This window comes from Vibrio sp. 10N.261.55.C5, from assembly GCF_041470505.1.
In the GTDB taxonomy this organism is placed as follows: Bacteria; Pseudomonadota; Gammaproteobacteria; order Enterobacterales; family Vibrionaceae; genus Vibrio; species Vibrio crassostreae_C.
Map to the genome: position 1 here is coordinate 36,673 of NZ_JBFRMS010000033.1, position 52,761 is coordinate 89,433.

Annotated in this window: 50 protein-coding genes and 1 pseudogene; 3 read left to right on the forward strand and 48 right to left on the reverse strand. The window is 45.7% G+C overall.

Translation table 11 applies throughout. The features are described from left to right. The 48 genes and pseudogenes from AB4263_RS13300 to AB4263_RS13535 all read right to left on the reverse strand — a co-directional run. Window positions 1–169, reverse strand: a pseudogene (locus AB4263_RS13300) (chemotaxis protein CheW); the annotation flags it as partial. After that, window positions 156–938 (reverse strand): ParA family protein, encoded by a 783-nt coding sequence (locus AB4263_RS13305; protein ID WP_017071206.1) that lies wholly within the window; start codon window positions 936–938, stop codon window positions 156–158. The pseudogene AB4263_RS13300 and the gene AB4263_RS13305, both read right to left, overlap by 14 nt. A gap of 10 nt (window positions 939–948) precedes the next feature. After that, window positions 949–2,073, reverse strand: coding sequence for a chemotaxis response regulator protein-glutamate methylesterase (locus AB4263_RS13310; RefSeq protein WP_017060664.1), 1,125 nt, complete (start codon window positions 2,071–2,073; stop codon window positions 949–951). A 13-nt stretch (window positions 2,074–2,086) separates the two neighbouring features. Next, window positions 2,087–4,279 (reverse strand): chemotaxis protein CheA, encoded by a 2,193-nt coding sequence (locus AB4263_RS13315; protein WP_372098352.1) that lies wholly within the window; start codon window positions 4,277–4,279, stop codon window positions 2,087–2,089. 9 nt (window positions 4,280–4,288) lie between these two features. Continuing rightward, window positions 4,289–5,020, reverse strand: coding sequence for a protein phosphatase CheZ (locus AB4263_RS13320; protein ID WP_017064113.1), 732 nt, complete (start codon window positions 5,018–5,020; stop codon window positions 4,289–4,291). A gap of 105 nt (window positions 5,021–5,125) precedes the next feature. Further along, window positions 5,126–5,494 carry a chemotaxis response regulator CheY gene (gene cheY, locus AB4263_RS13325; protein ID WP_016767062.1) on the reverse strand — a complete coding sequence of 123 codons (369 nt, stop codon included), beginning with the start codon at window positions 5,492–5,494 and terminating at the stop codon, window positions 5,126–5,128. A gap of 42 nt (window positions 5,495–5,536) precedes the next feature. Beyond that, entirely contained in the window at window positions 5,537–6,271 is a 735-nt protein-coding gene (locus AB4263_RS13330) for an RNA polymerase sigma factor FliA (RefSeq protein ID WP_017060667.1), read from the reverse strand. Further along, window positions 6,264–7,151 carry a MinD/ParA family protein gene (locus tag AB4263_RS13335; protein ID WP_017060668.1) on the reverse strand — a complete coding sequence of 296 codons (888 nt, stop codon included), beginning with the start codon at window positions 7,149–7,151 and terminating at the stop codon, window positions 6,264–6,266. Before AB4263_RS13335 ends, AB4263_RS13330 begins: the two co-directional genes overlap by 8 nt. Window positions 7,152–7,164: 13 nt before the next feature. Next, a complete protein-coding gene (gene flhF, locus AB4263_RS13340; RefSeq protein ID WP_372098353.1) occupies window positions 7,165–8,682 on the reverse strand; it encodes a flagellar biosynthesis protein FlhF in 1,518 nt (505 codons plus the stop codon). A gap of 27 nt (window positions 8,683–8,709) precedes the next feature. Next, window positions 8,710–10,809, reverse strand: a complete 2,100-nt coding sequence (gene flhA, locus AB4263_RS13345; protein WP_017064115.1) for a flagellar biosynthesis protein FlhA — start codon at window positions 10,807–10,809, stop codon at window positions 8,710–8,712. Between the two features lie 211 nt (window positions 10,810–11,020). After that, entirely contained in the window at window positions 11,021–12,151 is a 1,131-nt protein-coding gene (gene flhB / locus AB4263_RS13350) for a flagellar biosynthesis protein FlhB (protein WP_017060671.1), read from the reverse strand. Between the two features lie 9 nt (window positions 12,152–12,160). Continuing rightward, window positions 12,161–12,943 carry a flagellar biosynthetic protein FliR gene (gene fliR / locus AB4263_RS13355; RefSeq protein ID WP_017060672.1) on the reverse strand — a complete coding sequence of 261 codons (783 nt, stop codon included), beginning with the start codon at window positions 12,941–12,943 and terminating at the stop codon, window positions 12,161–12,163. Between the two features lie 6 nt (window positions 12,944–12,949). Beyond that, the gene (gene fliQ / locus AB4263_RS13360; protein WP_029235191.1) at window positions 12,950–13,219 is read right to left on the reverse strand and encodes a flagellar biosynthesis protein FliQ; all 270 of its coding nucleotides are present in this window, start codon (window positions 13,217–13,219) and stop codon (window positions 12,950–12,952) included. Between the two features lie 11 nt (window positions 13,220–13,230). Continuing rightward, window positions 13,231–14,160: a flagellar type III secretion system pore protein FliP gene (gene fliP / locus AB4263_RS13365; RefSeq protein ID WP_372098354.1), complete on the reverse strand. Its 930-nt coding sequence runs from the start codon at window positions 14,158–14,160 to the stop codon at window positions 13,231–13,233. Continuing rightward, a complete protein-coding gene (gene fliO / locus AB4263_RS13370) occupies window positions 14,147–14,587 on the reverse strand; it encodes a flagellar biosynthetic protein FliO (protein WP_017060675.1) in 441 nt (146 codons plus the stop codon). The genes fliP and fliO overlap by 14 nt, the downstream gene beginning before the upstream one ends. Further along, window positions 14,587–14,997 (reverse strand): flagellar motor switch protein FliN, encoded by a 411-nt coding sequence (gene fliN, locus AB4263_RS13375; protein ID WP_004739851.1) that lies wholly within the window; start codon window positions 14,995–14,997, stop codon window positions 14,587–14,589. Before fliN ends, fliO begins: the two co-directional genes overlap by 1 nt. Before the next feature lie 29 nt (window positions 14,998–15,026). After that, window positions 15,027–16,073, reverse strand: coding sequence for a flagellar motor switch protein FliM (gene fliM / locus AB4263_RS13380; protein WP_017060676.1), 1,047 nt, complete (start codon window positions 16,071–16,073; stop codon window positions 15,027–15,029). Between the two features lie 7 nt (window positions 16,074–16,080). Beyond that, window positions 16,081–16,569, reverse strand: a complete 489-nt coding sequence (gene fliL / locus AB4263_RS13385; protein WP_017060677.1) for a flagellar basal body-associated protein FliL — start codon at window positions 16,567–16,569, stop codon at window positions 16,081–16,083. 90 nt (window positions 16,570–16,659) lie between these two features. After that, on the reverse strand, window positions 16,660–18,783 hold the full coding sequence (locus AB4263_RS13390) for a flagellar hook-length control protein FliK (protein ID WP_372098355.1): 2,124 nt from the start codon (window positions 18,781–18,783) through the stop codon (window positions 16,660–16,662). Window positions 18,784–18,965: 182 nt separating this feature from the next. After that, window positions 18,966–19,403, reverse strand: coding sequence for a flagellar export protein FliJ (fliJ, locus tag AB4263_RS13395; RefSeq protein WP_017060679.1), 438 nt, complete (start codon window positions 19,401–19,403; stop codon window positions 18,966–18,968). A gap of 19 nt (window positions 19,404–19,422) precedes the next feature. Then, the gene (gene fliI, locus AB4263_RS13400; protein ID WP_372098356.1) at window positions 19,423–20,742 is read right to left on the reverse strand and encodes a flagellar protein export ATPase FliI; all 1,320 of its coding nucleotides are present in this window, start codon (window positions 20,740–20,742) and stop codon (window positions 19,423–19,425) included. Continuing rightward, window positions 20,742–21,542, reverse strand: coding sequence for a flagellar assembly protein FliH (fliH, locus tag AB4263_RS13405; protein WP_017060681.1), 801 nt, complete (start codon window positions 21,540–21,542; stop codon window positions 20,742–20,744). The genes fliI and fliH overlap by 1 nt, the downstream gene beginning before the upstream one ends. A gap of 124 nt (window positions 21,543–21,666) precedes the next feature. Then, window positions 21,667–22,728, reverse strand: a complete 1,062-nt coding sequence (gene fliG, locus AB4263_RS13410) for a flagellar motor switch protein FliG (RefSeq protein WP_017060682.1) — start codon at window positions 22,726–22,728, stop codon at window positions 21,667–21,669. Continuing rightward, window positions 22,721–24,463 (reverse strand): flagellar basal-body MS-ring/collar protein FliF, encoded by a 1,743-nt coding sequence (fliF, locus tag AB4263_RS13415; RefSeq protein ID WP_372098357.1) that lies wholly within the window; start codon window positions 24,461–24,463, stop codon window positions 22,721–22,723. Before fliF ends, fliG begins: the two co-directional genes overlap by 8 nt. Window positions 24,464–24,479: 16 nt before the next feature. Then, the gene (fliE, locus tag AB4263_RS13420) at window positions 24,480–24,791 is read right to left on the reverse strand and encodes a flagellar hook-basal body complex protein FliE (protein ID WP_017060684.1); all 312 of its coding nucleotides are present in this window, start codon (window positions 24,789–24,791) and stop codon (window positions 24,480–24,482) included. 132 nt (window positions 24,792–24,923) lie between these two features. After that, a complete protein-coding gene (locus AB4263_RS13425; protein ID WP_017064121.1) occupies window positions 24,924–26,333 on the reverse strand; it encodes a sigma-54 dependent transcriptional regulator in 1,410 nt (469 codons plus the stop codon). A gap of 33 nt (window positions 26,334–26,366) precedes the next feature. Next, the gene (locus tag AB4263_RS13430; RefSeq protein WP_017060686.1) at window positions 26,367–27,407 is read right to left on the reverse strand and encodes a PAS domain-containing sensor histidine kinase; all 1,041 of its coding nucleotides are present in this window, start codon (window positions 27,405–27,407) and stop codon (window positions 26,367–26,369) included. A gap of 184 nt (window positions 27,408–27,591) precedes the next feature. After that, the gene (locus AB4263_RS13435) at window positions 27,592–29,058 is read right to left on the reverse strand and encodes a sigma-54 dependent transcriptional regulator (RefSeq protein ID WP_372098358.1); all 1,467 of its coding nucleotides are present in this window, start codon (window positions 29,056–29,058) and stop codon (window positions 27,592–27,594) included. Window positions 29,059–29,286: 228 nt separating this feature from the next. Continuing rightward, complete coding sequence (fliS, locus tag AB4263_RS13440; RefSeq protein WP_004736194.1) at window positions 29,287–29,697, reverse strand: flagellar export chaperone FliS; 411 nt, start codon at window positions 29,695–29,697, stop codon at window positions 29,287–29,289. A gap of 12 nt (window positions 29,698–29,709) precedes the next feature. Then, on the reverse strand, window positions 29,710–30,015 hold the full coding sequence (locus AB4263_RS13445) for a flagellar protein FliT (protein ID WP_017060688.1): 306 nt from the start codon (window positions 30,013–30,015) through the stop codon (window positions 29,710–29,712). Window positions 30,016–30,018: 3 nt separating this feature from the next. Further along, window positions 30,019–32,046: a flagellar filament capping protein FliD gene (fliD, locus tag AB4263_RS13450; RefSeq protein WP_372098359.1), complete on the reverse strand. Its 2,028-nt coding sequence runs from the start codon at window positions 32,044–32,046 to the stop codon at window positions 30,019–30,021. 22 nt (window positions 32,047–32,068) lie between these two features. Beyond that, window positions 32,069–32,494: a flagellar protein FlaG gene (gene flaG / locus AB4263_RS13455; RefSeq protein WP_017066380.1), complete on the reverse strand. Its 426-nt coding sequence runs from the start codon at window positions 32,492–32,494 to the stop codon at window positions 32,069–32,071. 81 nt (window positions 32,495–32,575) lie between these two features. Beyond that, entirely contained in the window at window positions 32,576–33,706 is a 1,131-nt protein-coding gene (locus tag AB4263_RS13460; protein ID WP_102321179.1) for a flagellin, read from the reverse strand. A gap of 757 nt (window positions 33,707–34,463) precedes the next feature. Beyond that, window positions 34,464–35,597, reverse strand: a complete 1,134-nt coding sequence (locus AB4263_RS13465; protein WP_372098360.1) for a flagellin — start codon at window positions 35,595–35,597, stop codon at window positions 34,464–34,466. A gap of 648 nt (window positions 35,598–36,245) precedes the next feature. After that, window positions 36,246–37,382 (reverse strand): flagellin, encoded by a 1,137-nt coding sequence (locus tag AB4263_RS13470; RefSeq protein ID WP_017069005.1) that lies wholly within the window; start codon window positions 37,380–37,382, stop codon window positions 36,246–36,248. Between the two features lie 418 nt (window positions 37,383–37,800). Continuing rightward, a complete protein-coding gene (gene flgL, locus AB4263_RS13475; protein WP_017064129.1) occupies window positions 37,801–38,991 on the reverse strand; it encodes a flagellar hook-associated protein FlgL in 1,191 nt (396 codons plus the stop codon). Window positions 38,992–39,001: 10 nt separating this feature from the next. Then, complete coding sequence (gene flgK, locus AB4263_RS13480) at window positions 39,002–40,882, reverse strand: flagellar hook-associated protein FlgK (protein ID WP_372098361.1); 1,881 nt, start codon at window positions 40,880–40,882, stop codon at window positions 39,002–39,004. A gap of 220 nt (window positions 40,883–41,102) precedes the next feature. Further along, the gene (gene flgJ, locus AB4263_RS13485; RefSeq protein WP_017064131.1) at window positions 41,103–42,020 is read right to left on the reverse strand and encodes a flagellar assembly peptidoglycan hydrolase FlgJ; all 918 of its coding nucleotides are present in this window, start codon (window positions 42,018–42,020) and stop codon (window positions 41,103–41,105) included. 13 nt (window positions 42,021–42,033) lie between these two features. Then, window positions 42,034–43,125: a flagellar basal body P-ring protein FlgI gene (locus AB4263_RS13490; RefSeq protein ID WP_017062257.1), complete on the reverse strand. Its 1,092-nt coding sequence runs from the start codon at window positions 43,123–43,125 to the stop codon at window positions 42,034–42,036. A gap of 94 nt (window positions 43,126–43,219) precedes the next feature. Next, window positions 43,220–43,996 carry a flagellar basal body L-ring protein FlgH gene (gene flgH, locus AB4263_RS13495; RefSeq protein WP_017069006.1) on the reverse strand — a complete coding sequence of 259 codons (777 nt, stop codon included), beginning with the start codon at window positions 43,994–43,996 and terminating at the stop codon, window positions 43,220–43,222. An 88-nt stretch (window positions 43,997–44,084) separates the two neighbouring features. After that, on the reverse strand, window positions 44,085–44,873 hold the full coding sequence (gene flgG / locus AB4263_RS13500) for a flagellar basal-body rod protein FlgG (RefSeq protein ID WP_017062259.1): 789 nt from the start codon (window positions 44,871–44,873) through the stop codon (window positions 44,085–44,087). A gap of 21 nt (window positions 44,874–44,894) precedes the next feature. Continuing rightward, complete coding sequence (gene flgF, locus AB4263_RS13505) at window positions 44,895–45,644, reverse strand: flagellar basal-body rod protein FlgF (protein ID WP_017056855.1); 750 nt, start codon at window positions 45,642–45,644, stop codon at window positions 44,895–44,897. A gap of 251 nt (window positions 45,645–45,895) precedes the next feature. Next, entirely contained in the window at window positions 45,896–47,200 is a 1,305-nt protein-coding gene (flgE, locus tag AB4263_RS13510; protein WP_017062260.1) for a flagellar hook protein FlgE, read from the reverse strand. A gap of 49 nt (window positions 47,201–47,249) precedes the next feature. After that, window positions 47,250–47,963 (reverse strand): flagellar hook assembly protein FlgD, encoded by a 714-nt coding sequence (gene flgD / locus AB4263_RS13515; protein WP_010439286.1) that lies wholly within the window; start codon window positions 47,961–47,963, stop codon window positions 47,250–47,252. Between the two features lie 17 nt (window positions 47,964–47,980). Then, entirely contained in the window at window positions 47,981–48,394 is a 414-nt protein-coding gene (gene flgC, locus AB4263_RS13520) for a flagellar basal body rod protein FlgC (protein ID WP_004736176.1), read from the reverse strand. Between the two features lie 4 nt (window positions 48,395–48,398). Then, the gene (flgB, locus tag AB4263_RS13525) at window positions 48,399–48,794 is read right to left on the reverse strand and encodes a flagellar basal body rod protein FlgB (RefSeq protein ID WP_004736175.1); all 396 of its coding nucleotides are present in this window, start codon (window positions 48,792–48,794) and stop codon (window positions 48,399–48,401) included. Between the two features lie 255 nt (window positions 48,795–49,049). Further along, the gene (locus AB4263_RS13530; RefSeq protein WP_004736174.1) at window positions 49,050–49,877 is read right to left on the reverse strand and encodes a protein-glutamate O-methyltransferase; all 828 of its coding nucleotides are present in this window, start codon (window positions 49,875–49,877) and stop codon (window positions 49,050–49,052) included. A gap of 11 nt (window positions 49,878–49,888) precedes the next feature. Then, the gene (locus AB4263_RS13535) at window positions 49,889–50,815 is read right to left on the reverse strand and encodes a chemotaxis protein CheV (RefSeq protein WP_017066180.1); all 927 of its coding nucleotides are present in this window, start codon (window positions 50,813–50,815) and stop codon (window positions 49,889–49,891) included. A gap of 77 nt (window positions 50,816–50,892) precedes the next feature. Here AB4263_RS13535 and flgA point away from each other — a divergent pair, with 77 nt between their 5' ends. The 3 genes from flgA (at window position 50,893) to AB4263_RS13550 (ending at window position 52,627) form a co-directional block, all read left to right on the forward strand. Then, window positions 50,893–51,639, forward strand: a complete 747-nt coding sequence (gene flgA, locus AB4263_RS13540; RefSeq protein ID WP_372098362.1) for a flagellar basal body P-ring formation chaperone FlgA — start codon at window positions 50,893–50,895, stop codon at window positions 51,637–51,639. A 178-nt stretch (window positions 51,640–51,817) separates the two neighbouring features. After that, a complete protein-coding gene (flgM, locus tag AB4263_RS13545) occupies window positions 51,818–52,135 on the forward strand; it encodes a flagellar biosynthesis anti-sigma factor FlgM (protein WP_017071819.1) in 318 nt (105 codons plus the stop codon). Between the two features lie 66 nt (window positions 52,136–52,201). Beyond that, entirely contained in the window at window positions 52,202–52,627 is a 426-nt protein-coding gene (locus tag AB4263_RS13550) for a flagella synthesis protein FlgN (protein ID WP_017062264.1), read from the forward strand. Window positions 52,628–52,761 lie beyond the last annotated feature (134 nt).

The following is a 52,761-nucleotide window of genomic DNA, read 5'->3' on the forward strand; positions in this document are numbered from 1 at the left end:
CTGGCTCTGGCTCTGGCTCTTCAGATTGTGATTCGTCGCTCGACTCGTCAACAAAAAAATCGTCAGATTCAAAGCTTTCATCACCTAACAGCGCAGTAAAATAATCATCCAGTGCTTGTTCACTGGAGAGACTTGGCTGCGCCAATGTTGATTCTTTATTCGCGCTCATTTATCGCCAACCTTTCGAGATAAATAAGCAACTGTTTATAAGCAAATACACCACGGCTACCCGATGCAAAATGAGAGGCTGGCAAGCGCTTTAGGCTCGCATCTCGAAACTTGGTATCAATCGGCACAGCAGACGTCCAAACTTGGTTTGGGTAATCATCTTTGAGCTGCGTTAATGTTTGCAGTGAGGCTTTGGTTCGCTTGTCGTACATCGTCGGGACAATCGTCACCTTAAACGGTGTTTTGCGCGACTTCTGCATAATGGTCAAAGTGCGAATCATGCGCTCTAAGCCCTTCATCGCCAAAAATTCCGTCTGTACCGGAATCAATATACGATCGCTTGCAGCCAATGCATTGACCATCATCACACCAAGAATTGGCGGGCAATCGATCAACACATAGTCGTAGTCATCTTTTAAAGCGGCCAAAGCACGCTTCAAGATCAACCCCATGCCGCTTCGATTTCCCATTACACGGTCTAATGTCGCCAAAGACATGTGCGCAGGGATAATATCGATACCTTCGACTTCTGTTTGTAAAAGCAAAGGTCTTACCGTCTGCACGTTAAACTCACGCAACTGGAACAGATCAAACAGGCTCGATTCCACCGTATCTGAATCGTAACCCAGATAGGTGGTCAGTGATGCATGTGGGTCAGTATCAACCAACAGAACACGGTGCCCCTTCAACGCAAGTAAACCTGCTAGAGTCACGGTCGTGGTCGTTTTACCAACACCACCTTTTTGGTTTGCAACACTCCAAACAATCATTTCGATTTACCTAAGCTAACCCAACTTCAACCAAGATCCTTTCCGCGATGCGGTCTAGAGGGAGGTCTTCAGTAGAAATGCCAGCTTTTGCTACAGCTTGAGGCATACCATATACAACACAACTATCTTCGTCTTGTGCCCAAATCGTCGAGCCCGCAGTTTTCAACATACGCGAACCTTCTCGACCATCTGCGCCCATACCGGTCAGTATCATAGACAAAACTTTGTCGCCGTAGATCTTCGCTGCAGAGCCAAATGTGACATCCACACAAGGCTTGTAGTTCATGCGGTCGCCGCCATCGATAATTCGTAGACGTGCAGACCCTGCGCGGCCATCCACCATCATCTGTTTACCACCCGGAGCAAGATACGCCACGCCAGGCTTTAGCACATCACCGTCTTGCGCTTCGCGAACTTCAATCTTACACAAGGTGTTCAATCGGCTCGCAAAAGCAGCAGTGAATGTTGCTGGCATATGCTGAACTAACACAATTGGGTGTGGATAGTTAGCAGGGATGCGAGTCAAAATCTTCTGTAGAGCAACAGGGCCGCCAGTCGACGTACCAATTGCTGTTAATTGATACTTCTTACCTGACGCTCTGAATTTCGCCGTTGATGCAACCGCAGGCTTCGCTGTCGAAGTCGAAGCTGCTGTTGAAATCGGTTGGCGCAATGGCGTAGATGTTGCAGTCGTCGCAGTCGCTCTCGGCGCAATAGGAGCACGGCGCATAAACGCACGCTTCGCTGCAATCTGAATCACACGCTGTTGAAGCAATGCAACTGCATCGTCGCGGTTACGTGCAATGTCTTCAAACTTCTTAGGAAGGAAGTCGAGAGCACCTGCATCTAACGCATCTAACGTTGCTCTCGCTCCATCATGCGTTAACGATGAAAACATCAAAATAGGCGTTGGAGACGCGGCCATGATTTCACGAACGGCAGTGATACCGTCCATGACAGGCATTTCAATATCCATCGTGATTACGTCAGGTCTTAGCTGTTTCGCTTTTTCAACGGCTTCTTTACCGTTTACTGCTACATCAATGACTTCTAGGCGAGCCTCTGAGTTGATGATCTCGCTAACGCGACGACGAAAGAAACTCGAATCATCAACGACTAATACTTTAATCGCCATATTTATCCTTAAATTAAATTCTTGACGCAGCTGCGTACTGCTTCAACAAGTCCGGCACATCTAGAATCAATGCAATGTGTCCGTCACTTGTAATTGTCGCACCTGCCATTCCTGGCGTGCCTTGCAGAAGCTTATCAAGCGGCTTGATCACGACTTCTTCTTGACCGATCAGCGTATCGACAACAAAACCAACACGTTGGCTACCAAGTTGTACGATAACAACATGGCCGTGCCCTTTACGCAGCTCAACAATACCCGCTTTAGGAGCAAGCCAGTTTTGCAAGTAGAACAACGGAATAGACTTATCGCGAACGATAATCGTCAGCTGGCCATCAACCACGTTTGTGCGGCTTAAATCTAGGTGGAAGATCTCGTTTACAGAAGCCAATGGCAATGCAAATGGATGACCGGCAACACCGACCATCAAGGTTGGTAGAATCGCTAGGGTTAGTGGAACCTTGATGGTGATCTTGGTGCCCTGTCCCATTTCTGAATCAATATCAATAGAGCCGTTCAGTGTGTTGATCGCTGTTTTCACAACGTCCATGCCCACACCACGACCAGAGATATCCGAGATCTGCTCTTTGCTTGAGAAGCCAGGAGCAAAAATCAGGTTGAAACACTCTTTATTTGATAAGCGAGACGCTGCATCTTCATCCATCAGGCCACGTTTAACCGCGATAGCACGAAGCTTATCAGGGTCCATACCGCCACCGTCATCAACGATAGCCAGTTCAATGTGGTCACCTTCTTGAGAGGCAGACAGAATCACTTTACCCGTTTGTGATTTACCCGCAGCAACACGGTCGTTTGGCATTTCAATACCATGATCGACAGAGTTTCTCACCAAGTGAATCAGGGGATCAGCAAGTGCTTCTACTAAGTTTTTATCAAGGTCCGTTTCTTCGCCACGCATTTCAAGAACGATGTCTTTCTTCAAGCTACGAGCAAGGTCACGGACAACTCGTGGGAAGCGACCAAATACTTTCTTGATCGGCTGCATACGAGTCTTCATTACCGCACCTTGAAGGTCTGCAGTAACAACATCTAAGTTAGAGACAGCTTTCGACATTTCTTCGTCGTTGCTGTTGAGGCCTAGGCTGACTAGTCGGTTACGCACCAATACCAGTTCACCCACCATGTTCATGATGGTGTCCAGTGTTGATGTATCAACACGAACTGTCGCTTCAGCTTGTTGCTTCTTAGCCGGCACTTTAACTTCAGCTTTTGCTGGAGCGCTCGGTTTTGGCTCAGCTTTAACGACAACTGGCGCAGCAGGTTTAGGCGCAGCTTGAGGTGCTACTGCCTTAACTTCTGCTGGCTTAGTCGCGGCATCCAATTCTTCAATCGAAGGTCCATTACCTGAGCCATGTAGTTGGTCAAGTAACTTCTCGAACTCTTCGTCAGTCATCAGATCATCGCCTTCAGACATCGCCGAAACAGGTGCTGCTGGCGGCGTTGGCGGTGGAGGAGGCGTTGAACTTGCCGCTGTCGGGCTCTTACCCGCACCGTGCAATTCATCTAATAACTTTTCAAATTCGTCATCAGTAATATCACCACTGTCAGCAACAGACTGAGGTGCAGCGGGTGCTGGCGGCGGTGTTGGTGCATAAGGCGCTGTTGGTGAACCACCTTTACCGTGAAGCTCATCAAGCAAGCGTTCAAACTCATCTTCAGAGATATCATCGACTGAAGATGCATTGATGTTTGAGCTTTCAGCAGTAGGTTCCGGAGCAATAACAGGCTCAGGCGCTGCAACAACAGGTTCAGGGATAATAGGTGCAGGCGCTTCTACTGGTGCCACTTCATCCGCAGACTCTGGTTTACAGAGACGGTGAAGTTCATCCAATAAAGATTGGTCGGCTGGCACTAAAGGTTCCTGATCTTGCACGGCGCGAAACTGTACATTGACTGTATCTAGCGCCTGCAGCATGGTATCCATCAAACCTGATGTTACGCTGCGTTGGCCGTTTCGCAGAATGTCGAACACATTCTCAGCACCATGACAAGTATCCACCAGCTCAGTTAATGCTAGGAAACCAGCACCACCTTTTACTGTATGGAAACCACGGAAAATAGCATTTAATAGGTCTTTGTCGTCAGGGTTATTCTCAAGCTCTACCAGTTGTTCTGATAGGAGTTCAAGGATCTCTCCTGCTTCGACTAAAAAGTCCTGAAGAATATCTTCGTCTAAATCGTAGCTCATACGTTACCTTTAAAATCCAAGACTGGATAACAAATCGTCGACTTCATCTTGAGATGCGACAGCGTCTTCGCGCTCTTCTGGGTTCATAATTGGACCTTCAGGCGCAATCGATGCTTTCTTCTCTGACTCTGGAGTTGGCTCTTTTTGATTCGCACCGAATACCGTGAGAATCTCGACCAAACGTCCTTCCACCTCATTCACCAAGGTAATAACTTTGCTGATTATCTGCCCAGTTAAATCTTGGAAATCCTGAGCCATCAAGATTTCAGTCAATTGTCCGCGTAGTTCAGTACTGTCGCCTTCTACTTGGACAAGCAATCCATCAATGCGGTGACATAAAGCTTTAAATTGTGCCAGCTCAATGCGGCCATGCATCAGTTCATTCCATTGAGGCCTTACTTGAAGTAAACACTCGTGTAGGTTGTCTGCGATTGGCATACAGCGATCGACAGCGTCCATCGTCTTATTTGCCGCAACTTCCGTTTTATCAATGACATACTGAAGGCGATCCCTTGCATCAGGGATTTCGTCATTTGCGATAACGCTGATGCGTTCATCGAAATTGAATTGAGTCAAAGAGTCGTGGAGGTCGCGTGTCAGACTTCCTATTTCTTGAAGCATTGGATTGTCTTGAAGACTAAAGTTATCTTCATAAATGCTTCTCACAAGAGAATCAGCATTTTGCTGCTCATCGTTCTCAAGCAGCTCTACTAATTTTTTTGCTTGTTCTAATGAAATCATCCTGAATTCGGCCTTACTCCGCATACTTTGTGCGCTTAGGCTATCGAGATAAACAGATAACTTATCAGTCAGTGTTTACCTAGAAGTGCCTAAATTTATTGATGCTTATAAGCGATCAAAAATCTTATCAAGTTTCTCTTTCAGCGTTGCAGCAGTGAAAGGCTTCACAATGTAACCATTAACACCCGCTTGCGCAGCTTCGATGATCTGCTCACGCTTCGCTTCAGCTGTGATCATAAGCACTGGAAGGTGCTTAAGTTCTGCGTCTGCGCGAATGTGTTTAAGCAGGTCAATCCCTTGCATGCCTGGCATGTTCCAGTCAGTTACCACGAAATCAAATTCGCCTTTTTTCAGCATAGGTAACGCGGTCAAGCCATCATCTGCTTCTTGAGTGTTGTTGAAACCTAAATCGCGAAGTAGGTTTTTAACAATTCGGCGCATCGTTGAAAAATCATCAACAATGAGAATTTTCATGTTTTTGTTCAAATTAGCCTCCACTGAATAGGATCAGTGTTGTTAGTCGTTCTGTGTCCAAGCACTTAACTTAGTGCGTAAACGCTGCATAGATTGGCTCAGTATTTGGCTGACACGAGATTCGCTGACACCTAACACTTCCCCAATCTCTTTTAAATTGAGTTCTTCGTCGTAATAAAGCGAAAGCACAAGGCCTTCCCTTTCCGGAAGTTGTTTAATCGAATCGATCAAAGCTTGGCGGAATGACTCATCAGCAACCCCTTGAAAAGGCGTATTATCTTGAGAGTCTTCATTCGGAGATATTACATCATCTGAGACGCCTAAATCTTCAATTCCAACCAGTCTTGAGCAATTAATGTCAGTTAAAGCACTGTGATACTGCTCTAAACTGAGCCCCATATGTTTTGCCACTTCGGCATCACTCGGGTCGCGGTTGAGGATACCCTCTAATTCCGCAATTGCACTGCTGATTTCTCGATTGTTTTTATGAACCGATCTCGGTACCCAATCCCCACGGCGAATGTCATCCAACATTGCCCCGCGAATTCGAATACCAGCATACGTCTCAAAGCTTGCGCCTTTGGTACCATCATAGTTTTGTTGCGCTTCAATCAAGCCGATCATGCCTGCTTGAATTAAATCATCAACCAATACATTAGGCGGTAATCGCCCCAACAAGTGATGAGCGATACGTTTAACCAACACAGAGTACTTCTCAAAAAAAGCCTGTTGGCTATTGTGATTAGCGTGTTGGTCGTAAGTAAGCGCTTTATTCACCAAATGGTTCCTCTATAAATTCAGTACGATTCAGCAGCCTTTCAACAAAGAACTCCAAGTGTCCGCTCGGTGTTTTTGGTATTGGCCAGGTCAAGGCTTTGTTAGCCAAAGAGCTGATTGCCAATGCAGCTGGAGAGCGAGGAAACGCATCGACTACGATTTTCTGTCTCTTGACTGATTGACGTACTTTATCATCTAAAGGAATACATGCTACGAGTTCGAGGCTCACATTCAAGAAGCGCTCTGTGACCAAAGTCAACTTTGCAAATAATTCTCGGCCTTCGCGGTAGCTTCTGACCATATTTGCAACAACTTTGAATCGCTGAACTTGGTGTTCTCTGCTTAAAAGCTTAATCAAAGCATATGCATCCGTGATCGAGGTAGGTTCATCACATACCACGACAACCACGTCTTGCGCCGCTCTTGAGAAGCTGATCACCATGTCCGAAATACCGGCTGCGGTATCAACCAACAAGATATCCATCTCGTCTTCAAGCGAACCGAATGCGCGAATCAAACCAGCATGCTGTGCGTGTGAAAGTTCAGTCATGCTTTGAGTGCCCGATGTCGCTGGAATAATTTTAATTCCGTGCGGCCCTTCGACAATCGCATCCTTAAGTTCACATTCGCCAGCCAACACATGCCCAAGGTTTCGTTTAGAACGAATACCTAGCATGATATCGACGTTCGCTAGTCCTAAATCGGCATCTAGCACCATGACTTTTTTGCCTTGGCGCGCCATGCAAATAGCCATACCTAACGTCACATTAGATTTACCAACGCCTCCCTTACCACCGGTTACAGCGATAACTTTTGTGAGTGAAGGCTTGGTTAAGCGACGGAGGCCGCTAGCTTGATCATGTATCATATTTTCATTCATATTTATCCGCCGCCTAGAGCCCTTCAGAATCGCTATTCCAGTAATGAGGTTCATTCTCTGTAGATTTTTCTAATAGCTCATTAGCCTTAGCAATCATGTACTTTGGCTGAGCTATAACGATATCTTCAGGAACTCGTTGACCATTTGCTATGTAAGCAACTGGTAATGCATTTTGTATTACGACACTGATGAATTCACCTAGACTTAAGGATTCATCCAGCTTAGTCATGATGCATCCCGACAACGGGATTCTTCTAAAGTGTTCAATTGTTTCTTGCAGCACTTTGCGTTGCGCGGTTGCAGGCAACACAAGGTAGCTATTGATAACGGAACCACTCTCTTGCATCAATGTGTCTAACTGCTCAGATAGGCGAACATCTCGTTGTCCCATGCCTGCAGTATCGACCAGAATCAGGCGACGATTACGTAACTGATATATTACATCGGCCAGTTCGCTAGAATCTTTAGCAACTCTTACAGGACAACCCATAATTCGGCCGTAGATCGATAACTGCTCATGTGCACCTATACGATATGTGTCAGTTGTCACTAGTGCGACGTTATCAGCGCCATATTCCATGGCAGCACGTGCAGCTAGCTTTGCAACAGTCGTTGTTTTACCCACGCCGGTTGGGCCAAGTAGAGCCACAATACCGCCGCGTTTTAAAATATCTTTTTGTGTAACGGAGATTTGGTCAGCAACCAGAGCTAACAGAGCCTTCCATGCACGTGCAGGTTTAGTATCTTCAGGAATGTAGCAAGCCATTTGATCGGCAAGCTCTGCAGATACACCCATACGTTCAAGGCGCTTAATAAGCATGGCTCTCAGTGGTTCACGGCGCTCAACTTCTTGCCACATCAACCCAGAAACTTGATGCTCTAACAGACGACGAATTGAGGTCATCTCTTCGCGCATCGTTTCCATTTCAGTATCAGAACCTTTGGACTGAGTGTTCTCTCGACCACGATCATAACGGGTAGGATCCAAGCGAGGTGCCGGGCGCTCTACTCTGCGGTCTTCAGCAATCAACTTAGACAACCCCGTTTCACGAGCAAATGCTGAATCAAGATTGCCGTGAGACTGCAAATTGCTTTGACTATGAGGCTTATGGCCCGTGCTTGATTGGCGATTGAGCAATGCAGACAATGAATCTTCATTTTCAGCACGATGTTGTGGCTCATCATCGGCGCCATGACTGTATTGCTTAAGCATATTCGCAAAGCGCTTAGTCATTGAGCGTCCACCTTCAACATTCGACTGTAGGCTAACCTTGTCATCGTCTAGTTGACGTCGCCCAGCAGGAGCTGCGGGCGCGGCCATTTGCGTATATTGGCTTTGTGCAGGCTGCTGAGGTTTATTTAATCTCTGGCTCGCTGTCGACGGGCTGGATTCGCCATCAATAGCGGCAACAATTTCCACGCCACCTGCGACCTTTTTGTTAGACATGATCACCGCTTCTGAACCAAGTTCTTCTTTAACTTGGAGCAGAGCCGTTCGCATATCTTTTGCAAAAAATCGTTTAATTTTCAATTCGATTGTCCATTCTAATTAGGCGGCTTAATTACCAACAGCTTGTACTATACGTATCTGCTTTTCGTCCGGTATTTCTTGGTAAGACAAGACTCGCAAGCTTGGAATCGTGTTCTTCACGAACTTAGCCAGAGTCGAACGCAACACGCCAGAGGTCAATAGTACCGCGGGCTCACCTTTCAGCTCTTGCTCTTGTGTAGCGTGGCTGAGAGAGGTCTGTAAACGTTCGGCTAAACCAGGTTCAATACCAGCAGATTCTCCGCCGGATGCCTGCATGGTTTGATGCAAGATTTGTTCCAGCTCAGGAATCAAGGTTATCACTGGTAACTCGGGCTCTATACCATTGATTTCCTGAACAATTAATCGTTTCAATGAGATGCGAACCGCCGCAGTAAGTATGTCAGGTTCTTGACTCTTACCTGAATACTCCGACAAAGTTTGGACTATGGTTCGAATGTCACGAATTGGAATCGCTTCATTCAGCAGGTTCTGTAGCACTTTCACAACCACACCCAACTGCAATTGATCCGGTACAAAACCTTCCACCAGCTTAGGTGTTGAACGGCTGAGCATCTCAAGTAAGTTCTGAACTTCTTCGTGGCCAATGAGCTGCGATGCGTTGTTGGTTAGCAGCTGGCTAAGGTGTGTCGCCAGTACTGTAGAAGAATCTACAACGGTATAACCTAGAGCTTGTGCGTGTTCACGCTGCTCTTCACGAATCCAAACCGCTTCAAGGCCAAAGGCAGGGTCAATCGTCGGCTCGCCATCGATCATGCCATAGACTTGGCCCGGGTTAATCGCGAGTTCCATGTCTGGCTTAATCTCAGCTTCACCCACAGCAACACCCATCAAGGTAATGCGGTAGCTGTTTGGTGTCAGTTCTAGGTTATCGCGAATGTGTACTGCTGGGATCAAGAAACCAAAGTCTTGAGACAGCTTTTTACGCACACCTTTAACGCGTTCAAGCAATTCACCACCTTGGTCTCTATCAACCAAAGGAATTAAACGGTAACCCACTTCTAAACCAATAATATCGACAGGTTGAACATCATCCCAAGAGAGCTCCTTCTGAGAGCCTACTTCTCCATTGGCTTCAACCGTGGCCGGAAGGTTAGGTTCTTCCGCCTTCTTCTTGTTCTTTTTATCGATGTAGTACGCCCCCGCGCCTGCAACGATGGCAAGGCTCAAGAACGAGAAATGTGGCATGCCAGGAACAATACCCATAATGCCAAGGATGGCGGCAGTGATCATAAGGGCTTTAGGGTTGTCGAACATTTGGAAGACAAGTTGCTCGCCCATATCTTCATCGGTGTTTTGACGCGTTACCATCATTGCAGCTGCGATCGACAATAATAGAGACGGAATTTGTGCTACCAGACCATCACCGATAGTCAGTAGTGTATAGATTTCGATTGCTTCGCCAAAACCAAGGTCAAACTGAGCCATACCAATGCTCAAGCCACCAATGATGTTGATGAATAAGATTAAGATACCAGCGATCGCATCGCCTTTAACAAACTTAGAAGCACCGTCCATCGAACCGTAGAAGTCAGCTTCTTTGGTTACTTCAAAACGTCTCAGACGCGCCTGGTCTTGGTCGATCAAACCTGCGTTCAAGTCGGCATCGATTGCCATCTGTTTACCCGGTAAGGCGTCTAACGTGAAACGCGCGCTTACTTCCGAGATACGACCCGCACCTTTGGTTACAACCATGAAGTTGATGATCATAAGAATCAAGAACACCACTAGACCTACCGCATAGTTACCACCGATAACCACGTTACCGAAGGCTTCAATCACATTACCGGCCGCGTCGCCACCTTCATGACCATGAAGCAATACCACACGTGTCGAAGCAACGTTCAAGGCCAATCGAAGTAGAGTCGCAATCAGCAGGACGGTCGGGAATGCAGCGAAGTCTAAAGGCCTGCGGGTATATACCGAGACCAGTAGCACAACCATAGACAGTGCAATGTTGAAGGTGAAGAACATATCCAACAAGAAAGCTGGAATGGGCAACACCACCATAGCAAGCGTTGCAAGTACCATAACAGGTGCACCAATCGCAGGCATGGCACGGTTAGGGATTTTAGGTAGCTTGTCCACAAAAGGCAGGGAGAATTTCATAAATCTAGACAGTTTCGCTATGTTGTAGCTCTCTGAACAAGTGGATTAAATCTTAGTCAGGGCTGTTTTGCTATGGGCTTATAATGTTCAGGCTACTACAGCAAACACTGTACCAACATCTCACGTCAAATTATCGCCATCACCTCTATAAAAGGAAGATTAGCTAGCTCACTATTATCAGGGTTCATCACGCAGAGCTCAAGCAATTGATCTAATGACGTAAATCAGGTGGGATCGGCATATTAGAATCTTGCAGTTTTGGTCGCTCACCACCTCGTTTTCGGTACTGTTTAAGCTGGAAAACATATGCAAGCACTTGTGCAACTGCCGTAAACAGACCGTCAGGAATTTGTTGTTCTAGCTCAGTGGTATGATAAAGCGCCCTCGCCAATGGCGGCGCTGGAACTATATAGATGTCGTTTGCACGCGCAATCTCTCGGATCTTCATCGCCATGTGGTCGACACCTTTAGCAACCACAATTGGTGCTTTGTCTTGATTCTGCTTATAGCGCAGCGCCACTGAAAAGTGTTCCGGGTTGGTGACTATCACGTCCGCTTGCGGCACATCGGCCATCATACGACGCTGAGCCGCCTCCCTTTGCAACATGCGAATTCGACCTTTCACCTCAGGCTTACCCTCGGTGTCTTTGAATTCGTCTTTCACCTCTTGCTTAGTCATCTTCAGCTGATCAGCGTGTTGCCAAATCTGGAATGGGATATCAATCGCCACAACAATCAACAAAGAACAACTGATCAACAGAATAAAGTTGAGCAAGATATCCAAGGCATGGAAGATGTTTTGTGGATAGACGTCCATGCTCAGCTGCATTAAATCATGCTGAGAGGCTTGAATCAGATAAATCGCCATCCCCGATACGAGCGCTACTTTAAGAATAGACTTGAGCAGTTCAACCCAACTTTGCAGGCCAAACATACGCTTGATACCACTGAGTGGGTTGAGCTTAGACGCCTTTGGCATCGCCGCTTGCATTGAGAAGTTAATCCCACCGACACCCGCAGCGCCGATGACGGCAGCAACAAACAAAGTTATCAGTATCAAAAACAGCGGGAACAGCAGGTTCACCAGTGCACCACCAGCGATTTCTAGGAGTTTGTTAGTGTCAAAGATCTCGTCGCGACTCAAAGAGAACAGGCGTTGCATCGCCTCGAACAAAGCCTTCGCCATCGATTCGCCAAACCACATTAAAGCAATCGCACCGACAATTAATACCGATGCTGACGCTAGCTCTTTTGACCTTGCAACCTGCCCTTTCTCTTTGGCCTGTTGCAAGCGTTTGGGCGTGGCGTCTTCTGTGCGTTCTTGACCGTCTGACTCTGCCATTTCAGTCTCCTAGCAATCTAACCGGATTAGACGACATATCTGTTGTTCGCCCTGCATCCAGAATAGCTCATAGTGACTATACAAGCCGCCAAGGATGTACCAACAAAGTAACAGACCCACGAGTAGCGCAAATGCAAAACCCAAAGAAAAGATGTTTAATTGAGGTGCCGCACGCGTCATTACACCAAAAGAAAGGTTAATCGTTAGCAGCGCAATAATCCCCGACAATGACATCGCTAATGCCGTTTTGAACATGATGCCGAGCCACAACGCGAGCTCTCGAAAATCCACAGAGGTTAGAGAGCCACTGCCAATCGGCAAGGTCTTAAAACTAAACACCACCAGCTGCAGCATTTTCAAGTGACCATCGGTCGCCAAAAAAAACATGGTCGCTAGCAGCATGAACAGCTGACCAAGTACCGGCGTGTTTTGCCCGTTAGCCGGGTCGACCATTGATGCAAAACCCAAGCTCGATTGCATACCGAGGATCTGACCCAGCATAACAAAGGTTTGAATCATGAACTGGGTAACAAAACCCATGGCCACGCCAATCACAATTTGCTCGAAGACAGTCAGGAAGCCTTGAAAGGACAGAAGTTCAATCTCTTTGGGAACGGCCGGAATCGCAGGCATCACCGCAAAAGTGATCGCCAAGCCTAAATACAGACGAATACGCGGCGACACGAAGCGTGCCCCTGTTACCGTCATCACCATCAGCATCGCTGAGATGCGAGTGTATGGCCAAAAATAATTGGCTAACCACTCTAGTACAAGGCTCGTTGGGTATTCCATATCGGTTTAATACAGAACTTGCGGCAAGCGTTCGATGAGCTCAAAAAAGAACTCCATCATCATCTGGGTCATCCAGTGTGCGAATAGCATCAACGCCAACAAAGTTACGATCAAACGCGGCAGGAAACTCAGGGTTTGTTCGTTGATTGAGGTCGCAGCTTGGAAAACAGCCACAACCAAACCGATCAGCAGGCTAGGAATAATGATGGCGCAAACCATGATTAATACCATCCAAAGGGCATCTCGGAACAACTCTACGAATATTTCAGGATTCATTATTCCCCCAGCTACAAGGCAAAACTGCCGGCGAGTGTGGAGAGTATCAAGTTCCAGCCATCAACCAGAACAAACAGCATCAACTTAAACGGCAGCGATACAATCATCGGTGACAACATCATCATACCCATAGCCATCAATACCGATGCCACCACCAAGTCGATGATTAAGAACGGCAAAAACAGCATAAAGCCGATTTGGAAAGCCGTTTTTAATTCCGATGTGATAAATGCTGGAATCAGAACCGCCATCGAAACATCTTCAGGGTTAGTCACTTCCGCACCAGAAATCTCAACAAAGGTTTCAAGATCTTTGATTCGAGTCTGTTTAAGCATGAAGGATTTAATCGGTTCTTGGGCAACATCAAATGCCTGTCGTGCCGAGATCTGTTCATTAAGATATGGCTGAACTGCTTGTTCGTTCAATTGGTTAATCACTGGCGACATGATGAAGAAGGTCAAGAATATCGCAATACCAATAATGACTTGGTTAGACGGTGTTTGTTGTAGACCCATCGCCTGACGCAAGATAGACATCACTACCACAATACGAGTGAACGATGTCATCAAAATCACCATCGCCGGCAAGAAGCCAAGCATGGTCATTAACGCGAGAATTTGCAGGTTAATCGAGTAGTCTTCACCGCCATTGGCATTGGTTGTCATGGTAAAGGCAGGTATGCCGCCACCATTGCCAGTTAAGCTGCCCGTGGTCATGGTTGTCGATTTGGCTTGGTCTTGTTCCATCGTGCTGATAGTCACCGATTCCGAGCCAGCGGTATTCGCAGGAATGACGGTGCCGTCTTCAGCTTGTGCAAATACCGACACACTGAATATGATTGAGCATAGGAGAATAAGCTGAACCAACCACACTTTCACCGTTCGGAAAACTCCGGCTTGGTGAAAGTAAGATGAGTTCAAAAGTCCGTTACTTGTTTGCATCTTTTTTTATTAGCTGGGAAAGCTGACTTGAAAATGTACTTTTTTCCAGCATCTCCTGAGTAAGAGGTTTATCGAGCTTAGAGATCAGCTGAATCGATTGTGTGGTAATCCCTACCAAGAACTGTTCATCACCCGCTTGCACAATAGCGATACGCTCTTTAGTACCAACAGGGATTTGCCTAACAATCGCCAAACCTTGTTGATTCGACATCGCAGGTACTTGCATTCGCTTGAGTAGCCAAGCAATAAATAAAATGAAGGCTATAACGAAAATTAGCGACCCAAAGGTGGTCGCTAAATCGAGAGAAGGCGGTGTTGCTGCAAAGGCAATGGAAGGAGCCGTTAATAGCCCTACTCCCAAGATTCCTCGTAACAAACCTGTCATTCCGAGAAAAGAGCCCGCAAGTCTTTGAGACAAAAAGCTCATTAACGCAGCTTCTTAATTCGTTCTGTTTGGCTAATAACGTCAGTCAAACGAATACCAAACTTGTCGTTCACCACAACCACTTCACCATGAGCAATCAAGGTACCGTTTACCATCACATCCAGTGACTCACCAGCAATCCTATCTAGCTCAACAACCGAACCTTGGTTCAACTGAAGTAAATTACGGATACTGATCTGAGAGCGACCAACTTCCATCGAAATAGTCACTGGAATATCCATAATGGTATCCAGCTTACGACGCTCATCTTCAGAAATCGGAGATGATGAATCGGTTAGCTCATCAAGTGGTGCCGCAAGCACATCATCAACATCAATTGACGGCGCTGAAGGATCTTCACCAAGTGCTGCAGCCCATTCGTCTGCTAGCTTTTGATCTTCACTAGGTTCCATTACCAATTCCTATACTTTTATCTATTTTACTATTCGTCGTCATCATCACTGTTTTCGAGCTCAGACAATAAGTCTTTACCTAGAAAAGCGAGATCAGTTTTAACCACATGTGGTCTTTGAATTTTTTCCGAAATCTGTACTGCAAGCTTCTCACCAGAACGGCCCATTTTCACACGATAAGTCGGCAGTTCTTCGACAAACATGGTTGCGTGCTCAGGCATGTTCATTGGGATAACATCACCAGGGCGCAGCTCCATCAGATCACGAAGGGAAATATCTTGCTCTAGCAAATTCACGCGGAAATTGACGGGCACATCCATGATCTCATCACGCAGTGCGGTACTCCAACGAACATCGGTTTCCATCTTGTCTGATTGAACACCCGCATCAAGCAGTTCACGGATCGGCTCAACCATGGAGTAAGGCATGACAACGTGGAAGTCACCACCACCGCCATCCACTTCAATGTGGAACGAACTCACAACAATCACTTCGGTTGGGCTCACAATGTTCGCCATACTTGGGTTCACTTCGGAATCCAAGTATTCAAACTCAACCCCCATCACTGGCGACCAAGCTTCTTTGTAATCTTCAAAAACAATTTTCAGCAGTAACTGAATGATTCGTCTTTCAGTAGGCGTGAATTCACGACCTTCAATCTTGGCGTGGAAACGACCATCACCGCCAAAAAAGTTCTCTACGAGAATGAAAACCAGACGAGCTTCCATGGTGATGAGTGCCGTACCTTTCAATGGACGGAAACGAACCATGTTTAAACTGGTGGGTACATACAATGTGTTTTGGTACTCACCAAACTTCATCATCTGTACGCCGTTGATCGACACTTCAGCCGTTTTACGTAACATATTAAACAAGCTGATACGCATATGACGTGCGAAGCGCTCGTTAATAAGTTCAAGGGTCGGCATTCGACCACGGACGATTCGATCTTGAGATGAGAAGTCGAAATTGACCGCATTGTCATTTTCGGTTTCTAAGACATCTTCAACTTCTTCAACATCATCAACGCCATGTAACAGCGCATCAATTTCGTCTTGGCTTAATAAATCGGTCACAAATTACCTATTGAATTACGAAGTCAGTGAATAACACTTTTTCAATCACAGGCTGGCCAACAGCTTGAGCCAGGCTTGCTTTAATATCTTCTGTTGCCTTATTACGCAGTTCCACGCGGCCTGTTGGTGAGCGCAATTGATCAACCGTTGCCGAAGCGAACGTGGCCAGTAGCGTACTTTCTACAAGTGGAGAGTGGTAACGAGCCAGGTCTTCATTCTTACTGCCACGTACCATGAGCTGTGCTTTTATCTGAACTAGGCGATCTTTTTTGTCACCTGTCACATTAAACAAGAAGGGCTGAGGAATATTAACATACATAACCGGCTCTGCAGCGACCACAGCCGTTGCTGGCTGAGACTGAGATTCAGAGGCGCTATCGTCAGAACCTAAGAAAAAGTACAGCGCACCACCTATACCAAGCAGTAACACAACTACGGCAATAATAATTATAAGGAGCTTGCTCTTCCCTTTAGGTGCATCTTGTTCTTCGGCCATATCTTACTCTAACTTCCTGTTCTTGCGATTAACTGATGGTTCTTTTTATTAACTGGTTTTTTCTATTAACCAAGCGTTCTTAGCCTGATATTAGGCATAATAACTAATTCCATCACGCTTTGATGCGACATTCAATTCAAGATTGCTGCCACTATCAAGGTTTTCATCACCTTGCGTATCATTTGTGCGGTTAGCGCCGGATTGTTGCTCACCATTGTTGTATCTATCTTGTCCCTGACCGGAGTTCTGTTGTTGAACAGACGAATCGGCAAGCTGCAGACCTTGCTGAGCAAGCATCTCTCTCAAGCGAGGTAAGGTTTGTTCAATCACATCTCTCGCTTGCTGATTACTCACCGTAAAGTGCACGTTTGCCACGTCATTATTCATGGTCATGCGGATTTTCATTTGGCCCAATTCTGGTGGGTCGAGACGAATGTCCAAGTTCTTAAGGTTCTTAGACATCATCATTTGTACTTTTTCAGCCACTTGCTCATTGGCTAGCTCTTTGGTGAGCTGTAAGGGCGCTTGTTGAGCAGCTTGAATTTCAGCTCGCGTAGGTGCTGAACCCACCGTTGCCGTACCTTGTGCACCAGCCGCAGAAGCGATCTGCTGAGCAAAGGTCGAATCTTTAGAATCTTCTTTAGCACCCGCTTTACCCAAACCAGACAGTGCTGCTGCACCGGCGCCCGCTTTAAGAAGCGTATCAGTCGAGCCTGCTTTTGTGGCAGCTGGCGTTGCATTCATCGCCATTCCTTGCGCGGTTAAAGCTGGATCCAACGTTGCTTGCTGCTGAGGTGAAGCCACATTAGCTTGTTGAGCTGCGTGGGCTGCATGTGCATTATTGGCGTGCAGCATTGCCGCCTTGTCCGTAAGAGCATTGTTTGCTGATTGAGAAGCGGCCTGCGCTGACACTTGTTGTGTAGCCGTCGCTACAGCTGCTGTTGATGCTGCCGCAGCTAAGGCTTTAGTTTCGCTTGAATCCGTATTATCCCAATCGATAGCAGTGGGTTCACCAGACGCACTGTTCGCAGCCGGAGCTTGACTTAGCAAAGCTGTTACTTGTTGTTGAACGTTAGCGAGCTGTTGATTCAACAGGTCTAGGTTAGAGGTCGCTTTAGCCAAAGCGGCTTGCTCATCAACCGTCAACTTAGCGCCACTTTGTTGCTTATCAAGCAAGCTATCGACAACAGACTGCTCTGATTCAATCTGAGCGTTCAATTGGTTCAACGCTTTGGTATGAGCATCAACCTGTTTCGCTAGCTCAAGTTCAGCTGGTGAGAGTGCTTGGCTTTGATCGGTAGTAACCGCGCTAGCCGCATTTTTTTGGTTCAGCTCTCGACTCATACTTGCTTCAATTTGTTCTGGGGTAACGCCTTTATCCATCAGCTGTCGAATTTCATCATCTGATAACTGAGACACTCCCTTACCTCCGGTAAGCACAGCGATTTCAGAATCGACCTCAAGGCTCTTCTCTTGATTTGCTGCACTAGCTTGTTGTGTCGCATTACCCGTAACGGAAACTCCTGCAACAGAAGCACCGGTGATATTACCTTGGGCTTGTTCTACCTGACCTTGCTGAGGCAAGCCTTTGCCGTTTGGCGCTTGATTTAGGGTTTTGTTTGCCTCATCCAATTGACCAAGCAATTTATTGCCTTCGCTCATCGCTGCATTGGCTTGCGATGCCTGCGTAGCACCATCTACCGCTGATGGACCCTGAGTTTGGGATTGAGCAATATGTTCTTTAGACTCGTTAGTCGTATCCTGCGCATCTTTACCATCTGCCTTATCTGCAACAGTCTTATCAGCGACAGTGCTATCAGTGCCCGAATTGGCTTTGAGCTGAGCCTCAGATCCAGACGCAGCCTCTGCTGATGTTTTATCAGCAGCTTTCTCGCCTTCTACTTCTGAAGCTGCTTGCTTGCTTTGCGCTTCGCTCACTTCGTCAGTAGCCTTTGATTCAGCGGAATCACCTTTGTTCGCTTCGGCTGACGCTTCACCTTCGGTAGATGTCTGTTTAGTATCAGGTTTCGCAGTGCTTTCTGTGTCTTTTGCTGCGACTTTACTGTCACTTTCTTCAAAGCCGAGCGCTTCTTTAAAGGACTCAAAGAAACCTTTAGAGTCGCCGGTTTCTTCTACCTTGGAAGAGGCAGAACCGGTGTCCAACAACGATGACATTTTGTTGGTCGCTGAATTTGAGGAAAGACTAACATTCATATATACAAGCTCTATCTACTAGCTTTGCTGCCATGAATCAGGCAACAAAAAGAAAGTCGGATGCTTTTCATGCCTTTGGTGGGCATAACGCGCAATTTTATATAAAACGGAGCAAGAAACATGCCTATAAGTTCGGTTTTCACAATATAGAGAACAGCACTGACGTCATTCGTGGCTTAGGATCACATCTTCTTTCGGCTGTATAACAGAGTCGAAAACTCATCCATTTGCTTTTGTTCTCTTCGATCTTGCAGCTTTGCTTTCTCTTTCTGCTTTTTCTCCATCAACCACTCGTAGGATTTACGTTTTTTGCGTAACTCCATCCAATAGCTTTGGCAGTTGTCGACTTGATTTTTAAAGTGGTGCTCGGCTTCTCTCTGTTTGGATAATGTTTCATCCAACTGAGTTAAGAAGCGGTTCAAGTGACCATATTGGCTCGCCGTTAAGCCTGCCTTGCCGCGGTCAACGAGCTGCTGACAGTAATCCAGTCGATACTTTTCAATCTGCGCAACCTGCTCATAGTAGCCTTGCAGCTCAGAGTTCGCTTTGTTGAGCGCAAGTACCGCTTGGTTCTCTTGATCTTTGGCTTGATCGAGCAAAAATTCTAATGCGTTATCCATGACTAACCTTATTCACCCGTTAGCCACCCAATACATGTTTCAACATGTTGACGCACATGTCGTATGGGACGGTCTCTTTCATCTTCTGCTGCAAGTACTCATCCAGTTTTGGTTTCAACGTGAAGGCACTATCGATTGCTGGATCCGTTCCTGGCTTGTAAGCACCAATCGACACCAAATCTTGGTTTTTACGGCAGATAGACAGCACTTGCCTTACCGCTTTCGACATCAAGACATGTTCTTCAGTGGTGATTTGCGGCATAACACGACTGACGGATTTCTCAACGTCAATCGCTGGGTAGTGACCGGCATCGGCCATCTCACGAGATAACACAACGTGACCATCGAGAATTGCTCGCGACGCATCCGCAATCGGATCTTGTAAGTCATCGCCTTCGGTTAACACGGTAAAGAAAGCCGTGATAGAACCTTGTTCATCATTGCCGTTACCTGCTCGTTCCACCAGCGCAGGAAGCTTAGCGAAGACTGATGGCGGATAGCCCTTGGTTGCTGGCGGCTCACCCACAGACAGAGCAATTTCACGCTGAGCTTGAGCAAAACGGGTCAATGAATCCATGAGTAGCAGAACATCTAAGCCTTGGTCGCGGAAGTACTCGGCGACAGTCAACGCGGTTTGACAGCCTTTTAAGCGCATCAATGGTGATGAGTCGGCAGGAGCGGCAACAACAACCGAACGCTTACGGCCATCTTCACCAAGAATCTCTTCAATAAATTCTTTAACTTCTCGTCCACGCTCACCGATTAGGCCTACGACCACTACTTGCGCAGTTGTGCCTCGAGTCATCATGCCCAGAGTTACGGATTTACCGACACCAGAGCCAGCAAACAGACCGATACGTTGCCCTTTACCCACGGTTAGCAAACCATTAATGGCTTTCAAGCCGACATCGAGTGGTTCAGAAATCGGTTTACGAGCTAACGGGTTGATTGGCTCCGCATTAAATGAAGCGCGTTGCTCTGTATAGATTGGACCTAAACCGTCGAGTGGATTACCTACGCCGTCGATCACTCGACCGAGCAGTTCCATTCCAACAGGGATACCACTTTCGGTAGTCATTGGCGTGACGCGAGCGCCAGGTAAGATCCCGGTGATTTGCTCACTCGGCATCAAAAATAGGTTATCGCCAGAGAAACCGACGACTTCGGCTTCCATCTGACCAGACATGGTTTCGACTAAACACAAACTGCCGATTGGCGCTTTACAGCCGGTCGCTTCAAGCGTTAAGCCAACAACGCGTACTAATTTACCAGAGGCAATTGGTCGCGATTTTAGCCCCTCGACTTTGTACTGACTGAGACGATTCGCTAACTCAAGCATTACTCATGACCTTGGTGACGGTTTGCGCCGCAGAAATTTTGAATAACGTTCTTTACACGATCTTCCATGCGGTAGTTAACGCTCGACTCACCCGCTTCAATTTGTACATCACCACGGTTGAGTGCTGGCTCTGCGACCAGCGTCCAATTACGGCAGTCCAATTCAGTCTCGCCATACGCAGAGCGAATGATCGCCACATCTTCCGGATTGAGTTTCAATGTGATTGCGTGACCAGAAATCGGCAACGACTCTACCGATTCTTTAACGGTATCTAATATGATTTGTGGGTTGGTTTGCACTTCAACATGAACCACTTCTTTGACCATGGTAAGCACCATGTCGACCAATTGCTTCTCCACCTGAGCGTTCATCAACTCTAATGGTTGAGCGAACTGGTTTGCCAGCCCCATGAAGACGGCCACCTGCTGTTGAATGTACTCTTGACCCGCGGTTACGCCTTCAAGCTTGCCGGCTTCGTTGCCTTCTTCGTGACCGGCAGCAAAACCTTCTTCTTTGCCTTTTTCATAGCCTTGCTTAAAGCCCGCCTCTTGGCCTTGATGCAGCCCTTCCTGATAAGCGCCTTGTTTAATCAGCTCGATTTGCTCTTCAGTCAGAACCAGCTCTTCATCTTCAATGGCTTCTTCAACCGTTGGCATCCAACTAGGGTCGTAGTTAAAAGCGGTTTCTTTGGCTTGTTTGCTCACGTCAGAGGTGTAGTCAGGCAGCCCCCATTTCTGAGGTTGGGCAACCGTATTATCTTCTTCAGGGCGAAGGAAGCCGCGTTTTCTATCACCTGACATATCAGTACCTATCTATGAGTGGCTTAACTGTATTGTGAATTCAAGCAGTTAAACTGAGTTAATCTGTGGTTCGAGATTGGATAAAGAAAAGCCCCAACAGTGTGGGGCTTTTGAGATTTCTGTATTAAAGGAACTCGTCGGCGCCACCAGACAGCATAATTTCACCACTGTCTGCCATCTTCCTCGCGATACCCAAAATCTCTTTCTGAGCCGCTTCAACATCAGAGACTTTGACTGGCGGCATCGCCTCAATATCGTCTCTCATCATATCGGCAGCACGTTTAGACATGTTCTTGAAGATCTTCTCACGTAGACCTTCATCTGCACCTTTAAGTGCTTTCTGTAGAATATCTTGTGGAACATCACGTAGTAGTCGTTGAACACCTTGGTCATCAACTTCAATAAGGTTTTCAAAGACAAACATCAGATCTTGAATCTGTGTTGCCATGTCTTCGTCTTGGTCACGGATTTGATCCATCAAGACGCCTTCCACGTTGTTGTCCATGTAGTTCATGATCTCAGCCGCGGCTTTCAGGCCACCAATTTTGGCAGCTTGAGCACCCGCTTGACCCGCGAACTGTTTCTCCATGATTTCATTCAGTTCAGCAAGCGCCGAAGGTTGAACTTCTTCAAGGTTGGCAATACGCATCATCAGATCCAGACGAACTCGCTCTGGGAACTGAGACAGGATCTCAGCCGATTGATCGGCATCGAGGTACGACAACACAATAGTTTGAATTTGAGGGTGCTCGTTGATGATAATGCTCGCCACCTGACGAGGATCCATCCACTTAAGCGAATCCAAACCTTTCGAACCTGTGCCGAGAAGGATTTGGTCAACAAGGTTATTCGCCTTGTCTTCACCCAGAGCAGCAACTAACGCATTACGCATGAAGTCTTCGCTGCCCATACCAATGTTGGTGTACTTCTGAATATCATCTAAGAAAGCACGGTGCACAGCGCCTACTTTCTCTTGGGATAGGTCTGTAGCTCGCGCCATCGCACTACCCACACGCTGAACCTGCTTTGGCTCTAGGTGACGAATAATACCAGCAGCATCTTCTTCATTTAAACTGAGCAACAAGATCGCAGCGCGCTCATCGCCTGAGATAGAGCCGATATCCACGCTAGAGACATCAAGCACTTCACCGCCTTCAGTTTGTTGTGGAACTATTTCGTTAGCCATCTACCATCCAATTCTTAACTACTTGAGCTGCTAGCTCTGGTTCATTCGCTACAAGTGCACGTACTGCTTTCAGCACGTCCTCGTCTTTATGAAGGTTTGGTAAGTCGATACTTGAACCAAATTCAAACAGCTCACCACCTTCAATATCACCACCAATTAAGCTGGTTTCGCCGTTGGCACCAATTGGCATGCCATCAGGTCCGTACATCTGTTCATCGTTGTCTGCTGCTGGGTTAAGCAGTTTCTTCATTGCAGGGCGAACAAGTACCAACACCACCACAATGATAACCAAGGCACTTGCAAACCAACGAACCCAATCATTGAAGTTTGGATGCTCCCAGATTGACACATCAGCAACAACATCTGTTACTTGAGGTGCAAACTGCATGCTTAATACGTTGAGCAAATCACCACGAGTTTCATCAAAGCCCACCGTACCAATCAGTACTTGGCGAATCGCATTGATCTCGCTCGCCGGAATCGGAGTATGAACCACTTCACCCGTATCTGGGTTCAAGGATTGGCGGTCTTTGATCGCAACAGAAACCGTCTGACGATTAACCGTGCCGCTCTGTTTACGTTCATGACTGATGGTGGTGTCTAGCTCAAAGTTTCGAGTCGCTTCTTTGTGAACAGAGCCTTGACCTGTCATCGCGCCGTCTTTCATCTGAGCCACATCTTGTGGAATTGAGGCATCCGCTGGAGGCTGGTTACTCAACGCACCCGGAATACCCGCCACCGTATTTCCATTGTTGTAATCTTCTAAGGTGTATTCACTTCGAGTCGCCGGTGTATTCGGATCAAAACGTTTTCTGGTTTGCTCCACAGCACTGAAATCGAGCTGGATATCAACCTGAGCGGTGTAGTTACCAAACCCAAGAATAGGAATCAGGATGGAGTCAATTTTTTCACGCAGCGCTTGTTCTTGATTACGCTCTAACTCGTGTTCTTTACGACGCGCCGCTGACATAGGGTCTTGAGAGCCTGAGCTCAACAATCGGCCATGCTGATCGGTCACCGTAATACGTGAGGTTTTCATTCCCGGAACGGCACTTGCCACCATATCCACAACAGAATCAACTTCTTGCTGCTTGAGGTTAGTACCTGTTTTTAGAGTTAGGAATACAGAAGCAGAGGCTTCTTGATTATGACGTACAAAAACACTCTGCTTCGGCAGGGCCAATAAAACCTGAGCTTTACGCACCTGTTTCATCTGCTCAATGGCTTTGGCAAGTTGTCTTTCGCGGCTTAATTTAAGGCGTTCTTGTTCTAAACGTTGTGATACACCAAAACCCATGTCTTGCATGAGGATGTCATCACCCGCGTTTCGCTCTTGATTCAAACCCGCTCGTACCATATTAAGCTTTAATGAGTTGTACTCACTCGCCGGTACTGAGATGGTATTGCCTTCAAGCGTGTAATCGATCTTTTGCAGATCTAAGTAATCAAGAACGGGGATCAATTCTTCTGTTTCGTAAGCCCCTAATGGACGCATTTCTGGCTCTTTTACCCAGAAAAACAGCATCACAATCAGCGCTACACAGATAGAGATAGAAAGGACTAAGACGACCTGACGAAGTAAATCAAGATCACCGACAGCCATATCGAACTTCGATGAACTGCGTTCACCTAGATCGGGATTTTGCCCTTCTCCGTCTAGCTCAGAGCCTGCAATCAGTGCATGGTCGTTGCTATCGCTTACGGTTAAATCTGTTGTTTGACTATTATCTGCCACTATTTAACTACCCAACTTATACCGGCATATTCATCAGCTCTTTGTACGATTCGACCAATTTATTTCTAATTTGGATCGTCGCCTCAAAAGCCACACTAGATTTATTACGAGCAATCATCACGTCCGATAGGGATACGCTTTGGTCGCCACTATCAAAACGAGCTTGAAGATCACCTGAAGTCTTTTGTAATGAGTTCACATTATTGATGGCATTAGTCAGCATGTTGCCAAAATCTGCACCGACCGCTTGCCCCGTTGCTGCGGGACGCGCGCTGGCAGCTTCGACCATCATCGCCTGCATTTCGCCTTGTAAACCATCTATTCTCATCTACTACCTCAGGAGTCAAAATTATGACTATCTATTTAGCTATATTATTGACAGAGCAATTAGCGTGCCACACATTAAATTGACTAGATATCGTATTACACTAGTCAGAAAGCTGACACTACTAATCTATCCTCAGTTTGGGATATCTATTCCAGCATCGCGCATTTTAGCCAACTTGTAACGCAGTGTACGAGGGCTAATACCCAGTTTTTCAGCCATATCTTTGCGTCGACCATTACATGCAATCAGGGTTTCAAGAATGATCGCATACTCTTGATCTCTAAGCTCATTACCTAACCCTTCGCTGCTAGCCGCGATTTTATTGATTGGGTTTGCTTCGGCAATCGGCTTGATTTCTGGCGCAGCTACGTCAGTGCCTTCAACGATTTGTTGTAGGCTGCTTGCGTCTTGCCAATCGACACCTTCAAGAAGAATGTGCTCACCAGAGATGTTCTCTTGTTCGCTCAATATTAACGCACGCTGTACCACATTGTCTAATTCGCGAACATTGCCCGGCCACGGATAATTGACGAGTTTACTGATCGCTTGCGCTGACATAACCGGTACAGGCATACCAAGTTTGGTGCAATGACGCTCAACTAAGTGCTTAGCTAAAGGCTCAATATCACCTTTTCGCTCACACAGTGGTGGCCAAGAAATTGGGAATACATTCAAACGATAGTATAAATCCTCACGGAAATTCCCTTCAGAAACATACTGTTTAAGGTCTCGGTTACTGGTCGCTAATACACGAACATCCAATTTGATGCTCTTACGACTACCTAATCGCTCAACTTCGCGCTCTTGCAAAACACGCAGTAGTTTGGCTTGTAGGCTAAGATCCATTTCACTGATCTCATCCAACAGAATTGTACCGCCCTGCGCTTGCTCGAATTTCCCCGGGCAAGCTTGAATAGCGCCAGTAAATGCGCCTTTTTCATAACCAAACAGGGTCGCTTCTAACATGTTGTCTGGGATCGCCGCGCAGTTAATCGCGACAAACGGGCCATCTTTTCGGCTAGAAGCATTGTGAATGTAGCGAGACATCACCTCCTTACCAGAACCACTCGGGCCCAACACCATGACGTTGGCATCGGTTTTCGCAACTTTATCAGCCAGCATCATTAGCTTGATACTTTTTTCATCAGCAACGATAGCGTCGCCGTTGTCATCCGACTTTACAGGCGCATAACGGCTGACCATGTTGAGCAGCACTTCTGGCGCAAATGGCTTTGCCATATAGTCGATAGCGCCCTCTTTCATTGCAGCAACGGCATCTTCGATGTTGGCGTACGCTGTCATTAGCAATACCGGCAAATTTGGCCAATGCTGCTTAATGTTTCTCAATAGTGCCAAGCCACCCATGCCCGCCATCTGCACGTCAGATACGACAATATCAACGGAGTTCGATTTTAATTTGACCAGAGCATCTTCCGCACAATCCGCTTCCAGCCATTCATAGCCAGCAAGCGCGAGTGTGTCGACAAGGGCTTCGCGTAGACCTTCATCATCTTCGACGATTAACACTTTGCTTTGAGCCATAGGATTCTCCAGTGTAAATTCAGTTAAAACTTATTAGTCTTCAGAAGAAGCACTTCTTTCAAGCGGTAGACACATGGTAAAGCATGCGCCGTCGCCTTCTTCTGATATCAATTCCAGTCGGCCTTCATGTGCTCGACATACCATTTGTACAACCGCTAAGCCTAGACCTGTACCTTGTGAACGAGTGGTAAAGAAGGGTTCCATTATTTTACCTTGAAGCTCTTTCGGTACGCCGGGGCCACTGTCTTGCACTGATATCTTAAGCTCGCCATTTACGGGCCTAAAAAACACATCGATCTGCGATTCCTTACCCGCAATTTGAACCGCGTTCAACACTAGGTTGCTTAACGCTGAGGCGATAGCATTGGCGTTGCCGAACATTTGAGTCTGTTCGCCCTCAACTTCTTGGCAATAATCAATCTGGTTAGTTTTCAATGCCGCTTCCACCATAGGGTGAAATTCAGTGATCAATTCAGCCACAGTAAATGGCTTAACGACTTTGTTGTCACCACCTTTGGCAAACAACAGCATGTCGTTCACTTGCTTCTCTAAGTCATGCAATCTATCCATAAGCTTAGATTGAAAACGCGTTTTTGTTGCCGGCGGCAGATTTGGCGCGGCAAGGTTTGATGCATACAGCATCGCACTTGAAAGCGGCGTTCGCACTTGATGGGCAAGCGAGGCCACCATTCTACCTAATGAAGACAAACGCTGAAGATCACTCACGCGAGACTGCAATAGTCGGGTCTCGGTCAGATCGGTAATCAAAATCAGCTGACCCGTGGTAGAGGCTGAAATCGCCAAACGCACTTTTCGCCCGTTCTTCAATGAGATCTCATGACCGTCATCGTCTTTTGGGTCAAAGGCACTTTGAATCACTGAAAACCACTTCTCGCCAACCAACTCAACACCAAGAATACGATGCGCTTCAGGGTTCGCTTCTCTCACTTCGCCGTGTGTATCTAACAAGATAACCCCAGCTGGCATCACGTCGAGTACTTGCTTATAGCGCTCAACCTGCTGTTCAACAGAATCTAGGTGTGATTGATTTTCTGGTTCGTTAGATACGCGCATGTCAAAAATTTGCCTCAAATACTAAAACAGCCTGAGACGTACAACACGAGTCAGGCTATTTGCTATATTTATCACATAGTTAAGCAAGCAACAACTCGACTATGGTTTATCTGTTCACTTAGCTAGAGTTACCAAATAGCTAAAAAGTGTGTGCTAGTTTTTCGTTTTCATCGAAAACTGGACACTATCGCTGCAAGTTATATTTACGCATTTTTTCAACCAGAGTGGTTCTACGCATTCCAAGCATGTCAGCAGCACGAGCAACAATGCCGCCCTGCGCTTCCAACGCTTGATTGATCATATTCACTTCCATATCCGCGAGTAGCTCTTTCAAGTTAACCCCTTCTGGCGGTAACTCTTGAGGCGCATTAGCATTGTCGGCAATATCATCTTGCTGATCAAAACTGAAATCTTCTGAGAATAAGTCAGCAAGTGCATCACGCTCTTGCTCCTCTTCAGATCCAAAGCTATTAAACTCTGGCTGGAACTCAGGGATATCGCTGTATCGATATTTAGTTGGCAGGTGATTCACATCAACCAAGCTGTTTGGATACAAGATAACCATTCGTTCAACCAGGTTCGCTAGTTCACGAACGTTACCTGGCCAGTAATGCTCCATCAAAGAGTTGATAGCACGAGCCGTGAAACAGATAGGCATGCTGCCTTCCGCTTCCATTCGAGTCATCAGCTCTTGAAGCAACAGTGGAATATCTTCTTTACGATCTTGAAGCGCCGGCATTTCAATCGGGAATACATTTAAGCGGTAGTAAAGATCTTCACGGAACGAATCATCGTCGATCATATCTTCAAGGTTGCGGTGGGTTGCCGCAATCACTCTAACATCAGCTTGTATGGTGCTATTGCCACCTACACGCTCAAAGCATCGCTCTTGCAGTACTCGTAGCAGCTTAACTTGCATCGCCATCGGCATATCGCCAATTTCATCAAGAAACAGTGTGCCACCTTCAGCCAATTCAAAACGGCCTTTACGTGCGGTAATCGCCCCAGTAAATGCGCCCTTCTCATGACCAAACAGTTCACTTTCAAGCAAATCAGGTGGAATCGCGCCACAGTTTACAGGAACAAAAGGCCCTGAACGACGTTTAGAGTGATAGTGAATGTTACGCGCTACGACTTCTTTGCCTGTACCAGATTCACCAAGAATCAGCACGTTCGCTTCCGTAGAAGAGACTTGTTCAATTAAGTGACGTACTTCTTGAATGCCAGCACTTTGTCCTACTAGGCTGCGAAACAGGGTGTTCTTGCGTGCCGAAGACACAACTTGAACACCTTTGCGGCCTAAGAAGTCTTTACAGTGTCTTAATGCATCACTTAATTGCGGGTAGTTAAGAGGAAGTTCAAGCTCACCAACATAGTTAGTCAACTCGTCAACCGGGTGATTGTTTTTGCCAATCACCAGTAAAGGGACGTGATTGGCGTGAACAAGCTTCTCATTCAGTAATGCGTTGAAGCCTTTACCTTTAATGGTACCAACAATGCAGCCGGCCCACTGTAGTGACCAGTCAACTTTACGTGCTTGTTCAGAGCTGATTACTTCGCAGCTCTCTCCTACAAACTCTAATATTGTGCTTAAATTGTGACGATCTTGAGCGTTATCGTCGACGACAAGCAGTTTTGCCAAACCTTGCATAAGTAGGAATTATTGCCTTTATTTTGGTGCGATGCGGAAAAACGGTGAGCAACGTAGTCTATAAACCAGTGAAAAGTATCAACGATTACGGTCTACGTGGACAAATTTAGGAAATCAGCAACGAAAAAAGCCATTAGGCTATCTAATGGCTTCTATTTTATTTGATAAAAAAAATAAGGCAACCAACCAATTAAGGGATATGAGATTGGTTAAAACTGCAATTTTTCTTTAAATTCCTACGTCAGCGGACGTCAAGTTGTGATATTCGTTCGGAATTTGGTCCCAAGCGCTCTTAATTTCGCGAATAATATCGATAACATCATCAATAGGCTGTGGGTCATTTTTGTGATTTGCCGCAGAAATTTGCGTGATCATGAACTCATAAAGTTGATCTAGGTTTTTCGCAATATCGCCACCATCGTCCATAGATAGGCAACTACGTAGGCTAATAATGATATCTAGAGCCTTACCAAGTCGCTCACCTTTCACTGGGATGTTGCCTGCTTGCATTGCCGCTTTGCCTTGAATCAAACGCTCGATAGCACCGGCCATTAGCATTTGTACAATCTTATGCGGTGAGGCAGCCGTTAGCTGACTATCCACTGATACCTTTTTATATGCCTGTAAAGAACCGCGCATAGTAAACCTCTTCTATAAAAACTTTTTGTATTGTTGAACTGATTTAGCGCCGTGACGGTATTTATGTAGGGTCTTACCTACTCGACTCGTCTCAGACTGCATCAATTCGACTAATTTTCTGGTTCTGGTAATGGCTTCAAACCATTCAGAACTTTGCTTAACGTCGGGATGTGAGTCGATTATTTGAAGCACGTTTTGCAATAACTGTTCTCTGTTATCGACAAGCTGCGTTATTTCTTCAGCATTAATTTCACTAAATTCCAGTTTAGAGATAATTAGTTGATCGAGTTCACAAAGCTCTTGTAGCTGGCTATTCATCTATTAGCCCAACGCATTCATCATACTGCCCAGCTGAGATTGCATCTTACTGGTCGCATCTTGCATGGCTGTGAACTTAGAGTGGGTACGGCTCTCTAGGCTGTCCATGCGGCGGTCGAGCGCGCTTTGGTCATCAACCAAACGGTAGTTTTGCTCGACCAAGCTCTTTTCTCTAGTACGGATTGAACCCGTGATACCTGTAATGCCTTGAATCGCGTCTTCCACTTTTTTGGCGAAGCCGTTGTTGCCACCAAAGAACTCACCCAACTTATCAAAGTTATTGTTAAGTTGACGGTCAAGCATGTCGTAGTTGATTTCTAACGAGCCTTGTCTTGTGGTCGTGATACCAAACTCGGTCAAAGATTTTAGGTTATCAGGCGCGCCTTCAATGCTTGATGAGAACACACCTTTTAATCGTGAGTCGGCGTTACGCACGGTACTGTCACCAGACAGCGGGCCTTTTTGGCCAGTCGTTGGGTCAACACCCGCCAAGTTTTTAGACACTTGATAGAACTGGTTATAAGAGCTCACAAAGGATTCGATATCTTGGCGAACACTGTTACGGTCGTACTCCACACCAATTTCTGCCGGCGGCTTATCTTTTGGCGTTTTTCCTTTCACCGTAATATCAATACCTTCAATGGCATCTTCAATCACATTGTTATTACTAGAGAGTTGAGCAACACCATCTAGGACAACCATAGAATCTTGGCCAGCCTGAACTTCAGTCATTCCACTATAGGTATCAAAAGATTGCTGTGCTTGTTCAAGATCTGCTTGCGCTTTATCGACCTTCTCTAAGAGCTCGCGCTCTTCGGGTTCTAATTTGGCACGCTCAATTTTCTTGGCTTGCTCTGCGGTGAGTTCGCCTTTTTGAACTTTCTCAGCCAACTCCGCTTTTTCTTGTGAAATCTTCTCTTCGATACGCGCTTGCTCAGCCTCAAGCTTTTGTTGGGCTTCTTTCGGTGTCACGTATGAATCGGTCAGAGTACCTGAGGCAGCATTTGACCACCCCGGCACATAGGGTGCCTTCTCTATCGCTTTTTCATCAAGCTCAAGTTCTGGTGTGTAGTAAGAATCTAAAAGCGTACCTGACGCGGTTTCAGTCCAGCCAGGGATATTGTCTTCAGGCATGACAGATTTTGCCGCTTTAGCTGCATCAAGAGCTGCTTGGCCGTCGGCGGCGGCTTGTTCTCCGTAGCTGAGGCTTTGAGAGTCTTCGTCAGCAACGGAGGTAGAATTAGTTTGGGATGCAGGGATGACATTGCCATCTTTATCGAGTGTTTCATTCGCATTTGGGTCATCGCTAGCGATCACTTCATCGATGAGTTCAACGGCTTTTCCTGCAGGGGTTAGAGCTAGAATATCTTGAGCAGCAACGCGCGCTTTCTCTAGCGCTTTAACACGTTCTTCAAGCGTTTTGTATTCGAGTTTTTTTAAGGGATTGGCAGCATCTGACTCAACATTAATGTTGATCTGCTGATCTGAACCAGACTGGTTCGAGGCAATAATAAGTCTTGGACCTTCGACATCGTTGATAATAGATGCACGAACTCCTGGGTTGCTATCTGCACCGTTGATACCACGAACAACTTCGATAAGTCTCGATCTGTCGCCAACTTGCACGTCAAAGCTGTCATCACCAAGCGAAACCTGCAGCTTACCTGGGCCAAATTTCATGTCCTCTGACAGTACATCAGAAGCCACTTTATGGCTTTGGGCAAGCTGCAACACATCGATGGCATATTTGCCAGCGATCGCTTCGGTAGTCGCGGTTGCAGAGACAAGCGCTTCATCGGTACTTTCCACTGTTCGCACAGCAAAAGCTTTTTCCTGACGAAAGTTTGTCATCAGGTTTTTCATCGAATCAAGGGATTCTCTGAGTCTTCCATAGGCACTAATGCTGGTATCGATTCGCGTTCGTTCATTGTCGATTCGTTGCTGTTTAGGTACACGCTCCGAATCAACAATTTTGCTGACCATGGAATTGATATCCATGCCAGACGAAATCCCCATTGGGCCAAAACTCATTAAATCACCTCAATAATACGACTTAAACCTTCACCTCAAATATTCGACTATTCGAGTTTTGGGCTGCTAGGCGTCTTAGAATTTCAAGCATTTCTTCATCAGGGATCTGGCGAATAATATCACCGGTTGTGGTCTCATAAATGGTAACCACATCTCTCCCAGATTCTTCATCGACCTTAAAAGCTACACCTTTATTGAGAGAGGAGATAAACTCGTTTACCTTCTCCACCATTTTGACTCGCTCTTCATCATTTAACTCTTGTCTATGTTGAGCTAATTGAATCGCCGCTTCGGTAGCTTCCTCTTTCGATTTCTCTACCTTGTCATAAGATGTTGCTTCTTTTAGTCGCGAAAGACTCGACGCACTACTACCTTCATCGCTTGCAATTTTAATGCCATTAGGTGAGCCATAAGGCTGGATGTTCGATGCGTTGGATGATATTTCCATAACACTCTCCCTCCCTCCTTTATGAGCCAAACAGTAAAACTCTACCCAGAGTAGAGTTTACCGCTACTTACCGAGGTAAGTTTAGCCCAATAAGCTTAGAGCTGCTGATGGTGACTGTTTTGCTTGAGCTAGGATAGAAGTACTCGCCTGTTGTAGGATTTGAGACTTCGTCATTGCCGTTGTTTCTTTCGCGTAATCGGTATCTTTGATACGGCTCTTAGACGCATTAACGTTTTCGTTGATGTTGTCTAAGTTGCTGATTGCATGGTCAAAACGGTTTTGGAAAGCACCTAGAGAAGCACGTTGGCTATCAACAGATTTTAGAGCACCATCAATGATAGATACTGCTTCGTTTGCACCTGCAACAGAAGTTACGTCGATATCGTTAACGGTAACGTCTTTACCAGCACCGATACCTAGTTCGCCCGCAAGGCTGCCGCCAAACTCAACATCACCTTCAACTTTTTGGCTTGAAGCGAAAAGTTGCAGTTTACCGCCTTCACCCACAGACGCTTTAACGTCTTGGCTTTGACCATTGATGTAAGTTGCTAGCTCTTCGATATCGTTGCCTTCTTTAGCAGAGATAGATAGCTCTTGCGCTTCACCAAACTTATCGTTGTATTTGATTGTTAAATCAGCACCCGCACCTACACGCCAAGAAGCATCTTTGCCTTCTGTAACGCCGTAGCTCTTACCACCCATGTCTTGAGTGTCGGTGCGCATGTTCCCCATAGAAAGCATTACCGCCTCACCAGAATCTGCACCGATTTGGAAAGATTGACTACCGTAAGTTCCGTTAAGAAGCCTGTTACCACCAAAAGAAGTTGTTTCAGCAATACGGTTAAGTTCTTTGTTCAGAGCAGAGACTTCTTCTTGGATCGCAACACGTTCAGATTTGCTGTTTGAACCATTTGAAGATTGAAGAGAAAGGTCACGCATACGTTGCAGAATGTTGGTTGACTCATTCATTGCACCTTCAGCTGTCTGTGCAATAGAGATACCATCATTCGCGTTTTTCACAGCCATATCTAGGCCACGGCTTTGCGACGTTAAGCGGTTAGAGATTTGTAGGCCTGCAGCATCATCTTTTGCGCTATTGATTTTATAGCCAGAAGACAAACGCTCCATTGATTTTTGAGTACCTTCAGCCGCGCTATTCAGGTAGCGCTGAGCCGTCATTGCAGACACATTAGTGTTTACATTAATCGCCATAGTTGATCTCCTTTAGGCATTTTTTAATGCACTTATGTGACTCTCACCTCACACAAATACATGTCAATTTGTTTATGCACCAGTGTCTCTCTCACCTTACATTGGTACATATCATTTCTCTCAATCCCTTTAACGGCCCCTTAATTAGAAGCTTTAATAAAAAATGCGATTTTTTTCGTATTCTTTTCAACAACAAAGAAAAGTGTGATCAGGCTTCAATTAATAGAGCGGCATTCGCTAAAGTTTCGTATCCTCACTCATTTATAAGTGTCGCCTTGCACATAAAAACCAAAGCCGATCCCTGATATCTCGTTCTACTCGATTCTGGGATGACGGTTAATTACCTCACTGGCTTATGGTTCACTCTTCATTCCTTACAGTGGTAGATAAGAACGAAACAAACTCCTTCCTCAAAAAACTAGATTCCTGATACCTCGTTCTACTCGATTCTGGAATGACGATTGAAAACTATTGTTTGAATCTGAGTAATTATTTACTCGATCTAACCTTGCCAAAGCAGCTATACAGTCTCCACAACCCAACCCCGTCATTCCCTACAGTGAGGAACGAACGCGATAGGGAATCTCGCTTTTGCTCCTGCTTACCAACATTGCACTTTTTTAAATACACCTTCGCCAAATTGCAGGCAATAAAAAACCCAGCCGAAGCTGGGTCTGTTTAGCGCTCATCTCTCACCACGAGCTAATTTGTGGAAGCCTTGCGTCAACACTATTGGTCAACGTGGCTTTTTAATCGATTAACCTAGTAGGCTAAGTGCCGAGTTCGGCGCTTGCTTCGCTTGAGCAAGAATCGAGCTTGAAGCTTGAGAAAGGATCTGAGACTTAGTCATCTGAGTCGTTTCTTTCGCGAAATCGGTATCTTTAATACGGCTCTTAGATGCGTTAACGTTCTCGTTAATGTTGTCTAAGTTGCTGATAGCGTGGTCGAAACGGTTTTGGAAAGCACCTAGCTCAGCACGGTGGCTATCTACATACTTAAGTGCCGCATCGATAATAGCTACAGACTCTTGTGCGCCGCCAACTGATGTTACATCGATAGTGTCAACCGTTACGTCTTTACCTGCTTGAATACCTAACTCACCAGCAAGACCACCAGAGAAAGACACATCGCCGCTCACTTTGTTGTTGCCAGTGAACATTTGTAGCTTGCCGTCTTCAGTTACAGATGCTTTAACAGAATCTTGTTGACCGTTGATGTACGTTGCTAGCTCTTCAATGTCGTCACCCGCTTTTGCGCTGATGTCGATTTCTTGTGCTTGACCGAAGTTATCAGTGAACGACATTTTTAGGTCGTTAGAGCCTGATTGAACGTTCCAATCTTTATCTTTCGCGTTCTCAGTTTGGTAGCTCTTACCACCCATCTGAGCGTTATCAGAGCGCATGTCTTTCAGTTGAAGCATTACCGCTTCACCGTTGTCCGCACCGATTTGGAATGACTGAGTTCCGTAAGTGCCATTAATGAGTTTGTTACCACCGAAAGATGTGGTTTCTGCGATACGGTTAAGTTCATTGTTAAGCGCAGTTACTTCTTCTTGAATCGCTACACGCTCAGATTTTGAGTTTGAGCCGTTTGAAGACTGTAGAGACAAATCACGCATACGTTGCAGGATGTTCGTTGTCTCGTTCATTGCACCTTCAGCAGTTTGTGCAATAGAGATACCGTCGTTCGCGTTACGTACAGCAACATCAAGACCACGGCTCTGAACGTTCAAACGGTTCGAGATTTGTAGGCCCGCAGCGTCATCTTTTGCGCTGTTGATTTTTGAGCCAGAAGCTAGACGCTCCATTGATGTTTGTTGTGCGCTGTTTGCGTTGTTTAGGTAACGTTGCGCTGTCATCGCTGAAACGTTTGTATTTACATTCACTGCCATGGTGATTTCTCCAATTGATTTTCCGGTATAGCGGTTTCCGACGTCTCGGAAAACCAAGTAGTTCTCTCAAAGTTACTTTTAATAACGGCGCGAAAATCAGAAGCTTTAGAAAAACTTTCAAAAAACCACAAAAAAAATATTAATCTAATATTTATCAACAACTTAATTCTCATCATTTTCTAATACAGCGATAGATTTCAATTGGAAAAAGATCTTAATCTGTTCAGAAAGCGTACGAACCGCCGTCTAAATGGCTCAAGGTCGAGAAATGATCAATCGCCAAAGATCTCCGAGTTAGGCAGATCTTGTGTAATAGATGAGATTATTTATCGTGAAGAAGAACAGTCAAATAGAGATTTGAAAAAGGTAGAGCGAGAAAATTCGCAGGAAAGTAAATAGCAAAAACAAGAAATACAGAAAGGAAAAAGCCCCTTTTCCTTTGAGAGAACCGGGGCTAGTTGGCGCGTCAGAGCCTGTGTGGAGATCATCGAGAAATGAACACATTTCCGACTTGCCGTTGCATTCTTACTGTAAAAATGGATAGCAGGTGAGAGATGAGAGAGCTAAACACTCAATAGTAAGTATGCTTGCCAGTTTCCCTTGCTGCATGGCTCACGTCTGAACACGAGCAGCGAGTTCAACCAATAACTATTGCAATAGTGACATCGCAGAGTTAGGCAACTGTTTCGCTTGAGCAAGTATCGAAGTACCTGCTTGTTGCAGAATTTGTGATTTGGTCATTTGCGTCGTCTCTTTCGCAAAGTCCGTATCTTTGATTCGGCTGTTTGAAGCGTCTACGTTCTCTTGTACGTTTGCCAAGTTATTAATACTGTGGCTTAGACGGTTCTGCTTTGCACCCAAATCAGCACGCTGTGAATCTACGTATTTCATTGCAGAATCAATCACGCTAATAGCATTCTGTGATCCTGCTACGCTCATCAAACTAATATCTTGAACCGATGTTGCACGACCTTCACTCTTAATACCTAGCTCAGACGCTAGACCACCAGAGATAGACATTGGGCCGTCAAGGTCAGGTTCAGCAACGAACAGTTGAATGCGACCATCATCAGTAACCGATGCGTTCACAAGATCAGACTGACCATTAATGTAAGTCGCAAGCTCTTCGATATCATCGCCCGCTTTGGTATTGATATCTAAAACGATGTCTTCACCCGCTTTGGTTTTGAATTCGAACTTAAGATCGCTCGCTGTTGGCGGCACTTCCCAGTTCTTATCTTTCGCGTTTTCTGAATCGAACGTAGTACCACCCATACGGTAGTCATCTGCACGGATACTTGTCAGAGCCATGATCATTGCTTCACCAGAGTTAGAACCGATCTGGAATGAAGCTTCACCGAATGAACCGTTCAGTAGACGACGACCACCAAACGATGTGGTTTCCGCAATACGGTTAAGCTCATCTTGAAGTGCCATTGACTCTTCGTTCAGTGCAGTACGCTCTGCCGGCGAGTTAGTGCCGTTTGATGATTGAATCGCTAAATCACGCATACGTTGCAGTACGTTGGTTGATTCATTCATCGCGCCTTCAGCGGTTTGTGCAATTGAAATACCATCATTGGCATTACGCATTGCAACGTCTAAACCACGTGATTGCGCCGTTAAACGGTTAGAGATTTGCAGACCGGCTGCATCGTCTTTCGCGCTGTTGATCTTGTGACCAGATGACAAACGCTCCATAGAAGTCGCTAAGTCATTAGATGCTTTATTCAGGTAACGCTGTGCTGTCATAGCAGATACGTTAGTGCTTACATTGATAGCCATTTTGCTCTCCTTATGAGTTCGCAAAGTTTCTGCGAAGCGGCCAGCTTTACTCTCATATGGATAAGCACTGACCGTGTATTACTCGATAAACCCTATACAAGGTTTAAGATCTGTATTAATCATTTATAACCAACACAGATACAAGTTGTATGCCAAGTTTAATATCATATAAATAATTTTTTAATTATCTAAAAATCAGAAGCTTACAAACAACACTGCGCAATTATGATTTTCTACTATTAGAAGATGAAAAACATTCACCTTCCTTATTGCCGTTTTTTGCCGCTATTCTAGAAACATCATGCTTCGTACAAAAAAGCGGCAAACTGTGGCGTCATTCGCACGTATGGCATAGCACATACGGCAAGGAATCAACGCCATGGTGATCGACAAGCCACCATTAAATACCGATTGATCATTAAATATAGTTAAACAAGGTCAGGTCTTTGGTTTTGCCAAACGCTTGTTGAGAAGCTTGTAGTGCTCGAGAGTTTTCATTGAACTCAATGATCGCTTTCGAGTAATCCAAGTCTTCAAAGTTGCTTTTTGCTTTTGCTAAAGACAACTTGAAATCTTCATGTTGTTGCTCTTGAATATCCAAAGTACTCAAGCGTGCACCAACATCGGTTCTTGCCTTGGTCAAATGGATAAACGCAGCGTGGAACTCTTCAGTTACTTGGTGCAGTTTCGCTGTTGCTGATGCATCCGATACCGGGTTTTCAGCCTGCTCAGCAGCCTCTTTGAACGTATCAAAGATAGAGAAAGTCTCTCGTGGTTCTAAGGTGATCGAATCACCTTTAGTGATTTGGCCTTTGATTTGAATATTCAGCCCTTCATAAACAATGCCTGTCGAAGGATCAAAATCTTCTGCCGCAACCACTGCGCCGTCTTTTTCAAGCTGATAAGCGAAATTGCCCGTCTGCATGTCGACAAACGTCACTTTATAAGTAGACCCATCTTCATCGCTGTTGGTCGCACGCCCGAGCAATAACTCAGACGCAGGTTCAAGCTCGTACTGAGGTTCGTAGTCACCGAACGGGTTGTCTATTTCCATAAACATCTTGCTGCCCGGATCATTCATTGCCATTTCAAAGCTGCTTGCCACACGCATCTTGCGTTGGTAGTCATCACCTTGATATGTCACATTCCCTTCGTTATCTCGAAAGAAAGGCTGATTTTTCGGCTTAGTGCCTGCAAACGTGTAGTTACCCGACTCATCTTGAGAGTTGGCTAAATGCAGGAAGTTATTCGCCAGTTCTTGAATTTCACGCTTCTTAGCTAAACGGTCTTCCGGAGAAAGCGCACCGTTGATCATTTCCATCACGGTTCGTTTTGCTTCATCAGCAAAGCCTTCAGTGTTAGAAACCAATACTTCATGATGCTCAAGACGGTTTCTGACTAGAGTAATCGCATCGACATACTGTTTAAGCTGTTCTGACTGCTGACCAATGTTCTGTAAATAGTGCGTCGCTAATGGGTCATCACTTGGCGACTGTAACTTCTTACCCGAAGCAAGTTGTGCTTGGTTGTGATGCACCTTGTTCTCTTGACGGCGCAAGTCGTTTTGTACTGACTGATAATTATGGAAGCTAGAGATACGATTCAACATTTATACCTTCCTATCTCAGAGCCAAAATAGTGTTAAACGTATCATTGGCTGCTTGCATGATACGTGAAGAAGCCATATACGCTTGCTGAAATTTCATCATGTTTGCCGCTTCTTCATCGAGGTTTACTCCCGAGATAGAAGCAATACGTTCTTGAGCCGACTGTTTTTCTAATGTCGCAATATCACTCAGGCGATTTGCCGTTGAAGACTTCAAGCCCGTATTAGTATTCAAGTTGTGGTAAAGGTCTAAAATCGTAGACTCACCATCATTCAACAGCTTTCCTGTTTGAAGATCTTGTAGCTTACGCAGGTTACCGTTGTCACCTTCTGATGGGACAAGGTTTGCCGTAAACTTATCATTTGCCACCGCACCGGGTGTGAGCTCAAACGTTGTACCGTTGATGGTCACTGGCCCTTGTGGCGGATACGGTTGAGGCTGCATTAAAATGTTACCCTTCGGATCCGTCACAGCAAACTGCTCACCTTTTGGTGAGACAATCACTTCAAACTCACGCAGTTGACCTGCTTCTAGGATTTTAAATCCCGCTGTACCCTTGGCAAACGTGGTCGATGCCTCATAACTTTGCGCAGCAATGTCTTTCGGATCTTTGGTTTCCATATGAATCTGCGCAGCAAAATTACGCGTTGGACGCAGTAACAGTTTCTCTCCTAGTTCAGGAGGGTTACGTACTTCCACTCGCATGCCATCAAGATAAAAAGCACTACCGCTAGAGTCGGTCGCCATCTTAACGGTCTCACCGTTCGGCTTAGTCACGACATAATCACTGCCATCGTATTTCAGTCCATACTCACCGCCTTTTAAGGCAGAAGTATCATCAATGTATACCGCAACATCGGCTTTCGATTGCCCGCTAGCCGTGACACGAGATTTTGCCACCAGCTCTGAGTTCACGTCGGTAAACAAGTCCTTACCTACGTTGCCGTTAAGATCCAAACCTTGTTCTTGAAGACTATTGACCTCATATGAAAACGCGGTCGCTAAACGACCAAGCTCATCCATGATTGCCGGGATATGTTCGTCACGCATGTCTAGCATGGCGCCGATTTTTCCGTCGATATCACTGCTGGTGATCGGTTTTAAAGACTTACCTTCAACAATTGCTAGGCGACGCTGATGCGCATCGGGCAAGCCATCAACCATCTTCAGTTGGCTCGCTTCACTACCAGAGACCAAGGTATGGCCATTACCAATATGGACATTAAACCCTTCGGCATTTGAGCGAGGAGTTACCGTTACTTTGGTGTAACCAGAAAGCTCATTAATCAGCTTTTCGTGCTGATCTCGAAGGTCGTTATGAGGCCCAGGAGTTCGCATCATTAAGCGTTGTACGTCACGGATCTCGTAAGCCAGTTGGTTAACTCGCTCGATACCCATGTCTAATTTTTTGTTCGTAGAATCAGACTGTTGGCGAACCGTTTCATGAAACTCATTCAACGTTTTACTTAATAGCCCAGCCTTTTCTAATACAACCTTTCGCGCACCAACATCGTTCGGTGTATCGGCTAATGTTTTCACCGAGTCAAACCACTCGTTGAGATTTTCAGGGATCTTCTTCGAAGCAACCGACGACAACATGCTCGACAGCATATCTAGGTTTGCTTCGGTATCACCTTTGTTGGCGGCATTGGTTGTCGATAGGTTAAGTTCATTGACGGCAAATTGATCCCAAGAGCGGCGAACATTTTCCACATGCACACCCATACCGTAGGTTTGACCACCGTACTGGCGCGGGTCATTCACACCTTGAATCACAGATTGGCGGCTATAGCCCTCTGTGTTGGCGTTAGAAATGTTATGACCTGTGGTGTTTAGCTGTCTCTGAGCCGTAAGAACACTTTGTGCTCCTACATTCAGAAGATCCGACGCCATAATGCCCCCAAAAAACTTAACAAAACCAGAATGAACTGATTAACTACAACCGTATATTACTAAGATAAAAGCAATATATGTGCCAACACAAACAATAGGAAATTAAAAGACGATAATTTATTGAAGTGTAAGGAGATAACTATGGATTACGCGTAAGAACTGAAGGGGCGGAGAAGAAAAGAGCCTGCCAGTAGCAAGCTCTCTATGTTGATTTATGACGCTAGTTCATCTCATCAATCTTGGCTTTAACTCGTAAAACCTTGTCTGCATAGTTAGGGTCAGTTGCGTAACCAGCCTGATGAATACCTTTGATGAAATTCTCTGAATTGCCTTGATGCTGTAGCGCCGTTTCGTATCTTGGATTTTCGTTCAAGAACTTCACGTAATCATTAAAGCTATCTTCGAAATTAGAGTAAGAACGGAAGGAAGCTGACTCTTTAACGGCGGTTTTGCCATGGAACTCAAGAGTTTGAGTCGCGACCTTATCGCCCTTCCAACTTCTATCTGCTTTGATGTTAAATAAGTTATTGCTGTTGCCCAAAGAGTTCTTAACCATTTTAGAGCCCCAACCCGTTTCAAGGGCAGCTTGTGCCAATAGAAGAGACGAGTCCACACCAAGCGCACTTGCCGCTTTTTCCGCGTAAGGCTTCATTGAGGTCACAAACGATTCTGGAGAATCAAAGGATACTGGCTGTTTTGCTGCTTGCGCAGGTTGAACGTCTGACGCTCGCTCTTCCGAACGGCCTGAATATTGCGGTCTTTGCAATGAAGCATCAAAGCCTTCACTGCGAACCTTCTCTTCAGACGTATCGCTTGCTTGGCCAGCGCTTAGTTGAGCCACGATCATATCTGCAAGACCTAATGAACCTGAAGCGCTTAACTCACTCGCCATTTGGTCATCTTGCATCTGACGATAGAACTGCTCGTTCTGGCTGTTCAACATATCCGACTTAAAGCTCGAGTTAGCGTCGCGCATTGACTTAAACAACATCGAGGTGAAAATCGATTCAAACTGTTTTGCCGCCGCGGTTAATGCTTCTTTCTCGCTACCTTCTTCACCGTTTACCGCTTGTTGACGAAGGCGGTCTAGGCTACCGATATCGTGAATAAAGCCGATGTCATTGTTATTTTTAATCATGCTTTACCCCTTCTTAGATAATGATCAATTGGCCTTCAATTGCACCCGCTTGTTTCAGTGCTTGAAGGATTGCCATTAAATCAGAAGGTGCAGCGCCCACTTCATTGACTGCGCGTACCAAATCGTCCAGCGTTAGGCCAGGTTCAAATTTGAACATCTTACCATCGCCTTCCGTGATTTCGATATCAGAATCAGGGACCACTACCGTTTGGCCACCAGAGAATGCATTCGGTTGGCTTACGTTTAGATTTTCTTTAATTGCAACCGTCATACCACCGTGGGTGACCGCCGCCGCTTTTAGGCGAACGTGCTTACCAACCACAATCGTACCTGTACGAGAGTTGACGATGATTTTTGCAGAGCCTTCAGCAGGGTCGAACTCGATGTTTTCGATAGCCGACAAGAATGCTACACGCTGGCTGATTTCACGCGGTGCACGAACTTTTACTGAAGTTGCGTCTACCGCTGAAGCCATTTGTGGGCCTAGGAAATTATTAACCGCATCAGCCATACGCTGAGCCGTTGTGAAATCTGATTGGATTAGGTTGAAGGTGATGTAGTCACCACGACCGAATGGCGTTGGGATCTCTTGTTCAACCGTCGCACCGCTAGAGATGATACCAACGTTAGGGTTGTTACCGACAATCTTAGAACCGTCGTTACCTTGTGCACTAAAGCCACTTACCACCAAGTTACCCTGCGCGACCGCATACACTTGACCGTCTAGACCTTTCAAGAAGGTCTGTAGCAAGGTACCACCACGAAGGCTTTTTGCTGAACCGATAGAAGAAACGGTTACGTCAACTTCTTGGCCTTGCTTAGAGAATGCTGGCAGTTCAGCAGTCACAATAACAGCCGCGACGTTTTTGGTTTTTGGCTTAGTGCCGGGCGGCAATTGGATGCCAAAATTTTGCAGCATTGCGTTAAATGTTTGATCGGTAAAGGGAGTTGTCTCACCAGTACCCGGCAAGCCCGTGACCAAACCATAACCGACAAGTTGGTTACTACGAACACCCGCCACTTTTGCCACGTCTTTGATTCGCGCAGCATGGGCACTGGTGGCAAGAAATAGCATGCCGAATAGTACGAGTGTCAGTTTTTTCATTGAGTAACCTGTCTGTATTGCTTTAATTTATAATAGCTTAGCTAAATGTGGCTGAGTGATAGAGGCTGTCAGTATGTCGTCGTCCTATCAAGCTCTACAGAGATACATTAAAGAATCGTGCCAAGAATCCAGGCTCTTGCATATCTTTCTGTACGCCAGTCCCTGAGTACTGAATTCGTGCGTTAGAAACACGGTTTGAAGCAATGGTATTTTCGAAGTCAATATCGTCTGGACGGATGGTACCGCTTAGGCGGATGTACTCATCGCCGGTGTTCAGTGTCATCCACTTCTCACCACGAACCACTAGGTTGCCATTGGCTAATACTTCGATCACTTCTACGGTGATATAGCCGCTGATGCTGTTACTTTGGTTGGCTGATGCATCACCAGCGAAGGTATTGGTGTTGCTCAGATCGTAAGAAAAGTTGTACTTATCGATCGTCAGCTCTTGACCACCAACAGCCAGCGGCTCCATCGATGCATCATTCGACTTAGACATGTCTGCGTTGGCTTTTTTGGTCGCTCGAGTACTCTCATCTAGCGCTACAGTGATGATGTCACCAATACCACGAGGCTTTGAGTCGTCATACATGCTGCCAATGTGGTTCACATTAAACAGTGAGCCCGTTGCCGCTGCATAATGCTCTGGCTTCTGCTTGGGGTTGATTGGCGCCCATGCAGGGTCACCAGCAATTGGATCGGTTCGCCCACGAAGCGTGTCGATAATTCCTGAACTTTCTTCTGCCGACTTATCGCCTTCAACCGCATCAACCACTGTGGTCGCGTTCTCTTGTGCTGGCGTCTCAATTGGATCCAGTACTGTACAACCAGTCATCGAAGCTAACAGGGCTAAACAAAAAATACGTTTCATGGCGATATACTCTCAGCAGGCAGTGGTAAATGGGTCAATTAGCAAAAACAGATAGATTAATTAAAAAAGTAAACGGCGAATAAACCAATTACAGCTGTTGGTTAACAAAGCTCATCATCTTGTCTACTGACGAGATAACTTTCGAATTCATTTCGTATACACGCTGAGCTTCAATCATGTTTACCAGCTCTTCGGTTACGTTTACGTTCGATGTTTCTAGCATCGATTGGCGGATGTTACCCAGGCCATCAAAACCCGGTACACCCTCTTGTGGGTCGCCACTCGCGCCAGTTGGCAAGTAAAGGTTTTGACCTACTGGCTCTAGACCACCTGGGTTTACAAAGTCAGTAATGGTAATTTGACCAACCACGACGTTGTTTTGCTCGCCACGTAGACGAACCGATACTTCACCGTCGTTACCAACCGTTACCGAGATCGCGTCTTCAGGAATCACAATTTCTGGTTGTAGAGGATAACCTTGGCCCGACGTTACGATCGCGCCTTCACCGTTCAGTGTGAACTGACCATTGCGGCTGTAACCTGTTTCACCGTCTGGCATTTCAACTTGGAAGAAACCGTCGCCTTCAATCATCATGTCTAGGCTGTTAGATGTCGTTTGTGCGTTACCGTGAGTGTGCACTTTTTGAGTCGCGACGACCTTAGAACCGGCACCCAGCATCAAACCACTTGGCAGCTCAGTATTCTGAGACGATTGACCACCCGGTTGATTAATATTCTGGTAGAACAGATCTTCAAATACAGCGCGGCTCTTTTTAAAACCAATGGTCGAGGCGTTGGCAAGGTTGTTCGAAATCGTTGAGATATTGGTTTGTTGGGCGTCTAAACCCGTTTTACTTACCCATAATGCTGGATGCATAGCAATGTCCTTTAAATTCTATTAGCTCATACGAAGCAGTGAATCAGACGACTTGTCCATTTCCTCTGCTGTGCTCATCATTTTGACCTGCATTTCAAACTGACGTTGTAAGTCAATTAGGCTGGTCATTTCACCTACGGCATTTACGTTACTGCCTTCGATAGCACCTTTTAGCAACGTTACCGCTGCATCTGCTTCGTATGCCTGATCTGGGTTTTTCGAACGGAATAGACCATTCGTGTCTTTAAACAAACTTTGGTTGTCTGGACGTACAAGCTTAATACGATCAACCACGGCCAATTCTTCAGCTGGAGCGCCTTGAGGAATCACCGAAATCGTACCGTCTGTACCAATTTCTACTTTGCTGATTGGGATTGGCAGCGTGATTGGTGCATCGTTTTCACCAAGCACTAAGTGACCGCTTGCGTTGGTTAGTAAACCGTTTTGGTCAACCCTTAGGTTACCGTTACGTGTTAAACCTTCACGGCCAGTATTGTCCATCACTGAAATCCAACCATCACCTTGAATGGTAACGTCTAGATCTCGGCCAGTAGTAACCACACTACCCTGAGCGAAATTATGACCCGGACGCTCTGTCATGCTGAAAACACGAGTAGGCATGCCTTCGCCATACGCTTGCATTGAACGTGCCTGTGCTAAATCAGCACGGAAACCCGTTGTACTTACGTTGGCAAGGTTGTTTGCACGTAGCTGCAAAGCTTGCATATTTTGCTTAGCGCCACTCATGGCAAGAAACAGTGCGCGATCCATAATTTTGCTCCAAAAATCATCTTCTGGGGCTAATAAAGCAAACACTGTGCCAATATTTTTAACTGTTATTTATCAATAACTTAAATAGAAAACGAACAAGAAGGGTGATCATCAAAGGATCATTGAGGAAGAATTGTTGCCAGTGGCATTACCGGGCGGCAATAGGGGCGGCAAATAAAAAGACAAACAACAATACCCAATTCAATAACATTGAATTGGGTATTCGCAGATGATTCAAACGCTTTAAACGATTAACGAATCTGAAGAATATTCTGTTGTAGCTGGTTGTGTACTTCTAGAGAACGCGAGTTCGCCTGGAAGTTACGTTGAGCAGAAATCAAATCAACCAGTTCTTGAGTCATATCGATGTTCGACTGCTCTAGCGAGCCGTTGTTGATGCTACCAAATGAACCTTTGTTCGATTCACCCCAGATCTTGTCACCAGAGTCGTTGGTAGAATCCCATTGAGTACCGCCTTTCTTATCCAGACCTTGCTCATTTGGTACACGAACCAAGCCTACACGGCCAAGCATCACGTTTTCACCATTTGAATAAGTACCTAGAACACTGCCGTACTCATCGAAATCAATTTTTGTTAAGAAACCTGTTGTCGCGCCATCTTCATCAAACTTAGTCAATTCAAACGGAGCGGCAAACTGAGTTGAAGAATCTAAACCAAACTTAAGCACTTGAGTTGGATCAGCACCGTTCAAGTCAATAGGGTTCGCACCAGCACCCAGTGGTTCCGAGTTAATCGGCTGACCATTGTTTAGGCTTGCTAACGTACCGTCATTGTTGAACTTCATTGTGTGACCAACATGACCTTGTGCATTCGTCGCATCACCACCAGTAATGTTGACCGGCTTTTCACCGTTCTCATCTGACATGGTGTAGTACGTTTGCCAAGTGTTTGGTTGAGTCTGATCTTTGAGGTAGTAAGTCGTTAACTTGTAAGACTGACCCATAGAATCGTATACCGTCGAAGACGTTGCACGGTTATAAGTATCAGCATCTTTGAAGTTAAATGCAGCCGGGTCTTTAAGATCACCGTTTGCAGGAAGGTTAACCCCTACTTCAATGTTTTCTGTCTGTTTTGGTTTACCAAACTCAGCAGGAATGTCGAGAGGCTTTGGCGCATAAGAAAGAACTTCCCCCGAGTTTGGATCAACATCGTAACCTAAAAGAAACTCATCATTAGCGGTAACCATGTAGTTGTCTTTGTTTAGGTGAAATGCACCATTACGCGTTAATTCGTTAATCTCTGGCACCATGCGGTCTTTCGATACTGCAAAGAAACCTGTACCACTTACACGTAAGTCCATTGGGTTGTTCGTATAAATACTTGAACCTTCGTGGAACTGTTGCGCCACTTGGCTAGCTTGCGCACCGCCACCTGCCGTCGTTTTTGCGTTAGTGAACAACGAGCTTGAGTAAACATCACCAAACTCGGCACGAGACTCTTTAAAGCCAAATGTGTTCGCGTTCGCAATGTTGTTACTGGTTGTATTCAGGTCTAATTGTGCAGCGGATAGGCCGCTTAAAGCTACATATGACATTCCATTATTCTCCTAATCTATCTAGCTAGCATAGTCACTCAATAAAGAGCTACGCTTTACCAACTTCTAGTACTTCAGCAAGTCGTACTGGCGATGTAAAACCAGCCAGATTGAGTAGTACGTTGCCATCGCCCTTACCAAGAAGCACACTGTTCACGTTCGCATAACTGGAAACTTGGAACTCTGTGTTCTCGCCATCCAGCAAACCCGACGCTTTCACGTTGTATTTACCGGCCGGCAATGGGTTACCGTCTTCGTCTTTTCCGTCCCATTCAACACGTGTATCACCAGATGGTTTAGAGCCGATATCAAATGTGCGAACCAATTGGCCAACTTCGTTCTCAACACGGACCATTACATTGTCCATTGCCTGAGGAAGCTTAACCATTGCCGCCATACCGCCATCACCGGGTTTTACACCTGCCGCACCAGGAACCAATACATCACGCCCAACTAAAGAGGAGGCCTGAAGAGCTTGGTTAGAGGTCATTGATGAATTCAAGCTTTCAAACTGTGTATTCATTTTGCCAATGCCATCTACGGTCGCAAATGAAGCCATTTGCGCAATCATCTGGTCATTGCTAACCGGCTTGAAAGGGTCTTGTTGTGCTAGTTGCTTAGTCAACAAAGACAAGAAGTCTTCTTGTTTAAGATCCTGCTTACCTGTTGTTTCGTCGGGCTTTTTAGCGCCATCTTGAAGACTCTTCAGCTGGTCAACATAGGACAAGCCGCTTTGACCAACATTGTTGTTGATTCCAGCCATGTGCTACCTCCTTATCCTTATTGACCCATCTGCAGCGTACGCAGCAGCATTTGTTTACTCGAGTCAGCAACCTGTACGTTTGTTTGGTACGCACGTGATGCCGAAATCATGTTTGCCATTTCTTCCATAACGTTGACATTAGGCTTGTAGATATAGCCTTCGTTGTTCGCTAATGGGTGATCCGGGTTGTACTCCGCGCTTAGCGGCTTATCGCTTTCCACAATACCTAATACTTTCACAGGCACAGTGTGACCACTGTTGCGTGCTTTATTTAACTCAGCGCCGAACACTGCGTGACGAGCCTTGTAAGTTTCTTCAGCAGAACTACTTACACTGTCCGCGTTCGCAAGGTTGCTCGAGGTCGTATTTAGACGAACAGATTCAGCACTCATCGCAGAACCAGTCACATTGAATACATTGAATAAACTCATCTAATTATTCCCCTTTAATCGCTTTAGTTAAATTCTTGAACTTACTTCCTAAGAAGTCGAGAGAGGCTTGATGCCTAATTTGGTTTTGCATGAAAAGGTTTCTTTCCAAATCCAAATCAACCGTGTTGCCATCTCCTGTATCAGGTTGGGTAGGAATGCGATACTTCGTTTCCCCGTTCACCGTTGTTGAGGCAGAAATGTGCCGACCATCTGTACGGCTAAGACCAATGCTTGCCCCAGAACTTGCCGCTTGCAGTGATTTCTTAAAGTCTAATCCCTTTGCTTTATACCCAGGCGTGTTTGCTTGCGCGATATTGGTGGAAAGCACCTCAGCGTTACGCTCACGTACACCAACTGTGTGCTGGTGAATGCCCAAAGCATTGTCAAAAGAAATAGCCATGTAAACCTCAACTCAAGAACTGACTGTTATGAAATAACCAAAGCAATATATATACCAACTTTTGAAACAAGGCGGTCTATCAATGCTTTTACAGGTTACTCGTGGGTAAACTTGCAATAAACAAGCCAAAAAATAGAGTAAATTGGAATGTCACTCTGACTTAAAGATATAGCTTAAGCAGGAAAAAGAAAACCCAGCACTTGGCTGGGTTTTAAATTTAGACGGTAACCTTACACCTAATATCGGTGCCGCTCGTTACTTTAATTTGTAGATGATGCCTGGATTACAGCGAACCATTTCAAAACGATCGGTTAAGCCTGTTAACGATTCAGACGCGCCCAATAGTAAGTACCCACCAGGGTTCAGGCTATTTGCCATCTGGTTAAGTACCTTTGACTTCATATCAGGCGAGAAGTAAATCAGCACGTTACGACAGAAAATAATGTCGAACTTGCCTAACAATGCATAGCTGTCCATCAGGTTCTGAGGGCGGAAGTTCACCATGCGCTTGACGTTATCTTTCACTTTCATACGGCCATCGCCCGCATCTTCAAAGAAAGTACGACGGCGCTCTGGAGAAAGTCCACGTCCCAATGCAAGGTTGTCGTAAGCGCCAGTGCGGCACATATCCAACATACTTGCTGAGATGTCAGTTGCGGTAATCGATACATTTGGCAGCATACCTGGCTTACGAGCTTGAGTTTCAAGAATCGTCATTGCCATTGAGTATGCTTCTTGGCCTGAAGAGCTTGCCGCAGACCAAATCTTAATAGGACGTTTATTTGCCGCTATTTCCGGTAGAAGCTTATCCGCAAGCACAGCAAACGGGTAAGTATCACGGAACCAAAGTGTCTCGTTCGTCGTCATGGCATCGACAGCAGCCACACGCAGCTCACGGTTTCGACCTGTTACTACATCTCTCAACAAATCAGACAAAGAAGCTAACTTAAACTTCGTTACTAATGGGCTTAGACGACTGCGCACTAAATACTGCTTGCTGTCACCTAATACAATGCCACATTGAGATTCTAAGAAACGGCTGAAATCGCGATACTCTTGATCACTTATTGTTATAGCAGTCATTAATGTCTCTTTTAGTTAGTTAACGCAGCTTTTACAGCTGCACCAAGCTCATCTGGGTTGAATTTAGCGATGAAGGAGTTAGCTCCAACACGCTCAACCATGGCTTGGTTAAATACACCACTCAACGATGAGTGTAAAATTACGTATAAATCTTTAAGTTCGGCGTGACGACGAATCTCAGCAGTCAGCGTGTATCCATCCATTTCTGGCATTTCGATATCAGAAATCACCAATGAAATCTGATCGTAAATACTGCCTTCTGATGACATCTGTATCAGCTTCTCGTAGGCTTCTTTACCATCCTTCACCGAGATAACTTCAAAACCAATCGACTCAATAGCACGTTGAACCTGCTTACGAGCAACGGTCGAGTCATCAGCAATCAAGATGCGGCGAACCAGTTCTTTCTCTTGTTCTACTTTCGCAATATCTTCAGCAATCTTGCTGTCCATTGTTTCATCAACAGGAGAAATTTCTGCAAGGATCTTCTCAACATCAAGAATTTCTACCAATTCATTATCAATGTTGGTTACCGCTGTCAGGTAGTTAGCTCTACCTGCGCCATCTGGCGGCGGAAGAATCGATTCCCAGTGCATGTTAATAATGCGCTCAACTGAACTTACCAAGAAACCTTGAATGGTTCGGTTAAACTCAGAGATAACCACAAAACACTTTTCAATATCCGTTGTAGGACGGCCACCAATCGCTAAGCTCAAGTCGATCACAGAGATCGTTTGGCCACGAATGTGTGCTACACCTTTAACCAGTGGGTTCAAGTTTGGCATCTTTGTCAGCTTAGGGCATTGCAGCACTTCTTTTACTTTAAAGACATTAATGCCGTAACGCTGACGCCCCATTAGGCGAAAGGTTAGTAATTCTAATCGGTTTTGACCGACGAGTTGCGTACGCTGATTCACCGAATCAAGAATACCCGTCATGAGCTCATCTCCATATCAAACTTTTTTGTATAAAAAGTGTTAGTCTACTGCAGGCTACGAACCACCAGAGAAACGGAATGACGTATTATAAAACAAATTTGCCACCTCTTTCCATAGCAATGTGTAGAGCTACTTTTAAAACTGTCGCTAAGTTTATCGGCATTTTATCAATATTGTTTAGTTTTTTTGTACAAGCTGCGACCCCAGAACAAATTGAGATGATTCAGTCTGCAGCGGAGCAACATATCCTTGATACAGTTGAGCAGCCACAAGGTGGCGAACTCTTTGTTAATTCAGCAAATGTTGACTCAAGAATCAAAGCGACAGACTGCCCAGTGCCTTTAGAGACCAGCGCCTCAACCACCACCAATACCCGCAGCAGTATTACGGTTTTAGTGCAATGTGTTCCTGATGAGTGGCGCGTTTATGTACCGGTGCGTCTTTCGATGTCGGTGCCCCTTGTCACCACCACTCGTTCACTCGCGAGAGGCGAAATCGTCGGTCAATACGATATCACCACCGCTATGATTTCTCTTAACAAGTTTCGTCGCCAAGGTTTCACAGCCCCACAACAAGTCATCGGCGCTAAGGTAAAAAAGAACCTAAGACCGGGCGATGTTGTAGAAAGAGGTGATATCTGTGTCGTGTGCCGAAACGAGAAGGTTATCATACAGGCAGTAAAAGGTGGCATGACCATTACCACCAAAGGGACTGCGCTTACCGATGGCTCTATGGGTGATCAAGTAAGAGTGAAAAATGACAAATCACAGCGTATAATTGAAGGAATTGTTACCAGCATGTCTGAAGTCACAGTTTACTTTTAATTCTTTACTTCTAAATTGACGGTATCGTTAGCGATTTCACTCTCTACTCTAACGCCAAATGTGACGGCGGCGGTGTTTTGTCGCTTTTCGACTATTGAGCTAAAAATTGCTAAAGTATTCGAACCCTTGGTCGATATTGACTGTACAGGTTCCCATTTTTGAAGAAAAAGGCTTAACTATGGCAGGCATTGATAATATTCGTTCAGGGCAAACCCTAACGACCACTAACCGATCAGCAGTACGCTCTGATTCTAGTTCTGAGGCATCACATTCTGATGTATCAACTAAATCACCAGCAAGCAAAGATGCGGTTTCACTTAGCCAACAAGGCAAAGCGATTGGTCAGCTCCACCAAGATATGGCAGCACAACCAAGCTTTGATTCTGTGAAAGTAGCAGCGATCAAAGAAGCGATTGCGAACGGTTCATACACTGTTGATCCAGAAAAACTGGCAGACAACATGATCAAGTTCGAAGATGAATTAAAAGGTCTTTAAGCCAACACTCACTTTTGATTGAAGTGATTGTCTTAAAGCATACGAGGTTATGAATAGGTTTACGTTATGGCGGCACTAGCAGATTTAGTTAATTTTCAACTTCAAAATGCCAAAGCCTTATCTGAATTACTAAGTTCAGAGAAAACCGCTATTACGAGCCGACAATCAAACGATATTGAGCGAATCGCCAAAGAAAAAGTAGTCCTTGTTGAACAATTAAGATCAACCGATCAGCGAATCGCGACCCATACCAATATCTCAGAACTGACCGAGAATCCTGAACTTGCTCAGTTAGTCACAAAGATCCAGTCGATAGTGCACGATTGCCAGCAAGCAAACCTTGTTAATGGCGAAGCCTTGAATCGAGCACACCTTAGCTTCAAAAAACTCAGCAATATGATGCAGCAAAGCCACGGTAAAATTGGCATGACCTACAATGCCGGTGGTCAAACGCATACTATTTCCACGCTGGGAACCAACGTAAAAGCCTAGTTAAGCTACCTCTTCAACAACACTCCTACTTAAGTCTGTATCTCAGGCTATTTCTGTCGTTGTTCTTTATCAAAATTTCTAATCAGCCTTTGAACACCCTGACAAAATCGATAAAATCGAGTAGGAGGAGGCCT

Bases quoted from the DNA above. Each gene is read 5' to 3' on its own strand.
- fliH (WP_017060681.1), bottom strand. From the start codon at position 21,542: ATGTCAGGTGATAGAAAACGCGGCTTCCTTCGCCCTGAAGAAGATAAT.
- fliS (WP_004736194.1), bottom strand. From the start codon at position 29,697: ATGCGCGGTTCTTTACAGGCATATAAAAAGGTATCAGTGGATAGTCAG.
- AB4263_RS13315 (WP_372098352.1), bottom strand. From the start codon at position 4,279: ATGAGCTACGATTTAGACGAAGATATTCTTCAGGACTTTTTAGTCGAA.
- AB4263_RS13430 (WP_017060686.1), bottom strand. From the start codon at position 27,407: ATGCGCGTATCTAACGAACCAGAAAATCAATCACACCTAGATTCTGTT.
- flgL (WP_017064129.1), bottom strand. From the start codon at position 38,991: ATGTTGAATCGTATCTCTAGCTTCCATAATTATCAGTCAGTACAAAAC.
- flgA (WP_372098362.1), top strand. From the start codon at position 50,893: ATGACGTATTATAAAACAAATTTGCCACCTCTTTCCATAGCAATGTGT.
- flgC (WP_004736176.1), bottom strand. From the start codon at position 48,394: ATGAGTTTATTCAATGTATTCAATGTGACTGGTTCTGCGATGAGTGCT.
- AB4263_RS13445 (WP_017060688.1), bottom strand. From the start codon at position 30,015: ATGAATAGCCAGCTACAAGAGCTTTGTGAACTCGATCAACTAATTATC.
- fliJ (WP_017060679.1), bottom strand. From the start codon at position 19,403: ATGGATAACGCATTAGAATTTTTGCTCGATCAAGCCAAAGATCAAGAG.
- fliL (WP_017060677.1), bottom strand. From the start codon at position 16,569: ATGGCCGAAGAACAAGATGCACCTAAAGGGAAGAGCAAGCTCCTTATA.
- flgJ (WP_017064131.1), bottom strand. From the start codon at position 42,020: ATGATTAAAAATAACAATGACATCGGCTTTATTCACGATATCGGTAGC.
- flgH (WP_017069006.1), bottom strand. From the start codon at position 43,996: ATGAAACGTATTTTTTGTTTAGCCCTGTTAGCTTCGATGACTGGTTGT.
- flgK (WP_372098361.1), bottom strand. From the start codon at position 40,882: ATGGCGTCGGATCTTCTGAATGTAGGAGCACAAAGTGTTCTTACGGCT.
- flgF (WP_017056855.1), bottom strand. From the start codon at position 45,644: ATGGATCGCGCACTGTTTCTTGCCATGAGTGGCGCTAAGCAAAATATG.
- fliG (WP_017060682.1), bottom strand. From the start codon at position 22,728: ATGGCTAACGAAATAGTTCCACAACAAACTGAAGGCGGTGAAGTGCTT.
- fliI (WP_372098356.1), bottom strand. From the start codon at position 20,742: ATGCTTGAGTTAGCGAATCGTCTCAGTCAGTACAAAGTCGAGGGGCTA.
- AB4263_RS13470 (WP_017069005.1), bottom strand. From the start codon at position 37,382: ATGGCTATCAATGTAAGCACTAACGTATCTGCTATGACAGCACAGCGT.
- AB4263_RS13460 (WP_102321179.1), bottom strand. From the start codon at position 33,706: ATGGCGATTAATGTAAACACTAATGTGTCTGCAATGACGGCTCAGCGC.
- fliE (WP_017060684.1), bottom strand. From the start codon at position 24,791: ATGAGAATAGATGGTTTACAAGGCGAAATGCAGGCGATGATGGTCGAA.
- fliN (WP_004739851.1), bottom strand. From the start codon at position 14,997: ATGGAACCTAGTGAAGATCAAAAGCTAGCAGACGAATGGGCTGCAGCA.
- fliR (WP_017060672.1), bottom strand. From the start codon at position 12,943: ATGGAATACCCAACGAGCCTTGTACTAGAGTGGTTAGCCAATTATTTT.
- flaG (WP_017066380.1), bottom strand. From the start codon at position 32,494: ATGGAAATATCATCCAACGCATCGAACATCCAGCCTTATGGCTCACCT.
- fliD (WP_372098359.1), bottom strand. From the start codon at position 32,046: ATGAGTTTTGGCCCAATGGGGATTTCGTCTGGCATGGATATCAATTCC.
- AB4263_RS13550 (WP_017062264.1), top strand. From the start codon at position 52,202: ATGGCGGCACTAGCAGATTTAGTTAATTTTCAACTTCAAAATGCCAAA.
- AB4263_RS13335 (WP_017060668.1), bottom strand. From the start codon at position 7,151: ATGAATGAAAATATGATACATGATCAAGCTAGCGGCCTCCGTCGCTTA.
- flgB (WP_004736175.1), bottom strand. From the start codon at position 48,794: ATGGCTATTTCTTTTGACAATGCTTTGGGCATTCACCAGCACACAGTT.
- cheY (WP_016767062.1), bottom strand. From the start codon at position 5,494: ATGAAAATTCTCATTGTTGATGATTTTTCAACGATGCGCCGAATTGTT.
- AB4263_RS13425 (WP_017064121.1), bottom strand. From the start codon at position 26,333: ATGGCTCAAAGCAAAGTGTTAATCGTCGAAGATGATGAAGGTCTACGC.
- flgG (WP_017062259.1), bottom strand. From the start codon at position 44,873: ATGCATCCAGCATTATGGGTAAGTAAAACGGGTTTAGACGCCCAACAA.
- fliQ (WP_029235191.1), bottom strand. From the start codon at position 13,219: ATGAATCCTGAAATATTCGTAGAGTTGTTCCGAGATGCCCTTTGGATG.
- AB4263_RS13465 (WP_372098360.1), bottom strand. From the start codon at position 35,597: ATGGCAGTGAATGTAAATACAAACGTTTCAGCGATGACAGCGCAACGT.
- AB4263_RS13435 (WP_372098358.1), bottom strand. From the start codon at position 29,058: ATGCAAGGTTTGGCAAAACTGCTTGTCGTCGACGATAACGCTCAAGAT.
- AB4263_RS13530 (WP_004736174.1), bottom strand. From the start codon at position 49,877: ATGACTGCTATAACAATAAGTGATCAAGAGTATCGCGATTTCAGCCGT.
- flhB (WP_017060671.1), bottom strand. From the start codon at position 12,151: ATGGCAGAGTCAGACGGTCAAGAACGCACAGAAGACGCCACGCCCAAA.
- flgE (WP_017062260.1), bottom strand. From the start codon at position 47,200: ATGTCATATGTAGCTTTAAGCGGCCTATCCGCTGCACAATTAGACCTG.
- AB4263_RS13305 (WP_017071206.1), bottom strand. From the start codon at position 938: ATGATTGTTTGGAGTGTTGCAAACCAAAAAGGTGGTGTTGGTAAAACG.
- AB4263_RS13535 (WP_017066180.1), bottom strand. From the start codon at position 50,815: ATGACGGGTATTCTTGATTCGGTGAATCAGCGTACGCAACTCGTCGGT.
- AB4263_RS13310 (WP_017060664.1), bottom strand. From the start codon at position 2,073: ATGGCGATTAAAGTATTAGTCGTTGATGATTCGAGTTTCTTTCGTCGT.
- fliP (WP_372098354.1), bottom strand. From the start codon at position 14,160: ATGCAAACAAGTAACGGACTTTTGAACTCATCTTACTTTCACCAAGCC.
- flhA (WP_017064115.1), bottom strand. From the start codon at position 10,809: ATGAAATTCTCCCTGCCTTTTGTGGACAAGCTACCTAAAATCCCTAAC.
- AB4263_RS13320 (WP_017064113.1), bottom strand. From the start codon at position 5,020: ATGATTTCATTAGAACAAGCAAAAAAATTAGTAGAGCTGCTTGAGAAC.
- fliO (WP_017060675.1), bottom strand. From the start codon at position 14,587: ATGAGCTTTTTGTCTCAAAGACTTGCGGGCTCTTTTCTCGGAATGACA.
- flgM (WP_017071819.1), top strand. From the start codon at position 51,818: ATGGCAGGCATTGATAATATTCGTTCAGGGCAAACCCTAACGACCACT.
- flgD (WP_010439286.1), bottom strand. From the start codon at position 47,963: ATGGCTGGAATCAACAACAATGTTGGTCAAAGCGGCTTGTCCTATGTT.
- AB4263_RS13490 (WP_017062257.1), bottom strand. From the start codon at position 43,125: ATGAAAAAACTGACACTCGTACTATTCGGCATGCTATTTCTTGCCACC.
- AB4263_RS13390 (WP_372098355.1), bottom strand. From the start codon at position 18,783: ATGAATGTTAGTCTTTCCTCAAATTCAGCGACCAACAAAATGTCATCG.